We start from the raw sequence: 57,671 nt of genomic DNA on the forward strand, positions 1-57,671 counted from the left end.
TAGGGCGCCGCCGGCTCGCGCGAGGCGCTTGGCGCGCCGGCAGAGCAGAGACGCACAGGAGGGGCCCCGCGAGGGGCCCCTCTCGCGTTTGGGGGGGCTGGGGACATCCTGGGTGTTTTGGGCTGCGCTGATGCTCTTGCCTGTTTCGGGTACACTGCGTATCGAATTGTGCCCGCCCTGCTGCTGCCCTCTCGGGCGGTAAAGGAGGTTGCGTATGCCCTGCACTACGTTGCTCGTTGGCAAGAAAGCAAGCTATGACGGTTCGACGATCGTTGCTCGCAACGAAGACTCTGGCGGGGGCACCTTTACGCCGAAGAACTTCACGGTTGTTCAGCCTGAGGATCAGCCTCGTCTTTATACGAGCGTGATTTCTCACCTCACTATCGATTTGCCTGACAATCCCCTTCGCTATACTTCCATGCCGAATGCTCTTCCAGGGGAGGGTATCTGGGGCGAAGCGGGCGTGAACTCTGCAAACGTCACGATGAGCGCGACTGAGACGCTTACGACGAACGAGCGCGTTCTCGGCGCTGATCCCTTCGTGGAATATCGTGCTGCCAGGGGCGTGACGGGTGAAGAGGGCTACGAGCCCGAGGTGCCTGGAGGCATCGGCGAGGAGGACATGCTTACCATCGTTCTCCCTTATATTCGCAGTGCTCGCGAGGGAGTTCAGAGGCTGGGCAGCCTGCTCGAACAGTACGGCACCTATGAGATGAACGGCATTGCGTTCTCGGATGTCGACGAGATCTGGTGGCTTGAGACGGTTGGCGGCCACCACTGGATCGCCCGACGCGTTCCCGATGATTGCTATGCCACGGTTCCGAATCAGCTTGGCCTCGACGTCTTTGACCTTGAGGACGCCCTGGGTGAGCAGCGTGATTTCATGTGCAGCGCCGACCTGCGCGAGTTCATGGCGTCCAATCACCTGGATCTGACGTTCGACGCCGATGACGCTGACGACGCGTGCGATGGTACGCTCGAAGACGTGCTCGATGATGAGCCCGGGGTTGTGCTCGACCGCGCGTTTGATGGCCTCTTTAATCCGCGAGAGGCTTTTGGCTCCCACTCTGACAGCGATCACGTCTACAACACGCCTCGTGCGTGGGCGATGCAGCGTTTCCTCAGCCCGCACGATGAGGAGTGGGACGGGCCGAATGCCACGTGCCGCCCGGAGGACGACGACATTCCCTGGTGCCGCATTCCTGAGCGCAAGCTTACGATCGAGGACGTGAAGTACGCGCTCTCTCTGCACTATCAGGGCACGCCGTTCGACCCGTATGGGCGCAAGGGAGACGAGCGTACACGCGGCTGTTATCGTCCCATCGGCATCAACCGCAATGGGCAGCTCGCCGTGCTGCAGGTGCGCCCCTACGCCCCGGAGTCGCTGCGCGTGATCCAGTGGGTTGCCTATGGCTCCAACCCGTTCAACACGCTCGCCCCGTTCTATGCGAACGTCGAGCGCACGCCGGAGTACCTCAGCAACACGACGGCGCGGGTGTCGACGGACTGCTTCTATTGGGCGAACCGGCTCATCGCGGGCCTTGCTGACCCGCACTTCAACGAGTGTGCGCCCGACATCGAGCGCTACCAGCTCAAGACGGGCGGCTTCGGCCATCGCCTTCTGCGCGAGACTGACGCGCAGGTCGGAGCGCTTGCGGGGGCGACGGCGGGTGCTGATAGCGAGGCGTCGCAGGACGTGCGCGATGCTTTGGCCGCGGCCAACGATCGTATGGCAGACGAGCTGAAGAAGCGGACGGACGACCTGCTCGACAAGGTGCTGCTCACGTCTTCTCAGCACATGAGGAACGCTTTTTCGCGCTCTGATGGCTAGGATCGCGCCCGAGTAAGAATGCGCGCTTTGTTTCGACGGCCCACAGGCGGGGGACAACCCCTCGTTTGTGGGCCGTCGTTGTCGTTGGAGCGTGGATGACTTACTTCATGACACGAAAGGCGTCTTTCGTATTCTAGGAGCTGACTCCTTACTGAAGGATAGCTAAAGTGGCGGTGAGCGCTGGGAACGCCGGCGCCTCGGGTACCCCGAGAGGGGGATCTTTCCCGGGCAGAAACGACGTGGGGGGGGGTATCAAAGCTATGTATCGGCTGTTCATCCTTGAGGACGACGCTGACCAGGCCGAGCTGCTCGAGCAGATGGTTCGGTCGCATGCGCGCGGCTGCGAGTTCGCTACGGAGTGCCTGTCGTCTATTGAGGAGCTTGAGGGCCGCCTTGCCGACGGCGGAGAGCCCGACATCCTTCTCACGGACATCATGCTGAACTCCGATACGGAGCCGAGCGTCGACTATATCCAGAGGCGCTTCCCCTCAGGCTGCGGGACGCAGATCATCTACGTGACCGCCTTCATGGAATACTGTGTGCGCGTCTACCGAACGGAGCATGTCTATTTTCTGACGAAGCCTGTCGAGCGAGAGGATCTGTTTGACGCGCTCGACAAGGCCCTGGCTAACCTGCGGGCGCTCGCGGGCCGTGCCATCGCCGTTCGGACGGGCGGCAGCATTGTCGCGCTGGAGCCCCGCTCGATCCTGTACGCGGAGAGCGATCGTCGCAAGCTGCGCATCCACACGCACCTTCGTGTTCTCGAGACATACATGCCGCTGTCTGAGCTGGCTGACAAGCTGCCGGCGTCGTTTATCCAGCCGCACAAGAGCTTCCTGGTGAACATGGCGCATATCAGCGAGATGAAGCGCAACGACATCCTGCTGACGAACGGGGAGCTCATACCCATGTCGCAGAAGCGCGGCAAGGGCATGCGCGAGGCGTTCCTGAGCTATCTTGGGGAGACGGACTAGCTGGGGGTTGAGCGCGCGGCGTAGGGCACTCGTAGAGCTTTGTGTGAGCGAGGGGCAAGAATTAGCACGGAGGGATCAATTTCGCTCGCGTGACGAGTTTGAAAGGAATGATTCTCTGCCCATCGAGTACAATGCTGACTCATGAAACGGACAGCCGCCGACACACCGGACCTACCTGCGCAGGGAGCTGCGCCGACCGCCTTCCTCGCGAAGACGGCCGCTGAACTGAACCTTTCGTTCTCCGACGTCGTCGTGCTGCTCGCATCCAATGAGTTCTTTGTGCCCTACCTCTCCGCCGCCCTCGAGTCCATTGTCGATCACGTGAGTCCCGATCGCCGCTACGACGTCGTCGTGCTGACCGGAGGGCTTTCTCAGGCTTCCATGGAGACGCTGACGAGTCAGGTTGCCTCCGAGAACGTGGACATCGGCTTTCTCGACGTCACGGCGGCCCTGCAGTCTGTCAGGCTGCCCCGGCGAGGGCGCTTCCGCGCGGAGGCGAGCTTTCGCCTCGTGGCGCCCACGCTGCTGCCGAGCGTGCGCAAGGCCATCTATCTCGACTGCGATCTCATCGTGCTGCGCGACCTCGCCGACCTGTACGACGTCGAGCTCGGCGACAACCTGCTGGCGGCTACGCGCGACGCAGACACGGCAGGCATCTACAGCGGGTACGACACGTGCGTGCGCCCCCACATCGACGACGTCGTGGGCCTGAGCGACCCGTACACATACTTCCAGTCGGGCGTCGTGCTCATGAACTTGGAGGCCATGCGGCGGGACTGTCCGCTCGAGGACATGCTCGACTTCGCACAGAACAACCGCCTGCGCTGGCCCGATCAGGACGTGCTCAACCACGTGGCGCGCGGGCGCTATGTGAGGGTCGACACCCGATGGAACTTCATGACGGACTGGCAGTTCCTCCGCCGTGCGCGCATCGTGGCGCAGGCGCCCCAGGAGATCCAGGACGACTACGACGCGGCCCGGCGCGACCCCTACATCGTGCACTACGCGGGGCCGGACGGCAGGCCGTGGCTCTATCCCTCCTGTGACATGGCCGAGTGCTTTTGGCGCTACGCCAAGCGGAGCCCCTATCTCGACGAGTTCGATCGGCGTCTGCATGCCTCGAAGTCGACGCCGACGGGGCTCCTCAAGCGCCTGCAGGTCGCGTTCATCTACAAGGTGGGTATGCCGGCGTTCGATGCGGTGTTCCCGCCCAAGACGCGTCGCCGCCACACCGTGCTCAGCGTGTACGAGCGACTGGGCGGCCGCGTGGCGTAGCGTTGCCCGCGCCCATGCCGAGAATCCGGCCGCCGGTCGCGGGGCCGACAAGTTCGATACATTTTGCCTGCCTGCTTCAGGTACCATCTTGCTGCCCTCCTGCTCGGGAGGACGCATACCTGCACGTCTGTCTCGGACTCGTCGCGACCCAGGAGGTCATCGGCCCCCATGCCCGTAGCGCTTAGCCTGCTTCTCGTCGTCTTCTTCCTGCTCATGAACGCGTTTTTCGTCGTGGCGGAGTTCTCGCTCGTCCGCGTGCGCAAGAGCCAGGTGGACATGCTTGCCGCTGAGGGTCGCCCCGGTGCCAAGAACGCGAGCCTCATCGCCGGCAACGTGAACGCGTACCTGTCGGCCTGCCAGCTCGGCATCACGCTGGCGTCGCTGGCTCTGGGCTGGCTGGGCGAGCCGGCCGTCTCCGCCCTGTTTCACCCGCTGTTCGAACTCGTCCACCTGCCCGAGGCCGCCGTCGAGGCCGTGTCGGTGGCCATCGGCTTCGTCATCGTGACGGCGCTGCACATCGTCGTGGGTGAGCTCATCCCCAAGTCTCTCGCCATATTCTCGACGGAGCGCTACGCCCTGTTCACGGCGACGCCGCTCGTGTGGTTCTACCGCATCACGTATCCCATCATGTGGCTGTTCAACACGATCACGAACGGCGTCATGCGCCTGCTGGGCCACGATCCGGCCGACGAGCACCAGGTGTACACCGAGGACGAGATTCGCCTGCTCATCGACGAAAGCACCGAGAGCGGCCTCATCGACTCGGAGCAGAACGAGTTCGTCGACAACATCTTCGACATCACGGAGAAGGAGGTCGCGTCCATCATGACGCCGCGCACCGACATGGTGTGCCTGTGTCTCGAGGACACGCTCAAGGAGAACCTCGCCATCGTCGACGAGCACAAGTTCACGCGCTACCCCATCTACCGGCGCGACAAGGACGACATCGTCGGCTTCGTGCACATAAAGGACCTCTACGACCTGGGCCCGGACGCCACGATGTCCGATCTGCGCATCCGCCGCATCGTGGCCGTGCCCGAGAGCATGTACGTGACGTCGCTGCTCGACAGCCTGCGGACGAACCGGACGAAGATCGCCATCGCGGTGGACGAGCACGGCGGCACGGCGGGCATCGTGACGCTGGGCGACGTGTTCAACGAGATCGTCGGCGAGTTCGAGGACGAGTACCTGCACGACAACGTCAGCGACGACGCGCCCGAAGAGGTCGAGCCAGGCCACTTCCTCATGGACGGCTCGTACCCGATGGACGACCTGGTGGACGTGCTGGGTATCGATCCGGAGGAAGAGGAGGGCTTGCACAGCTGCGACACGCTGGCTGGCCTGCTGCTCGACCTGTTCGACCACATCCCGGAGGAGGGCGAGGAGACGGTCTACGTCAAGGAGGCGCCCGGTGAGGTGCGCACGCTGCGGTTCCTCGTCCGCGAGATGGAGGGTAACCGCATCGCGCGCGTCGAGGTGTGGGTGAGCGTGCTGACGCCCGTCGAGGCGGAGTAGACTTCTTGAAACGACGCGCGAGTGCGCCGCCCACGACACATTTTCAACCGCCTTGCGAAAGGACGCCCCATGGACTTCGAGACCGCCTGCCTGCACGCCGGCTACACGCCCGGCAACGGTGAGCCCTGCAGCCTGCCCATCTACCAGAGCACGACGTATCGCTACGACTCGACGGATAGCGTGGCCGGCCTGTTCGACCTCACGGTCGACGGCCACATGTACTCGCGCATCTCCAACCCCACCGTCGCGTTCGTCGAGCAGAAGATCGCCGCGCTCGAGGGCGGCGTCGGCGCGCTGTGCACGACGAGCGGTCAGAGCGCCACGTTCATCGCGCTGCTCAGCATCCTCGAGGCCGGCGACCACGTCGTGAGCTCGGCGACGATCTACGGCGGCACGGTCAACCTGTTCTCCATCACGTTCAAGAAGTTCGGCGTCGAGGTGAGCTACGTGTCGCCTGACGCGAGCGAGGAGGAGATCGCCGCGGCGTTCCGCCCCAACACGAAGGCGCTGTTCGGCGAGACGATGGCCAACCCGGCCATGAACGTGCTCGACATCGAGAAGTTCGCCCGCGTGGCGCACGCCCATGGGGTGCCGCTGGTCGTGGACAACACGTTCGGCACGCCCTACCTCGTGCGCCCGTTCGAGTGGGGCGCCGACATCGTCGTGCACTCGACGACGAAGTACCTCGACGGGCACGCGCAGACCGTCGGCGGCGCCATCGTGGACAGCGGGAAGTTCGACTGGCGCGCCAACGCCGAGCGCTTCCCGGGGCTCACGACGCCCGACCCCAGCTACCACGGCATCGTGTACGTCGACCAGTTCGGCGAGTCCGCCTACATCACGAAGGCTCGCGTCCAGCTCATGCGCGACCTGGGCTGCTACCCGGCGGCGCTGACGGCGTTCCTGCTGAACATGGGCCTGGAGACGCTGCCCGTGCGCATGGACCGCGTCTGCGAGAACGGCCTGAAGGTGGCGCAGTTCCTGGCGAGCCGCCCCGAGATCGAGCACGTGAGCTACCCGGGCCTCGAGAGCGACCCCTACCACGCGCTGGCGCAGAAGTACCTGCCGCGCGGGTGCTCGGGCGTCATGTCGATCGAGATCGCGGGCGGGCGCGAGAAGGCGGCGGCGTTCATCGACCACCTGAAGCTTGTGCGCCTCGAGGTCCACGTAGCCGACATCTGCACGTGCGTGCTGCATCCCGCGAGCTCGACGCACCGCCAGCTCACCGACGAGCAGCTCGTGGCCTGCGGTATCAACCCGGGTCTCGTGCGCCTGTCGTGCGGCCTCGAGAGCGCCGACGACATCATCGCCGACCTGGCGCAGGCGCTCGACGCGCTCGGGGCATAGCGCGGGCGACTGGCTACGACGGAGCCATGACGAGGGCGTCTCAGGCACATGGGCCTGAGACGCCCTTTTTTGATGGGCTGCTGTTGCGACGGGCTTTTGCTTTGGGCTGCTTTTGATGTTTTGTCAGGTCTGTGGGTGACCAGCTGAGTGACGTTGGCTGCGTGGCGAATGGCGCCTGCCGCCGGGCCTTTGTGGAAGTCGAAGGCGACTTGCTCTACAATAGGAGACTAGATAGTCCGAAATAATGACTTTTAAGCGATGTGAGCCGAGATCGCGGGTACTGGCTGGCCGACGAGCCTGCCGGGAGGCCAGCGTCTGCGTGAGGCTCGCCGGAAGGTCCCCAGTCCCTATGAAGACGCTGCTGCACTTCCTCAGGCCGTACTGGCCGCTGGCCGTCGCCACGATCGTCGCGCTGCTCGCCGACGTCGCCGGCGCCCTGCTCATCCCCACGATCCTGGCGGACATCATCAACGTCGGCGTCACGTCGGGCAATCTCGACTACGTGCTGCAGCGCGGCGCCGTCATGCTCGGCGTCACGCTTCTGTCGGGCGCCGGGGCGCTTCTGGGCAACTATCTGTGCGCCTCGCTGGCCTCCAAGATAGCGCGCGATATCCGCAACGCCGTCTACGACGCGTCGCTGGCGTTCTCCGGCGGGGACTTCGAACGCTTCGGCACCGGCTCTATGATCACGCGCACGCTCAACGACGTGAACGTCATCCAGAGCGCGTTCATGATGACCGTGCAGATGGTGCTGCCCGTGCCCATCATGTGCGTCATGGGAATCGTGCTGGCGTTTTCTATCGACGTGCAGGTGGGCTGGCTGCTGTTCGGCATCGTCGTCGTGGTGCTGACGCTCGCCGTCGTCATCGTGAAGAAGGCGGCCGTCATCTTTGAGAAGCTGCAGCGCTTCATCGACCGCATGAATGTCGTGCTGCGCGAGAACGTGACCGGCGTACGCGTCATCCGCGCGTTTGGCAAGGAACCGTACGAGAAGAAGCGCCTGAACAAGGCGTTCTCGGACTATGCGACATCGGCCATCCGCGTGAACTACCTGTTCTCGGGACTCGACAGCTTCTCGTTCTTCCTGATGAACCTGGCGTGCGTGCTCGTGATCTGGCTGGGCGCCGATCGCGTGGGCGCCCACGCCATGGAGATCGGCAGCATCACGGCGCTGACGGAGTACGCGATCCTCATCCTGTTCTACGTCATGATGGCCGAGATGGTGGCGCTCATGCTGCCTCGAGCAAAGATCTGCCTGGAGCGTGCCCAGGAGGTCATCGGCCTCGTGCCGGAGATCCGCGACGGGGCCGTGGCGAGCGCGACGGAGGGTGCCGTCGGGGATGTGGGGCACGCCTCGAAGGACGCGGACGGGACTGCTCGGGCGGGCGAGGTCGTGGCGGCGTTCGAGGGGGCGACGTTCAGGTTCCCCGACGCCGACGAGGACACGCTGCACGACATCACGTTCGCGTGCCGGCGCGGCCAGACGACGGCCATCATCGGCAGCACGGGCTCGGGCAAGTCGACGATCGCGAAGATGCTGCTGCGCCTGCATGACGTGACGAGCGGCCGGGTGACGCTGGGCGGCGTCGACGTGCGCGGCATGGCGCAGGCCGAGCTGCGCGATCACGTTGCTTACGTGCCACAGAAGGCGTGGCTGTTCTCGGGGACCATCGCCGACAACCTGCGCTACGGCGACGCCAGCGCGACCGACGAGCAGATGAGCCATGCGCTGGAGGTCGCCCAGGGGTCGTTCGTCTTCGAGCTGCCCCACGGCCTGCAGACGCGCGTGGCCCAGGGCGGCACGAACTTCTCGGGCGGCCAGCGCCAGCGCCTGTCCATTGCGCGCGCCCTCGTGAAGCGGGCCGATCTCTACGTGTTCGACGACAGCTTCTCGGCGCTGGACTTCAAGACGGACGCCGCGCTGCGGGCCGCCCTCAAGCGCGAGGTCAGCGACGCTGCGGTACTCATCATCGCCCAGCGCATCAACACGGTGCTGCATGCCGACCAGATCGTTGTGCTCAAGGACGGGCGGATCGTGGGGCTGGGCACGCACGGCGAGCTCATGGAGGGCTGCCCGACGTATCGCGCCATAGCCGAGTCGCAGATGAAGGGAGGTGAGGCGCATGAGTAGCGAGCGCGAGGAGGAGCGCGGCCGCGTGCGGGCCGACGCCGCCGAGGTGGCGGCTCAGGACGCAGGGCTGGTTGATGCTGAGGACGGGATCGACGAGGAGGAGCTCGAGGTGCCGCGCGACGTGTGGGCCACGGTGCGCCGCCTGTGGCGCACGGCCTCCGACCAGCACTGGCGCTTCTATGTCGTCATGGCGTCCATCGTGTGCTACGTTGCGCTGAGCATCGCCGCGCCGGCATACAGCGCCTACCTTATCGACCTGCTGTGGGGCAAGATCCAGGCCGCGTTCGCCGGCGAGCAGCCGTTCTCCGTGACGTGGGAGGACGGCGGCCGGCAGATCCTCGTCTACCTGCTCATCTGGACGGCGGCGTGGGTGTTCTACTCGCTGCAGTGCTTTACGATGGCGAGCTTTGCCGAGCGCCTCAACCTACGTCTGCGCAACGCCGTGGGCGACAAGCTCGCGCGGTTGCCGCTCGCGTACTTCGACGCGCACAAGCCCGGCGAGATCATCAGCCGCACGACGAACGACCTCGACAAGATGTCCGAGGTGCTGCAGACGGGCTTGCTGCGCCTGCTGACGGCCGTGGGCATGGTGACGGGCTCGCTCGTGATGATGCTGCGCTACGACGTGCTGCTGACGGGCGTGTTCCTCGTGTTCGCCGTGCTGTCGACGTTTGTCACGAAGTTCGTGGCGAAGAAGACGCTGTACCTTGCGGCGGAGCGCCAGCGCTGCACGGGCATCCTGACCGGCCAGGTCGAGGAGGCGTACAGCGGGCGCACCATCATCAAGGCGTTCAACTGCGAGCGGCGCAGCTCGGCGCGCATCCACGAGGCCACGCAGCAGCTGGCTGAGGCGACGCGCAAGGCGGACTTCATCACGAACGCCATCAACCCGCTTATCCGCAGCGTCATCCGCCTGTCCCAGGTCATCATCGCCGTGCTGGCGGGACGGATGCTCATCCAGGGGTCGCTGAGCGTCGGCATGTTCCAGGCATTTTTCCAGTACGTCTACCAGGCGTCGGAGCCCCTGTCGCAGATGTCGTTCACGATCAACACGCTGCAATCGGCGCTGGCCTCGGCCGAGCGCGTGTTCGACATCCTCGACGAGGGCGAGATCGAGCCAGAGCCTGCGGAGCCGGCGCGCCTGCCGGGGGCGGGCGAGGCCCTGGCGGCGCGGCCTGCGGGGCGCGTGGCCTTCGAGCACGTGCGCTTCGGGTACGACCCGGAGGAGCCGCTCATGCACGACGTGTCGTTCGTTGCCGAGCCGGGGCGCAAGATCGCCATCGTGGGCGAGACGGGCGCGGGTAAGACGACGCTCGTAAACCTGCTCATGCGCTTTTACGAGATCGACGGTGGGCATATCACGCTCGACGGGGTGGACACGCGGCAGATGGCCCGCGCCGACCTGCGCCGCAACTTCGGAATGGTGCTGCAAGACGCGTGGATCTTTGACGGAACCGTTGCCGAGAACATCGCGTACGGACGGCCCGATGCCACGCGGGAGGAGATCGTCGCGGCGGCAAAGATGGCGCACGTCGACTTCTTCGTACGCACGATGTCGCATGGCTACGAAACGAGGCTGACGAGCGACGGCGAGAACCTGAGCCAGGGGCAGCGCCAGCTCATCACGATTGCGCGCGTGTTCCTGTGCGACCCGTCGATCCTCATCCTGGACGAGGCGACGTCGAACGTGGACACGCGCACGGAGCGGGCCATCGTGGAGTCGATGGAGCGGCTGATGCACGGCAGGACGAGCTTCGTCATCGCGCACCGGCTTTCGACGATCGTGGACGCGGATCTCATCCTGCTCATGAGCCACGGCACGATCGTCGAGCAGGGTACGCACGAGGAGCTGCTGGCTGCGGGCGGTGCGTACGCGGACCTCTACCTGAGCCAGTTCGCGTAGAGGGCGGGGTCGGCCGGGGGGTTGCCGACGCCCGGCCGGCTTGCGCCGCGGCCCTAGAAGATGAAGCGCTCGAGCATGGCAAGGAGGGCCTGGTCGGCCTCGGTGCGGGCGAGCTCCTCGGCGCTCGTCCCGAGGCGGGGGCTCTCGACGCCGCCGGTCACCCCGACGAGCTCGGCGTCGTTCAGGGAGGCGGCCCGCGCACTCTCTATGGTCTTGAACGCCGCCTGCGCCGCGGCGTCGTTCAGCCAGATGCCGTACGACTCCATGAGAGCCTTGAGGTCATCGACCGAGAGGCACTGCTTCGTCTTCCCCATCAGCTCCGCGAGGTCGGGCTTGCCCATGGCGTCTCCCTTCGAACGTGCGGCCGCGCTCCTGCGAGGCGTCCCCTCGCCCCGCGATGCGGCCCAGCAAGGACTGCGATATGCGGTGAGCGTAGCATCCCGGGCCATCGCGCGAAAGGAATGGCCGGCTTTCCCGACGCTGGCGCGTGAAATGGTCACGCTTGTTCGGCGCACTGTCGCCCGCGGGGCTGATGGCAAGATGCATCTGTTGACCGCGCCATTCGTTCCGTAAAAAGGCACGTTTGATTGCTCGTAGGACATCTCGAGGGAATGCGACACATGGCCGGCTTTCTACCGTGCCACAATGGGGCCGGGGCGCCCGACGGACGCCGGTAGGGCCGCGCCTGCCGCCTGCCCTGGAGTGCCGAAGAGGAGGAGCCGCTGTGGCCTCAACGCGTACCGAACGATCTGCCAAAGCCGTCGCGCTGGCACAGGAGTTTGCGCACCGGTTCTACAACGGCGAGACCGACTGGATCTGCAGCGTGCTGACGCCGGACTTCACGTGGATCGGCGCCCAGGAAGGACAGTACTGCTTCGACGCCGACATGTTCCGGGAGACCCACGTGGAGATATGCAAGGCGATGCCGCGCTGCGTCATGACGCAGGAAGAGTATCGGTCGGTGCTGCAGAGCAAGGACACGGTGGTCGTTGCCGGCCAGTACCTCATGTACAGCGACCCTATGATGTCGATGGCCTTTGCCTCGCGGCAGAGGGTGACGTTCGTGTGGCGCGAGGTCGAGGGCGGCGAGCTGCGCCTCTGGCACCTCCACGCCTCGGACCCCCTGACGGCGTCGCAGCCCAACGAGGCGTTTCCCGTCGGCTATGCCCGCGAGACGTATCGCTATGCCATGGTCATGGCCAACCAGAAGAGCTACCAGAACTCGAGCGAGCTGCGCGACGTCAATGGAAACGTGCAGATGGTGCGGCTGAGCGACGTCGTGTATCTGGAGGCGAGCCGGCAGAGCACCGTCGTGTACTGCCTGTCCAAGGCGTTTCGTGTGCGCGAGGGCATCACTCGCGTGGCGCAGGTGCTGTCGGGGCAGACGGGGCGGGGCCTGGTGTGCGTGCACCGCAGCTACTACGTGAATGCGCTATACGTCGACACCATCCGCCGGGACGACATCCTGATGACGAGCGGGCAGACCGTGCCGATCTCGACCCGGCGCTACGCCGAGGCCTGCGCGGCCATCTCGCGCGCCCGCGGCGAGGCCGATGCCGATGACGGGCGGGCGGATTAGGCGTGCGCGCGGGGGTGCGATTGGCTAGAATGCCGGGCGGAAAGTTGTCGTCCCGTTAGCCGCCGTGCCCTGGCAAGGAGATCCCATGCGCGCCCGTCGTCCCAAGAACCTCGAGAAGCGATTCGAGTGGTATGCCCCCGTCATCGAGGCGACTCCGCTCGAGAGGGCTAGCACCTGGGCCCAGACGTGGTGCCCGGAGGCGCGCGAGGTGCGCCTTGACCTGGGATGCGGCAAGGGCTCCTACACGCTGCGCGCGGCGCAGGCCGAGCCGGATGTGCTGTTCGTCGGCATGGACTGCGATGCCATCTGCGTTTCCATGGCGGCGAAGAAGGCTCTGGAGGCGGGCGTGGGCAACGTCGTGTTTACGCGCGCCAACGCCGATGACCTCGCGCGGATATTCGCGCCGGGCGAGCTCGGTGGCATCTCGCTCAACTACAGCAGCCCGTTTCCGCCCGCAAAGTACGCCTCGAAGCGCCTGACGCACGTCGAGCGCCTTATGGTATACCGCGAGCTGCTGTGCCCCGGGGCGCGCGTGAGCTTCAAGACGGACAGCGCGCCGCTCTACGAGTTCTCGCGCATCCAGTTTGGGCTTGCGGGCTACGACGTCCTGTGGGAGACAACCGACCTCTACGGGGAGGGGACCTCGGGCCTCGATTCGCAGCTTGCGGCCGCGTGTCGCATCTCGAGCGAGTATGAGGAACGCCTGACAGCTGAGGGCGCAAAGGTGCACGCGCTGGTGGCGGCGCTCGGCCCGCGCCCCGAGGCCTGGACGCAGACTGCGGAGCTCAGCCTGGCGGCCTATCTGCCCGAGGACCTCGACAGCCTGACGTACATCCCCGCCGGCATGGAGGACACGGTGCGCAACCTGCGGAACCGGCAGGCGAACCTGCGCGCCAAGGCCTCGCGCCAGGCGGCGCGCGCGTACTACGACGGGGGCGGGGAGCGGTAGGGGAGCGGAGGCGGAGCGGCGGGCACGCTCGCCGTGGCGTCGCACCTGCGGAGGCGACGGCGTGGGACACCTCGGGGGCGTGCCCGGTGGGCGCGATCTGCGGTTGTGCGAGGTTTTGCAAAACGACGTCGCCAAATTGGGCGCAAATTTCGGGTGTGCTAGGTTTGCGGCGGGTGATGCGGGGCTCGCTGCTTGGTTACCTGCGGTTTTCCTGGGAAGTGCCGCTCTTCGTGGCTGCAGAAGCCGCGCAAACCTGGCACAGCCGTAAATCGCGCCCATTTTCGGTCGCTGGTTTTGCAAAACCTCGCACAACCGAAAGAAGTGCCCATCCCAGGGGTGAGGGCCACGCGGCTGAGCGCCGCCTAGTGAGATGCTGCCCCTTCCGCCCCGATTTGCTTGGCGAGGGCCTGCCCGATGGACCAGAACTGGCGGGCGGCCGCGCTTGGGACTGGGCCCTTGCCAGCGGGCCTGCGGATGAGGTACGTGCCGAACTCGTCACCGCCCTCTATCGCGAGGCGGACGGTGGCCGATCCCGCCGGCGGGGCCTGCACGTCGGGCGGAAAGCCGAAGCAGGCAGCATTGTGCTCGCTGACGAGGTGCCCGAGCAGCGTCGTGTCCGTCGTTGTCGCGCGGATGTCGGGGCGCACGCCCGCCTCTGCGCAGCGCAGCATGACGAAGCGGTGCACGTGGTTGTGCCGCCCGGCCGTCACCATGGCCAGCCCGTCGAGGTCGGTGAGGGCAACTTTCTCCCGCCCCGCCATCGGATGCCCCTCCGGCACATAGAGCCAGACGCCCACGCGGCGCACGCAGAGGCGATCGAACTCGCCCGCGAGCTCGGGATGCGTGCCGACGATGCCGATATTGGCACCGCCTCGCCGAACCTCGTCAAAGACGGCGTCGGTGCTCATCTCTTCGACATCGAGCGCGACGTGCGGGTGGAGTGCCGAGTAGCGCTCGAGCAGACCGTGGGGAAGGGCCTCGCGGCCACCGGTGACCAGCGCGATCGACAGCGCCGCGCGAACGCCATCCGGTTTCGCCGGCGCTCCGCTGGGGTGGCGCAGGTTCACACGGCACAGCTCGTCGAAGGTCGCCGTGATCGGCCGCGCCCCCTTGATGAGGGCGTCACCGCGCTCCGTGGGGATGAGCGCCGCGTTTCGCCGCTCGAACAGGGGAGCGCCCACTTCCACCTCGGCACTCCGTAGCGTTTTGGCGACGGCCTGCCGCGAGACGTGCAGCATCTCGGCGGCGCGGGTGAGCGTGCCGCCGTCGGCTATGGCCAGGATGTGGCGCAGCTCGCGGATGTCCATGGCGGCGATCCCCCTCCCTGCTTGCATGTCTCCCAGTATATCAGCTGCACCCATGCGTGCCTGCGATGCGCAACCCTTGGTTACGGTCGGGCGGAACTTTGGGTGGCGCCGTGCGCGCGGCATCCCCGGTAGACTTTGCCGCGAGAGCGCGGCGCACAAGGGACGCCGCCGCGGCCGTCCGAGCGGGCTCAGCGCCGCGCGCCGGACATGTCGCATCCAAGAGAAAAGGGGATCATCCATGCAGACTACCGTGAGCCGCCGTAGCTTCCTGGCCGGTGCGGGCGCCGTCGCCGCAAGCGCTGCCGCCGCCTCCGCCGTGCCCGCCATCGCCTCCGAGGCTGCGCCGGCTGCCGGCACCATCCTGACCCGCGACACGCTCGCCAACGGCACCTGGTCGTTCATGGTGGCGCCCGAGCCCGTCGCCGAGGACCAGATCGCCGAGGTCAAGACGCACGAGATCGTCGTCGTGGGCTCCGGTGCCGCCGGCCTGTGCTGCGCTGTCGCCGCCGCCGAGCAGGGCGCGGACGTCATCGTGTTCTCCGCCGGCACCAAGCCGCTGTCGCGCGGCGGCTCGTTCCAGGCCATCGGCTCGAAGTACCAGGCCGAGCACGGCATCGAGGACGATCCCGAGAAGCGCCGCGTCCAGACGGCCATCGACCAGGTCGCCGGCTGCCGCATGATGGACATGCGCAAGTGGGCCGTGTGGGAGAACAAGTCGGGCGAGTCCATGGACTGGATGATCGACAAGATGGAGGCCAAGGGCATCAAGTGCTCGCTGGCCGTGCCCTACGTCGACGTCGACGGCGTGCTCGACACCCCTGCGGGCGAGCACAACTTCTGGACGGACGAGGCCCCCATGGGCGTGTTCCAGGGCGCCCCGCTCGTCGCCAAGGCGTGGGCCGACACATTCACGGAGGACTTCGGCGGCGAGATCGACTACAGCACCGTCGCCCAGTACCTGATCCGCGATGACGACAACACGGGCCGCGTGAGCGCCGTCATCGCTCAGGACGCCGACGGCAAGTACATCAAGTACGAGGCCACGAAGGCTGTCGTCCTGGCCACGGGCGACTTCTCCAAGGACCTCGACATGATGGCCCACTTCGCGCCGTATGCCTGGGAGCACTTCAAGGACGTGCTCACGCCCGAGGTCGACTACGACTGCGAGATGGTCTACACCGGTCTCATGCCCGGCGCGGGCCAGAAGATGGGCCTGTGGGTCGGCGCTGCCTGGCAGAAGGTCTTCCCGAACCCCTGCGCCATCAACGGCGCCGTCAGCGGCCCGTCGCACTGCGTCGTCGACTCGTTCTGGGGCATCAACCTGGCCCAGGACGGCAGGCGCTTCCATAACGAGAACACGAACTTCGCGTTCGGCGCCTACACGCGCATGAACCTCAAGGGCGGCACCGCCTACGCGATCTGGGACACGCAGTACGCCTATACGCAGGAGATCTGGGACACGCTGGGCAGCACGATCGACAACGTCAACGGTGACGCGTTCCTGCCCAAGACGCCCGAGCAGCTCATCGCGGGCTGGGACAGCTCGGCCGAGTCGGGCAGCTACTTCAAGGCTGACACGCTCGAGGAGCTCATCGACATGATGGAGGGGCTCGACAAGGAGAACGCCCTCGAGTCTATCGCCAAGTACAACGAGTACGCCAAGAACGGCCTGGACGAGGAGTTTCACGTCAACCCTGAGCTGCTGCACCCCATCGAGACGGGCCCGTTCTACGGCTGCGTCACGCCGGGCTCGACGTTCCTGTGCGTCATGGGCGGCCTGCGCTGCGACGAGCACTGCCAGGTGCTCGACGCGGCCGACGAGCCGATCGAAGGCCTGTACGAGGTCGGCACGATGATCGGCGACTTCTACGCCGGCGCGTACAACTTCGCATTCCAGGGGCAGAACCTGGGCGCCTGCTGCACGACGTTCCCGTACCTCGTCGGTCGCGAGCTCGCCGCGAAGTAAGGGCCGGGGGCCTGCTGGAGGGATGCGAGGCGCGCCCGCCTGGGAGAGATCCCGGGCGGGCGCGCCTCTCGCGTGCTGGTGTGCGGTGCTGCCTCGCGCGCCAGGAGCGGGGCCCTCGACGCGCAAACGAAGACGGCCCGCGCCGCCGCTCCGGCTGGGGAGGGCGACGCGGGCCGTATGCGGCGCAAGGGGACCGGCGCCTCGCGAGGGGCGCCGGTCCCGGGGATTACTTCGCCTGGCTCAGGGCGTCCATGACGGCCGCCTTGAAGCCCTTGAGCGTGTTGGACGCGCCGGAGGCGATGTCGATGTCGTCCAGGTTGCTCACGGTCGGGGCAGCCTCGGCGTACACGGGCAGCGCCTGCCCGCCGATCGTGGGCGTCTCGGCGTTGTCGACGACCTCGACCTTGGCGATCTTGCCGCCCTCGACGGTCACGGACACGGTCATCTTGCCGCCGTAGCCCTGGCCGGAGCCCTCGTAGGTGCCGTCGGCGTAGTCGCTGGCCAGCTCGTTGGCGGCGCCAGCGGCAGCGGCGGCCTCGGCAGCGAGCTTCTCCTGGTGCGTCAGGGCCTTCTCCGTGGCGCCCTCGAACTCGCCCTTGGCGCGCTTGGCGGCGTTCATGCCGGCGAAGCGGCCGAAGACCATCGTCTCGGACAGGTTGCCGCCGCCGTTGTACATGTCGGCGAACACGGAGCCCATCTCGCCGCCCTCGAACAGGCCGGGGATCGGCATGCCCTCGGTGTTGATGACCTGGGCGAACTGGTTGCGGCGCGGGCCGCCCTGCGTGTTGAACAGCGTGGGGCCGATCTTCATCGCGTAGAACGGGCCGGTCTCGACGGGCACGGTGCACATGCGGCCGTAGTCGTCCTCCTCGCCGGCGCCGTCGTTGGCGTGGCAGTGGGCGTTGTACTTCTCGAGCGCCTTGTCGAGCTCGCCGTTGGCGTTGAAGTCGGGGGCGTCGCCCTGCTCGCGGATCTTGGCGGACAGCTCCTCGATCGTCTCGCCGGAGATGATCTCGCCGCTGGCGATCTCCTCGGAGTTGTCGGCGCTGAAGCCCGAGCCCATCGGCTTCTCGGCGATGTGCACGGAGTCGATGATGAGGTAGGCGGGCAGCGGCATGGGCGTGGAGATCCAGCGGCCGCCGATGCTGATGCGGCCGTGGCGCGTGGCGGCCTGCTCGTTCTGGAAGCGCGAGCCGTCGAGGCCGGCGTAGATGCCGAACGCGGCGTTGGCGCCACCGAGGCCGTTGGCCGTGGTGAGGCCGTCCTTGAGGTGCGTCCACATGTAGCCGGAGACGTTGCTCATGTGCCAGAGCTGGGCGCCGACCTGCTGGGCCATCTTGATGCCGTCGCCGGTGTTCGTCGTGCCGGCCTGCAGGTAGGTGTAGGGGAGCTGCGTGAAGTCGGAGATCATGTCGGCGTTGGCCTCGAAGCCGCCCGTGCACAGGCACACGCCGCCGTTGGCCTTGATGGCGAGCTCCTCACCGTCCTTCTCGACGATGACGCCGGTCACGGCGCCGGTCTCGTCCGTCACGAGGCGCTTGCCGGCGCAGCTCTTCCACACGGTGAGCTTCTCGCCGTCGACGCGGGCGTTCACCGCGTTGATGCACAGGTTGTAGTAGCTGGCGTCAAAGCGCGTGCCCGACGCGGTGAGGCACAGGCAGTGCTGCGACTCGGGGATCTCCGGGAACTCGTCCCAGTGATAGACGTAGCCGCTGCGGCCCAGGCCCCAGGCGTTCTCGGTGAGGCGCCAGCTCGCGCCCTGGGCGGCCTCCATCGGGAAGTTGTCGACGGGGTTCTTGTCCTCGGGCGGGCACACGAGCTCGGGATCGGCGCCCAGCGGGCCGGTCATCCACTCCCAGTTGCCCGCCGCGCCCTCGCACATGCCGCGCAGCGCGTCCTCGTCCCAGTTGTTGAACTTGCCCATGAGCTGGGAGAAGTAGGTGTAGAGCTGGTCGGCGTCGTCCGTGGCGATGACGAACTGGCCCGAGGCCTTCGTGTTGCAGGGCTCCTGGCCCTCCGGGGCCTTCTCGCACACGAGGACGGTCGCGCCCTCCTCGTAGGCCGCGACGGCCGCGTTGGCGCCCGCGCCGCCCAGGCCCAGCACGACGACGTCGTACTCGGCGTCCCACGCCGGGGCGTCGGCGGAGGCCGAGGAGGCCTTCTCGGAGGCCAGCGCAGACGCGCCGGCGGTCAGGCCCATGGCGGCGGCGCCGAGGGCGGCACCCTTGATGAGGTTGCGGCGGGAAACGGTGGTGTCCATACGAAAAATGCCCCTTTCGTACGTGTTGTGGCATGCCCCCTGCATGCCGGTTGGCTCTATTTAACAAGGATTTCCTGTGTCCGAGAAGTGCCGAGATTATGAAGGGGATACAAGGAATATATTGAAGCCAGGGAAAGCTGAAAGGGTCGCGACTGCCTGCGAGACGGGGCTGGGGCCTGCTGGCAGATGGGCGCGGCCGCGGGCGAAAGGGGCGTGCGGCGCATGAACGACCGGCAGCGAGGGCTGTTCGTCGACGTGGTTGACCTGGGGAGCTTTTCGAAGGCGGCCGAGTGGCACTTCGTGACGCCGCAGTCGGTCTCGCAGCAGGTTCGCCGGCTCGAGGACGAGTTGGGCTTCGCGCTGCTCGACCGCACGGCGCAGGGTGTGGCGCCCACGGAGGCGGGCAGCGCGTTTTACGAGGGGTGCCGACACATCGGGCGCGAACTCGACCTGCTCGTGCGGCGCTGCTCCGAGATCGCGGGCGCGGACGGCCGGACCATTCGCCTGGGGTCGTCGGCCACCTACTCGTTGGCGCTGTTCTCGCGTTTCGTGCCGGGCTTTCTGCAGCAGCACCCCGACGTTCGCGTCGAGTACGTCAGCGTAGAGAGCGCCCCGCTGCACGGGTTGCTCGCCGGCGCGTATGACGTGCTCGAGGGCGTGCGCCCCGATGGCGGGGCTGCGGACGCGGCGGGGGAGGAGGCCCGTCGCGAGGGCGGCGACGTCTCCGAGGGGGTGGCAGGCGCGGGGCGCGTCGCGTTTCTGCCGCTGCACGCGTCGCGTCGGTGCTGCGTGGTGTCGGCGCGCAACCCGCTGTCGCACCGTGCGAGCGTGGCGCCCGAGGACCTGCGCGGACAGCAGGTCTACGTGTTCAGCCTGGCGTGGGCGGCCAACCTGCGGGCCTATCTGGATGAGCGTTGCCCGGGCATCGAGCTGCGCGAGGCGCCGGTGGCCGGCCACGATAACATCCAGCACCTCTGCGACGCCGAGGACGTGGTCTACCTGGCACCCGAGCAGCTGGTGGGCCGCTTCGACCCGCTCATCCCCGTCCCGTTTGATGTGGACGTGACGACGGAGTACGGGCTCCTGTTCTTGGAGGGCTCCCGCAGCAGGCTGGCCGAGCTGCTTTCGGCGGCGCGGGCTGCGTTTTCGGGGTAGCCACGCGGCTCCGTGCGCAAGAAGCCCTGCAAGTGCATGATTCTCGGGATGGGGGCGCGCAAAACTGGCCTCGAGTGCAGGTTTGTTGGGCGCACCGGAGTGCCCGACAGCCTGCTGAACGTGGGGGAGGGGAGCGAGACCTGCGGTTTTGCGACCGTTTCCTTGGAGCGCCGACTCGCGGGATGGCATGAGGGTCCAAGAAACCTGCACTCGACGGCGAAACCGCGCAGGAGGGCCTCAAGAAGCATGCACTTGAGGCGCCTTTTGTGCTGCGAGCCCGCTGGGAGGGTGGCGGGGTGCTCCCTGCGGGCTCGCGGGCTACGCCAGCACGCCCACTACGACGAGGCTCGCGAGGTAGAGCGCGAACACGCCGATGGCCACGTAGTCCCGACCGCGCACGGCGAGCACGTGGAAGCGCGTCCGCCCCTCGCCGCCGACGTAGCAGCGCGCCTCCATGGCGCTGGCGAGCTCCTCGGCGTGGCGCAGCGCGCTGGCGAACAGCGGCACGAGCATGGCGGCGAGGAAGCGCGCCCGGTCGATGAGCTTGCCGTCGTCGAGGCTAGCCCCGCGCGACGCCTGGGCCGCCTTGATGTGGCTCGCCTCGTTGGCCAGCGTCGGCACGAAGCGGATGGCGATCGTGTACATCATGGCCATCTCGTGCGCGGGGAACCCGAGACGCTCCAGCGGCGAGAGCAGTCGCTCCATGCCGTCCGTGATGCCGACGGGCGACGTCGTGAGCGACAGCATCACGCCCGACAGCATGAGCGCGAAGATGCGAAAGCCGAGGAAGAGGCTCGCGAGCAGCGCCTCGTCCGTCACGGCGAACGGCCCGAGGTGGAACACGGGCGAGCCCTCGCGCACGAGCACGACGTTGACGACGATCGTGAGGATGACGAAGAACCACAGCGGCTTGCAGGCGCTCAGGATCTTGCGGACGGGCACGTTGGAGGCGGCGACCATGGCGATGAGCATGACGAGTACGGGCACGAGGCCCCACGGCAGCTCGGCGACGAAGACGCTCACCATGAACGCGATCATGAGCACGAGCTTGACGCGCGGGTCCATGCGGTGCAGGAACGAGTCGGTGTTGTAGTACTGGCCGAGCGTGATCTTAGTCTTCACGGCCGGCCCCCTTCCCCGACGCGCCGTGCCCCAGCTCGCGGGCGATGCCGTCCACGAGGTCGTCAAGCGTCAGCGGCAGGTCGGCGCCCGCCGTCCCGAACGAGAAGCCGCGGGCGGCCAAGTCGTTGGCGACGTGCGCCGCGCGTGGGATGTCCAGGCCGCGCTTGTGCAGCTCCGCCTCGTGCGAGAACACGACGCGTGGTGATCCCTCGTCGACGATGCGTCCCCGGTCGAGCACGACGATGCGCTGCGCCGCCTCGGCGACGTCGTCCATGGAGTGGGAGACCATCAGGATCGTGTCGCCGCGGGCGTGCATCTCCTTGACGATGCCGAACACCTCGCGCCTGCCCTGCGGGTCGAGGCCGACCATCGGCTCGTCGAGCACGAGCACCTTGGGGTGCATGGCGATGATGCCGGCGAGCGCGACGCGGCGCTTCTGGCCGCCGGACAGGTCGAACGGCGAGACGTCGGCCACGTCGGCGTAGTCGAGGCCTACGAGCTCGAGTGCCTCGTGCACGGCGGCGTCGGCCTCGGCGTCGCTCATGCCCAGGTTGCGCGGGCCGAACGCGACGTCGAGCGCCACGGTCTCGGCGAACAGCTGGTACTCGGGGTACTGCGCGACGAAGCCCACCCGGCGGCGCACCTCGCGGCGCTGCTTCTTGTCGGACGTGCAGAAGCCGTCCACGACGACGCGCCCCACGCTGGGGAGCTTCGTGCCGTTGCAGTGCTCGGCCAGCGTGGACTTGCCCGACCCGGTGTGCCCTATGACGGCGACGAACTGCCCGTCTTCGACGGTGAGGCAGACGTCGTCCAGCGCGGGGCCGACCACCTCGGAGTCGTAGTGGTAGCTCACATGCTCGAACGCAAGCGGCATAGCGCCTCCTCAACGATTTCGATGTGCGGCGAGTCAGGCACGTCGATGCCCCGCGCGCGCAGACGCTCGGCCAGCTGCATGGCGAAGGGCTGCTCGAGCCCCAGCTGGCGCAGCTGCTCGGCGTGGGCGAACACCTCGTCGGGCGTGCCGGACAGCACGAGCTGCCCGGCGTCCATGACCAGGACGCGGTCGGCCTCGAGGGCGTCGTCCATGAAGTGGGTGATGTGCACGATCGTGATGCCGGTGTCGTTGAGGTCGCGCATGACGCGCCGCACGCCGCGCCGGCCGCGGGGGTCGAGCATGGCGCCCGGCTCGTCGAGCACGAGGATGTCGGGGTGCATGGCGAGCATGCCGGCGACGCTGACGCGCTGCTTCTGGCCGCCGGACAGCTCGGAGGGGTCGGCCTGCGCGAAGTCGGTCATGGCGACGGCGGCCAGCGCGCTCTCGACGCGCTCGACGATCTCCGGCTGGGGGATGCCGAGGTTCTCGGGCCCGAACGCCACGTCGTCGGCCACGATGCTCGTCACCATCTGGTTGTCGGGGTTCTGGAACACCATGCCGGCGTGTCGGCGGATCTCGAGCTGCTCGTCGGGGTCGGAGCTGTCGAGGCCGGCGATGCGCACCGTGCCGGAGTCGGGCACGATGAGCGCGTTGATGCAGCGGGCCAGCGTCGACTTGCCGCTGCCGTTGTGCCCCAGTATCGCGATGTACTCGCCCCTCTCGATGGAGAGGCTGACGTGTCGCAGCACGTCCGTCTCCCCGTCGTAGGAGTAGCACACGTCATCGAACAGGATGTCTACCATCGAATGGGCCATGCCTCCCCCGGACTCTTCGCGCGCCTCTTGGGCACACGCAGGACACGCAGGGGGCGCGGCCCGGCTTCCCCTGCCGGCGCGCCCCCCTCTGGGCCGTGATTCTTGTTCTGTTAGATGTGAGAGCGGCTGTCGCGACGCTTGATGAGGTTCGACACCGGCTTGTATAGCAGGGCCGTGATGACGACGTTCAGGCCCACCTTGATGAGGTTGAACGGCAGCAGGATCGGCACGATCATGGCCGCGACCTCGGGGATGGACACGTGCGCGTACAGCGGCGTGATGAGCAGGTTGAGCAGGATGGCCAGGACGATGAAGACCACGGCGCCGATGACCATGCCCACCATCGCGCCGGCGAACGTCTTCTTGGCGCGGTAGATGAGGCCGGTGATGAGGCTCATGACCGCCACGACGACGACGGTGATGAGCGTACCCAGCGGGTCGAAGAACAGGCGGGGCAGCCAGCCGATGACGCCGACCGTGACGCCGGCGGCCGGGCCGAACAGCAGCGCCGTGATGAGCGGAATGACGCCCGAGGGGTCGTACATCAGCCACGGCGCGGGCGGGAACAGCGGGATCTGGATGAAGCTCAGCACCATGGTCATGGCGGCGAATATCGCGATGGTCACGAGCTCGCGCGTGTCGAGATGGCTGCGCTTCGCCGCGTTTTTGCGGGCTTGCGTCTTGGCGCTGGTCGTGCCGGCTGGCTTGGGTGCGGGTGACGTGCTCATGTGCGTGCCCCTTCCTTCGTGGCGCGCGGGCACAAAAAAGAGCCCGCGCATGGTTACGGAGGGCCCTTCGAGTGGTTCCCAGATTGGAAAACGCACTCTCCGTTTCTTTCATCCGGACTATACCGTCGGCCCCGGATTTGCACCGGATCGGCCCAACAGCACGCGTTGGGCTCGCGGGCTTGGGCGCTCACGTGAACCGAACGGGTACGCTGACCTTGGCAGATGCCAAAGCGGCGCGCCGCTCGGGACGCCCTTACCGCCGGTGAGGAATTGCACCTCGCCCTGAAACAGATACGCGGTGCCAAAATACTCTTCGCGCGCGCGAGTTGCAAGCGTTTTGTAATGTCTCGCGGATGACACGGGACGGCAATCATTCGGCGTGACAATGCCCTCCCCCCGGAGGGGCGATGCGGCCTTCGGGGCTGGTGGGACGTCTGAGAGGCGGTGCGTGGCGTGAGGCCGAACCCCTGGTTCGCGTTCAACAGGTTTATCGGTGGCCACATGATGGTCGTGGCGCCTCTGTGCGTCCTCGTTGGCGTGCTGTTCCCCCGGCAGTTCGAGTGGATGTCGCCCGCCGTGGAGTGGCTGTTCGCGTTCATGACGTTCCAGAGCGCCATGGGGGCGACGGCGCGCCAGATGCTCGACGTCGTGCGCCGGCCCAAGCTTCTCGTCGCCGCGCTCGTGGTCGAGCTCGTCGCCATGCCGCTCATCGCGTTCTTCATCGGCGGCCTTCTGCTGCCGGGCCAGCACGACATCCTGCTGGGCATCGTGCTCGAGTACTGCGTGCCCATGGGCGTCAACGGCCTCATGTGGACGGAGATATTCACGGGCAACAAGTCGCTGTCGCTGGGCGTCGTCATCATATCGACCGTGCTGGCGCCGTTCACGATGCCGCTGACGATGCAGCTACTCATGGGGACGAGCGTGCACGTGGACGTGTGGGGCATGATGGTCGACCTACTCGAGATGGTGGCCATCCCCGCCGTGCTGGGCATCGCGTGCAACGACCTGTCGCACGGCAAGGCAAACGCCAAGGTGGCGCCGTGGATCGCGCCGCTCGCGAAAATCTTCCTCATTCTGGTGCTCATCGTGAACTCGACGCACATCAGCGACGCCATGCACCACCTCAACCCGACGCTTGTCATGGTGGCCGCCATGATGGCCGTGTTCGGGGCGAGCGGCTACGTACTCGGCTACGTCGTGGCGCGCCTGCTGCACGCCGGCGTGGGTGACAGCCTGACGTGCGGCATCACGACGGGCGCGCGCAACATCTCGTCGGGCGCCGTCATCGCGCAGATGTACTTCCCGGACGCCGCGATGTTCCCCGTCATGATGGGCACGCTGTTCCAGCACGTCATCGCCGCCGCGTACGGGACGATCATCCGCCGGATGGAGGCGCGTCACGCCGGGACGCCGGCAAGGCCGAGAGGCGAGCAGTAGGGGGCTGCTTGCGGCGCTGGGCGGCGCTTTCTCACCGCGCTGCCCCCTTTCGGGCGCCCCGCCTGTTGTGGCGCCGCTGTGATTTTGGGTGAGGGGTCATAGCGATATCCCGAGGCGCTCCCTATTCTTCATGCCATGTTTACAATGCAAGACCGCGAGTGGTTTTCGGCACTCCTGCCGATGTAGGGCCACTCTGTCTTGTGCGATTCAGCAGAGGAGAGGGCGGCGCCTATGGCGGGCGAAGAGCAGAAGGACGTTGCGGCAGGCGCGCCGTCGGATGACACCCCGGGCCTCGTCGCCGGCAAAGTGGTTCCCCGCCACGGCGCTTACGAGGCGCGTCGCTCCTCGACGGTGCTCGCGACGGTCATCAGCGTCGCCGTGCTGTTTGCCCTGTTCGTCGTCAGCCTCGGCCTGGGCCGCGCGATGATCCCGCCGGCGGAGGTGCTCGGCATCCTGGGCCAGCAGTTCTTCGGCATGCAGGGCGACTTCTCGCAGGGCAACGTCACCATCGTCATCAACGTGCGCCTGCCGCGCATCTGCGCCGCCATGCTCGTCGGCTCGGCGCTCGCCATCGCGGGCGCCACGTACCAGGGCCTCTTCAAGAACCCGATGGTCTCGCCCGACATCCTGGGCGCCTCGGCGGGCGCGAGCTTCGGCGCAGCCCTGGCGCTGCTGCTCACGAACGGCGGGGGAGGCATCGTCGAGACGAGCGCCTTCGTGCTGGGCTTCGTCGCCGTCATGCTCACGTACTTCTCGAGCAAGAGCATCGGCCACGGCACGAACATGACGCTGCTGCTCGTGCTGTGCGGCCTCATCGTCGGCACGCTGTTCCAGTCGTTCGTCTCCATCATCAAGTACACGGCCGACCCCGACTCGAAGCTGCCCGAGATCACGTACTGGCTCATGGGCTCCATCGCCAAGGTCACGTGGGCCGACCTCAAGATATTCCTCATCCCGTACGTCCTGGGCGCCGTGCCCCTGCTCCTGCTGCGCTGGCGCCTCAACACACTGGCGTTCGGCGACGCCGAGGCCGTGTCGCTCGGCGTGAACGTGCCGCTGCTGCGCGCGATCCTCATCCTGTGCTCGACGCTGCTCACGGCCGCCGTCGTCGCCATCGCGGGCGTCGTCGGGTGGGTCGGCCTCATCATCCCGCACATGGTGCGCTTCATCACGGGGCCGGACAACCGCGTCGTGCTGCCGCTGTCGCTCGTGTTCGGCGCCGGCTTCCTTGTGATCGTGGACACGGCGTGTCGCACGCTCATGGCGTCCGAGATCCCGCTGGGCATTCTGACGTCGATCATCGGCGCGCCGTTCTTCTTCTTCATCTTGCTCAAGACGCGCAAGGGGGGAGGTGAGCAGATATGATCCTCGCGGCGGAGCACGTCGACTGCGGCTACAAGGGCCAGGCCATCCTGCACGACGTCGACCTGACGTTCAAGAGCGGCGAGGTCGTGTGCCTGCTCGGCCCCAACGGCGTGGGCAAGACGACGATGTTCAAGACGATGCTCGGCTTCCTCGCGCCGGTCAAGGGGCGCATCACCATCGACGGCAAGCCGCGCTCCGAGTTCACGCGCAAGCAGTTCGCCCAGCTCGTGGCCTACGTCCCGCAGCTGCACGAGCCCCCGTTTCCCTTCTCGGTGCTCGATGTCGTGCTGGCGGGCTGCGCCTCGCGCCTCGGCCCTCTGGCGACGCCTTCGAAGGAGGACTACGCCAAGGCCGAGGCCACGCTCGACGAGCTGGGCGTGAGCTACCTGCGCGACATGACGTTCACGGAGATCTCCGGCGGCGAGCAGCAGATGACGCTCGTCGCGCGCGCCCTGGTGCAGGACCCCAAGATGCTCGTCATGGACGAGCCGACGGCGGCGCTGGACTTCGGCAACCAGGTGCGCGTGCTGTCGTGCGTGCGCCGGCTGGCGGCCGAGCAGGGGCGCGGCGTCATCATGACGTCGCACAACCCCGACCACGCCTTTTTGTGCTGCTCGCGCGCCGTGCTCATCAAGCGCGACCGCACGCTTATCGACGGCCCGGTCGACGACGTCGTGACGGAGGAGAACCTGCGCGCCGCCTACGGCATCCGCGTGCGCATCACGCAGGCGACCGGCGACGACGGCATGCCCATCAAGACGTGCGTGCCGCTGCTCTAATGCTCAAGAACGCCGAGGGCCTCGTGGCCACGCGCCGCACGCCCAAGGCGACGGTGGCGCTCCGCCATCGCCGAGAGGCAGACAAGACTCTCTCTTGTTTGGCTGAGCGAGGGCTCACTGGACTCTCTCGTGCACGATTTTGGGAGAAATGGTGAGTCCTTCGTTGTTATTTGGTACTGATGGGTGAATGGTCGAGCCTCTTTCCTTGCGTAAACCTAGGATACGCGCTAGGCGAGTCCGAAGGGGCTTGCGAAGGAAACCGCGCGTCCGCAAGGACTCACGGCGTGGCCTCTGAGCTGCGGGAATACCGAGCTTTGAGGCCATGGATACGCCAAGAGGGAAGAAGGACGATTCTGATGAACGATGAGATGCGTCTGACGCGCAGGGGTTTTCTGGGTCTGGCCGGCGCCGCGGGCGTTGCTGCCCTGGCCGGCGCGACGCTGGGCATGGGCGACGGGGCCCAGGCTCGCGCCGCTGAGGCCGCCGAAGGCACGCAGGTCGTGACGGACATGGGCGGCACCGAGGTCACGGTGCCGGTCGAGCCCAAGACGTACGCCGATGGCTGGTACGCCCACAACGAGGTCTCCATCATGCTGACGAACGCCGAGGGCATCGTCGCGACGCACTGCGACCCCAAGGCGTACAAGTGGATGTACAAGGTCTGCCCGAACATGAACAACGCCGTCGTCACGTTCGGCAAGGACTTCAACTACGAGGACCTCGTGCAGCTTGCCCCGCAGGTCGTGTTCGACTCGACCGACGACCTGCGCGAGAAGCTGGCCAGCGTTGACATGCCGCTCGTGAACTGCATGTTCAAGACGTTCGAGGAGATGGAGCAGTCCATCACGCTGACGGCCCAGGTGTTCGGCGGCGAGGCGCCGGCCATCGCCGAGAAGTACAACGCCGAGCTCGAGCAGACGCTCGCCGACATCAAGGCGGTCACCGACCCGATCGCCGAGGCTGATCGCCCGAAGGTGCTGCACGGCAACTCGGTGTACACGATGACGCTCGACGGCACGGGCACGATCATCGACGACTGGATCTCCGTCGCCGGCGGCGTGAACGCCAACCCCGAGTCCACGACGGGCAACGCCCAGGCGCAGTTCTCCCTGGAGCAGATCATCTCGTGGAACCCTGACGTCATCATCACGGGCAAGGCTGACGAGGTCGACCAGATCCTGAACGACCCGAACTGGGCCTCGATTGCCGCCGTCCAGAACGGTGCCGTCTACGTGAACCCGAAGGGCGTGTTCGGCTGGGATCGCTACGGCGTCGAGGAGCTGCTGCAGATCCAGTGGGCCGCTGCTCAGCTGCATCCCGACCTGTTCCCTGACCTGCAGATCGAGCAGAAGGTCAAGGACTTCTACAAGACGTACCTGCGCTACGACCTGACTGACGACGACGTGGAGCGCATCCTGCACGCCCAGGATCCCGCCGAGGACGGTGCCGCCGCGCCGGAGGCTGCCGCCTCCGAGAAGGCCCCCGCTGCGAGCGCTGCTGCCGAGTCCGGTAAGGCTGACTCTTCTGCCAAGGGCGACGCTGCCGAGAGCGGTAAGGCGAGCGCTCCCGCAGAGGGTGGCGCCGCATCTGCCGCTGGCGACTCCGCGAAGGCGGAGAAGTAGCGCGACGCGTTGCGCTGCGTGGGACCCAGGACTGGTGTGAGACTAGGGCCGCGACCGTGCCGGGGAGGCGGGGTCGCGGCCTTTTTGCCCGCGCCCCTTTCTGGCGCTACACCCTACCTTTTTGGTAGATATGTGTAGGAATCATGAGTAGGAAACCACGGCTAACTTTTGAGTTTGATGATGTTGACAGGGCAGGCGGCGCAGCGTATTGTACGTGCCAGCAATCAGGAGTTAGCCAATAAGAACTCCTGAGCACAGCGAACGAGCTGCGGAAATGATCGAGAGAACGACGCGGCCAGACGCTTTGCACGCTGTGATTTGCCTCCCTCTCCTTGGGGGCCCGGTCTTTCCGGGCCGGGCTCCCACCTCCCTTGCCTCCCTCTCCTGGGACCCCGGGCAACCGGGGTTCCCTCCCAAGGGAAGCACGGGAGCTGGCGCGCCCTTCGGTCGCCGATGCGCGCCGCCACTGACATCGCCTCCCTCTCCCAGGGGCCACGGTTTCCCGCCGTGGCCCCCTCCCAAGGGGATCGCGCCGTCTTACTTCGGGCGCGAGGAGCCGATGCCGTCCACAACTCGCCTCCCTCTCCCAGGGCTCCGGTCTCCCGCCGGGGCCCCTCCCTTTTTTGGGGACCGCGCGGCTGCCCGAGGGGCTCGGGCGACGCGCGGGCTTCTTCCGAGGATGGCTGGCGTGAGGTTTGGGCGCTCGCTGGGCGACGCTCGGGCTTTGGGGGATGGACGTGAGGGCCGCGTCCTGTCCCGGTCGAGACGAGCGCCCTCGGGGAGCGGGCGAGTCCTGCGGGATCTGGCGGCGTGCGATCCGGGGCGGAGCGAGGGGGCGTTCCGCAGGGCGGCAGCTGCTTCGGGCCGCGCTTTTTTGGAGCGCTGCAGGAGAAGAGGCGTTTCGCGGACAGGAATGCGGATCGTGTATGGGCGCGCTGCTGGGCTGCGGGGCCCGTCGGGCGATCCTGCTTGCATGCGATCAGAAAACCGCAGGTGGCGTCCCTGCTTCCATCTCGAGCGATTTCCTATCTAGGTGAGGGTATTGTGCACGCCCTGGCTTTCTGGCCAGGGATGGCTTGCTTGGCGACGGGGCATCTCGCGCGTGTGGGATCTGCCCGCAGGCTGCGCCCTCTCGCAAGACGTTCGCACCCCGGCTGCGGGCATCCACGGCTCCCGGCGGTTCTCGGCGCGCCTATCGCAGCTCGAATGTCGCGCGGTCGAAGTCGATGAGGCCCTCGGCGCGCATCTTGGCGAGCTCGTGGCTCAGGGCGCTGCGGTCGACGCAGAGGTAGTCGGCGAGCTGCTGGCGATTGAACGGGACGCCGAATGTGCGCGCTCCGGCTCCCTGCGCCTGTGTGGAGAGGAAGCTGAGCACCCGTGCCCGGATCGTCCGGGGCGTAATGTCACGGATCTTGTTGCTAAGCTGCAGGTTTTTGGCGGCGATGGTTCCGAGCAGATTGCGTATAAGTCGCGCGTGAAACGGACAGGCCGACGGGCACGACGTCAGCGCGCGCCCGACGTCGAGCAGCAGGATGGTGCTGTCCTCGGCGGCGCGCACGTCGACGCCCATCGTGGCGCCCGGAACGCAGGCGTATGCCTCGCCGAACGTCTCGCCGAACGCTGCGCGCCCCAAAATGCTGCGAGCTCCCCATGCGTCCGTCCGCTCCACAACGACGCTGCCTGCGATGACGAGCCCGATGCTGCGTGCATCGTCTCCCTCGCGAAGCGCGTACTCTCCCGCTGCGAGGACGCGTCGCCGCGCGTCGAGGCACGTGAGCATCGAGGAGACTTCCTGGGCCGAGATGCCCAGAAACAACGGTGTTCTTGCCAGCGCCTCGCAGGGGAGGTCGGGGCTCGAGGCGGGGCGCACGGATGCCGTTTGCGACTTCGCGCTGGTTTCGGCTTCGCCACGCGCCCGGCTGCATGGCGTTGGAACTTCGGGCGTATCGGGATTTGTGGCGTGAAGCGTGCCGGATGGTTGGGCATCCATGGCGTTCCTCTCGAAGCGCTCAGGCTGTGTGGCCCTGGGTGGTAGGCGCATGTTTCGATGCCATCCTAGCGGCATTTGTGAGTGCGGCAACTTTTTCTCCGATAGTTGTAATAACAACAGAAATGAGCGAAGAGACTCAGTAGAGTGCTGGGAGGAGTCGGAGTTGGAAGGGACACGCCAGAGATGATGCGGACGATCGTTCATATAGATGAGGCGCTATGCAATGGCTGCGGAGCCTGCGCGCGGGCCTGTCACGAAGGCGCCATCGCGATGGTGGGTGGCAAGGCTCGGCTCATCCGCGACGATTACTGCGATGGCCTTGGGGACTGTCTGCCCGCATGCCCGGCGGGCGCCATCTCGTTCGAGGAGCGCGAGGCGGCCGAATATGACGAGGCAGCCGTTGCGGCGCATCTGGCGGGGCTCGCGGCCGAGGGGCAGGCCGGCGCTTCCACGATATCCGCGCGCGCGGGATGCCCGGGAGCGAGGCCGCGCGTTTTGCGCCAGGTGGGCGCCGCCTCGCGGGGCGGTGGCTCGCCCTCGGGCGGGGCGCGTCCCTCTGTGGTGGACCCGCGCGATTTCGCGTCGTCCCCGCTTGGCTGGGTGACGTCTCCGGCTGCGGGCGGCGATCCGCTCGGGTTGGCGGGTGCCCCCGATGCGTGGGAGTGCGATGCTGCGACCGGCAGCCCTTGCATGCAAGCCGCTCCGGCATCTTCGCTCGGCGGTTCCGGCGCGCCCGGGCAGCTCGATCCGCGCTCCCCAGCCGCCCAGGCAGCCTGTCCTTCGCAGCTGGCGCAGTGGCCGTGCCAGATCAGGCTCGCTCCCGTCAGCGCGCCGTACTTTCAGGGCGCCGACTTGCTCGTCGCCGCCGACTGCACGGCGTTCGCCTACGCGAGCCTGCACCGCGACTTCATGGCGGGACGCGTCACGCTCATCGGGTGCCCCAAGCTCGACGCCGTGGACTACGCGGAGAAGCTCGGCGCCATCCTGCGGGCCAACGACGTGCGCAGCGTGACGCTCGTGCGCATGGAGGTGCCGTGCTGCGGCGGGCTGGAGCGGGCGGTCTGCCGTGCCATCGAGGCAGGCGGGAGGGACGTTCCCTTCGCGTCCGTCACGATCTCGTGCGATGGACGCGTGCTGGAACCGTGATCGTTCCGCGCGGGGGTACTCGGGGCTGCGGCGGGGCGGGGGCATGGCCTTGGGTACTCCGGTCGCTCCGCTCCGGGTGCTCCGGCGTTACCCGCGCCATCCTCGGGGCCCACGACGTCACCTCCGGGTGGCCCAAATCCGCGGTTCTGCGAGGTTTTGCAAAACTGCTTTCCAAAAATGGGCGCGCTTTGCGGCTGTGCGAGGTTTGCGCGGGCATGCAGGGGGTACCACAGGCCCGCCACCTGCGGAAACGCTAGCGCCAGCTAGTAGCAACGCGAAATCGCGCCCCGCAAATCGTGCACGACCGCAAAACGCGCCCCAAATCGCGGCCCCATTTTGCAAAACCTCGCAGGGCCGCGTGTTTTGACCGAGGGGCGGAGGTCTCGCGCCCAGTACGCCGAGACCTCAGCGCGACGTCGTGACGCTGCGGGGATGCCTGGGGCCCTGCGCCCAGAGCGACGAGACTTCAGAGAGAAGAGAGAGGAACTCACGATGACCACCACCGAAGCGGTGAGCCTCAAAGAGGAGCTCGCCAGCCAGATGTTCTGCTTCCAGTGCCAGCAGACGAAGGGCAACGCGGGCTGCACGTCAAAGGCGGGCGTCTGCGGGAAGACCGCAGCGACGGCCGCGCTGCAGGACGAGCTCACGGGCGCGCTTATCGGCCTTGCGCAGACGGTTGGCGGCGTCCCCACGGAGCCCGTTGCCGACCTCGTGTGCGACGCGCTGTTCGCCACGCTGACGAACGTCAACTTCGACGACGCGGCTCTCGCGGCGCTGATCGCCCGGGTGCACGAGGCCGCCGATGCCGCCGCCGCGGCCCGGGGCGTGCAGGAAGGCCGCGCGGCCGACTACGACCTCGCGCGCCTGTGGGGCGCCCAGGAGGACGTGCGCTCGCTCAAGTCGCTCATCCTGTTCGGCATGCGCAGCATCGCGGCCTACGCCTATCACGCGCGCATCCTGGGCCACCGCGACGCGGACGTTAGCGCGTACCTGCTCAAGGGGCTTGCGGCGCTGGCAGACGAGAGCCTGGGCGTGCCGGAGCTGCTGCCGATCGTGCTGGAGTGCGGCGCGGCCAACGGCAACGCCCTCAAGCTGCTCGACGCCTCCAACGTCGCGGCGTTCGGCGTGCCGGCGCCCGCGACGGTCGATCTCGGCATCGAGGCGGGCCCGTTCGTCGTCGTGACCGGCCACGACCTGCACGACTTGGCGCAGCTGCTCGAGCAGGCCGACGCCCGGGGCGTCAGCGTCTACACGCACGGAGAGATGCTTCCCGCCCATGCCTATCCCGAGCTCGCCAAGCATGCCTCGCTCAAAGGCCAGTTCGGCAGCGCATGGCAGTACCAGCAGAAGGAGTTTGCCGACATCCCCGCGCCCGTTCTGTTCACGACGAACTGCCTCATGCCGCCCAAGGCCACCTATGCCGATCGCGTGTTCACGACGGGGCCCGTGGGCTTTGAGGGCGCGCCCCACATCGACGCCGACGCCGCGGGCCGCAAGGACTTCTCCGCGCTGCTCGACAGGGCGGTCGAGCTGGGAGGCTACCCGGAGTTCCACGCGCAGGCGGGACTGAACGGCGGCACGAGCGTCACGACGGGCTTCGGGCACGACGCGGTGCTGGGCGTGGCCGAGCAGGTGATCGCGGCCGTGAAGGAGGGCGCCGTCAAGCACATCTTCCTCGTGGGCGGCTGCGACGGCGCGCAGAAGGACCGCAGCTACTACACGGAGTTCGTCAAGAAGGCGCCGGCCGACTCGCTCATCTTGACGCTGGGCTGCGGCAAGTACCGCTTCAACGACCTCGACCTCGGGACGATTGGCGGCCTGCCTCGCCTGCTTGACATGGGGCAGTGCAACGACGCGTACGGCGCGGTCGTCGTTGCGCTGGCCTTGGCCGACGCCTTTGACTGCGGCGTCAACGACCTGCCGCTGACGCTCGTGCTCTCCTGGTACGAGCAGAAGGCCGTGTCCATCCTGCTGACGCTGCTCAACCTGGGCGTCAAGGGCATCTACCTCGGCCCGACGCTGCCGGCGTTCGTGTCGCCCGCCGTGCTTGACGTCCTCGTGCGGGAGTTCGACATCCGTCCGACGACGACTCCCGAGGCTGACCTCGAGGCGATCCTGGGGTAGCGCCTCCTTGCGAAAAGCGGCCCCCGACGCGGCGCGCGAAGGCGTCTCGTCGGGGGCCGTGCGTGGTTCCGAAGCTCGGGCCTCGACCGGGGTTGCCGGGTGCGTGCCGCCCGCTTACACCCCGCGACCCGCGTCGTTGCCGCTGCGGATGGCCATCGCGATGTTGAAGGGCTCGAAGCAGTCGCCGATGGTGTACGCCTCGGGCACGTCAACCTCGTCGAGCAGGCCCGCGTTGCGCTTCATGTCGGCCGCGTTCACGATGCTGTCGCAGGCGATCACGTACTCGACGCCGGCGTCGGCCGAGGCCACGGTGATGGTGCTCTCGCTGCACGCCTTGATCTCGGCGCTCGTGTAGACCTGCATGCCCAGCGCGTACAGCGCCGTCGTCATGAAGCGGTGCGCGTGCATGGACTGCTGCATGTCCAGGTCCGCGACCGGGCTCGGCGTGACCATCGTGATGTGCTTCTTGTGCACGGTCAGCCACAGCGCCGTGTCGAACGCCTGCGCGTTGGAACCGTACACGACGACGTTGTCGCCCAGCTCGCCGTCGAACATGAAGTCCTCGATGGCGACGACCTTGGGGCCCGTCCCCGGCAGAGCCAGGTCGACGCGCGCGCCGCCGCAGGCCAGAATGAGCGTGTCGGGGGCCTCGGAGGCGACGAGCTCGGCGGTGACCTCGGTGTTGAGCACGACGTTCACGCCGGCGAGCTCGCACTGGCGCTCGAGGTACGCCTTGAGGTCGGCCAGGTTCTCGTGCGGGCCCTTCACGGCAGCGGCGAAGTCGAGCAGGCCGCCGAGCATGCCGTTCTTCTCGTAGAGCGTGACGTCGTGGCCGCGGGCCGCCGCGATGCGCGCCGCCTCCATACCGGCGGGGCCGCCGCCGACGACCATGACCTTCTTGGGGGTCGCGGCGGGTTCGAGCTCGTAGGTCGCCGGGCCCGTCTCCGTCATGACGCGCTGGGTGAGCGCGTTGACGCGGCAGTAGCCCATCTGGCGGTTCATCTCGTTGGAGCCGATGTGGCAGTGCAGACAGCGCGTGCAGGGCGCGATCTCGTCGATGCGGCCCTCGCGCAGCTTGTTCACGTAGTCGGGGTCGACGGTCAGCGGGCGCGTCATCAGCAGGAAGTCGACCTTGCCCTCGGCGAGCGCCGCCTCAAAGAAGTCGGGCGCGTGGGCCGGGTCCATGTACGTGACGGTGCCGCAGGGGATGGAGAGCGCCTCCTTGTACTGCTTCACGACGTCGAGCAGCATGCCAGCGCCGGAGTGGGAGCCGTCGAGCTTGCCCTGCCAGTGCTTGGAGAAGTCGTACTGCGTGCCGTAACCCGTGGCGCCCTCGACGCCGTTCAGGATGAAGTACAGGTCGCTGCCGAACTGGCACGGGTGGTTGCCGAGCGGGCCGAGGCGCAGGTGGAGCGAGTCGGCGCCGGCGGCCTCGAAGTACTTGCACAGCGCGATGCCCTCTTCGACGGTCGTCGCCTTGTTGCGGCCGGCGGTGAGCGTGTTGTCGAGGTTCATGAGCGTGGCGTTGTTGTCGAGGTTGTCCTGGTCCTCGATGCAGTTGATGAGGATCTGGACGTTGAAGTCCTCGCCGACCTCGGCCTTGACCTGCTCGATCCACTCGGTGACGAAGCGCGCGCGGTTCTCGATCGTCGCGAAGCCGTACTCGTCGGTACGCGTGTTGTAGAAGCGGCTGAGGAACTGCTCGCCCTGGTTGAAGCCGGCGGCGTTCATCTCGATGGCCTCGAAGCCCATCTCCTTGAGGCCCTTGGCGATGGCGACGCCCGACGCCTGGATGGCGTGGATTTGGTCGACGGTCATGGCGTCGTCGGCCACGCTGGTGCCGAACGGGGCCCACTGGTAGCCGAGGTGCGCGCCGTACTCGGCGCAGGCGGCCACGAGGCGCTGGCCGAACTCGAGCGCCTCGGCTGAGAGCTCGCCTGTCTCGGGGTCGGGCGTGATGGGAGCCTCGCCCTCGACCCAGATGAGCTCGACGCCGCCCTTGGCGAAGTTGACGTAGTACTGGAAGAGCTCGTCGGTGAGTCCGGCGAGGTAGGTGGCCGAGCCGGCGGCCGACTTGACCATGCGGTTGTTGATGGTCATCGAGCCGATCGTCAGCGGGCTGAACAGCGTCGTGAGCTCGCCGTCGGCCGTGCGATACGTCGTGTCCTGCGGGTTGATAGACGCCGTGTAGAGCAGGTCGTCCGCGGGGGCCGCGGTGCCGGCGGGCGCGTCGGCGGCCTTCGAGCCAGCCTCGGTCGCGCCGGCGGTGGCGGCGCTGAGCAGCGTGCTTGCGACGGCGGCCGTACCCATCGCGCCGGCGGCGCCGACGAACGAGCGGCGGGTGATCTCCTTCTCCATGGTGCTCCCTCTCCTCTGGGGTGTGGCATACGTGCCTGTGCTGGTACCAGTATCTGCTGAGAGGGGCGTCCCCGTCACTGCCCGCGCGAGGGTGAATGCCGGGTGGGCCTGTCACACGCGAGGGGGCAGTTGACAGGCTGAGCTGGTGGTTTGCGCACTGGCGGGTTACTTGCGCCTGCGAGCGGGGCTGCGGGGCTCGTGGGGCCGTGAGCTCGCGGGATCGCGGCGCCGGGCGGGGCGCGATGCGCGGTTGTGCGAGGTTTTGCAAAACGGCGGCCCCAGAACGGCCCCGAATTTCGGTTGTGCTGGGTTTGCGGGGGCCGCTGCGGGCGTGCGGGGCGACGCTGCCTAGAGAAACCGCAGGTAAAGGGCTTGCGAGTGGTGATCTCCTTGGGTTTTGCCCCCCGAATCGGCGGCGCAAACCTGGCAGAGCCGCAATTCGCGCCCATTTCCAGCCTCCGGTTTTGCAAAACCTCGCACAACCGCGAGATCTGCCCCTGCGAGCGGGGGCGCATGCCAGTGCATCTCGTCTAGGCCGAGGCCCCGGCGCCGCCATCGCCTTCGCTTCGCATGAGCGCGAGCAAGTCCTGCTTGGAGTGCACGTCGAGCTTGCGGTAGAGCCGCTTCTTGTGCGTGCGCACCGTGTTGTCGGAGACGCCGAGGCGCGCGGCCATGGCGGGCGTGTCGGCGCCCTGCAGGATGAGCGCGAGGATCTCGGCCTCCCGAGGCGTGAGGTCGTAGGCGGGGGACGCCTGCGCGACCCACGTCCCGATGGCGCTCTCGATGCTGGCCGCGGGCCCGTCGGGCCTCCGGGGATCTTCCGATGCGTTGGCGCTGCCGGGCGCCGAATGGCGCTCGCCGCCTTGCCGGTTGCGGACCTGGAGCACGAGCGCCATGGAGAGGACGTAGATGCAGACGACGATGCTGAGCACGAAGCCCAGGTCGCGGTCCTGCCAGAGGTCGCGCGTGAGCATGCTGACGATCGTGCCCAGGCAGGCGAGGACGAAGGCGAGGCCGAGCGCCAGGCTGTATCGGGGGAGCGCCTGCCCTGCGCTATCCGCGGGAGTCTGCGCGCCGATGCTGTGGACGGTGATGACGACGAGCATGAACTCGAAGAAGAAGTTCGCGAGGCAGGCAAAGGCCGTGCTGAAGCCCAGTCCCGTGATGGTGAACAGCGCGAAGCCTGAAACGGCAAAGGGGAACATGGCCTGGAACAGGCCGCCGGGGGAGACGAGGCGGCCGAAGCGGTGCCACAGGGCGAGCATGACGGCGCCGGCGATGAGCGTGAACGTCGGGGAGCCGAGCATGACGGCCGTGCCGTTGGCGCCGCTGTCGAGGGAGACCATGCGCGAGAGCCCGGCGACGAAGCCGAGCGAGCCGAAGCTGAGCGCCGTAACGCCGTAGGAGGCCCACAGCGCGCGGACGGGGCTTGCGCCTGCGGGCGCCGGGGCGCTCTCGGTGGCCGTGCTGCCCGCAGCCGGGTCGTCCGCGCGGTCGGATGCTCCCTCGATTGGGGAGCGCGTGGGAGCTGGGCTGCCTGTCGAGGGGGTGTCGCCGGCCGCCGGTAGGCCTGCCTGCGGGCACGTGGTGGACCTGCCGCCTTGCGCGTGGAGCGCGGTCGAGACAGAGCAGCACACAAGCATGCCGGTGATGGCGTAGGCGACGAGCGCGGGGGCGAACGTCGTGACGAGCGAGGCGAGAGGGAACAACACGCAGGCGCACCCCACGGTCGTGACGAGGGAGCCTATCTCGAGGCGACTCAGCGCCCGTCCCCAGGCGATAAAGCCGGCGGCGAGGCCGAGCCCGAGCGCCGCAGAGGCGCAGGCGAGCAGCAGGGGATGAGCGGCGGTCGCCGACAGTAGCGCTGCGAGCGCGCACAGGCCGCCCGCCAGGCCAATCGCCTCGGCTGCGGGCGCGACGTGCGAGACGCGGCAGGCGAGGGGGTCGCAAGGACGCGCCGAAAGGGCGATGGCCGCCGCCAGGAGGGAGACTCCCAGCACCAAAAAACAGGGGATCGTAAAGAAGGCGTAGATCTGCTCGGTGGAAAACGCACGGTTCGGCGTTGTGACGGCGCCTCCCCAGAACAAAAAGTCCGCTACGGAGAGAAACGCCGCCAGGCCGGCCACGAGCGAGGCGTTGTCGCGCGCGACGTCGATGATGCGACGAAGGGTTGCCGGCGGGTGCGCGCCTTTGCCTGCGGGGGCCTCTGGCGACGCCGCGCTCTTCTGGGTGTCCCCTGCTTGCGACATCCGCCTGCTCGCCCCCAATCCCCGGTTTCGCTTCTCTGTGCCAGCGGGATTTTACTATGCGCCGCCCCGCGCCTCCCGCCCTTGTTTCGCTCCGATGAATCTTCCCTTGTGTCGGGCCCGTTCGAGGGGTATATGCATACGCTAAACTATACCGGCCCGGTCGCGCCGCGCGCGGGGGCCTTCTCGCCCAGGTGGGCTTTTGTGAGATGGGGGTATGTGATGGCATCACGGCAGGTGGGACGCTCCTTCTCGACCACTCCTCAGGGGATTTCGCCTGCGGGCGGGGCATCCGCCCCCTGCGGTCTGGGCAGGCGCCAGTTCCTAGGCGGCGCGGCTGTCGCGGGTGCCCTGCTGGCCGGCCTCCCGCAGATGCCGGGCGTTGCCGTTCCCTCGGTTGCCGGCGCCGCCGAGCCTGCGCCGGTGAAGGGCGGCATTCTGTATCGCGAGATCACGAACCCTGTCGCCATCGACCCGTTCAACGTGAGCGAGAACCAGGGCACGGCGGTCACGAACCTGCTGTTCGACGCGCTGACGATGTACGACTACGAGGCCGGCGAGCTCAAGGGCCTCGCCGCCGAGAGCTGGGAGGGCAACGAGGACGCCACGAGTTTCACGTTCCACCTGCGCCCCGGCATGACGTTCCACAACGGGGACCCCGTGGTCGCCCGGGACTTCGTGCGTGCCTGGAACCGCCTCTGCAGCCCGAACACCAACCCGGACAGCCCCTCGACGGTCTCCTACAACATCTCGATGGTCGCCGGCTACGAGGACGCGGTCAAGGGCGACGGCGAGCTCGACCTGGAGTGCCCCGACGACCTGACGCTTGTCGTCAACTTGGCGCAGCCCTTCGCGGACTTCCCCTACGTCGCCTCCATGCAGTGCCTCTCGCCGGTGCCCGCGGTTGCCATGGATGACTTCGACGCGTTCTTCAAGGCGCCCATCGGCAACGGGCCGTTCCAGATGGACGGCGAGTGGGTTGACAGCCAGTACATCAACCTCAAGCGCTTCGACGGCTACTGGGGAGACGCGCCGCTGATCGACGGCGTCAACTTCGTCATCTTCAAAGACGTCACCGCCGCCTACATGGAGTATCAGGGCGGCACCATTGACATCACGAACATCCCGTCGGGGCAGTACAACCAGCTGATCTCGTCGGTCGGCGAGGCGCCGGACGGCTACACGGCCAACCCGGGCGAGCAGTGCATCCTGGGCGAGACGGTCGCCACGTACTACCTCGTCCTCAACTGCGAGGATGAGACCCTGTCCGACGCTCGCGTGCGCCGCGCTATTTCGTGCGCCATCAACCGGCAGTCCATCTGCGACACCGTGTGGATGGGGACGCGCCGGCCGGCCCAGGGCTTCGTGCCGCCGGTCGTCCACGGGCAGGAGAAGTGCGCGTGGGACGAGTGCGCCTACGACCCCGACAAGGCCGCCGAGCTGCTCGACGAGGCCGGCCACCCGGCGGGGGACGACGGCAAGCGCGGCATCTCACTGAAGCTGTCGTTCAACGCGGGTAGCGGGCATGAGGACGTCATGCAGATGATTCAGTCCGACCTGCAGGCCGTGGGCATCGAGGCCCAGCTGGACGGCATGGAGTGGGCGGCCTACCTCGACCAGATGGGCTCGGGCTCCATCCAGGCGGGCCGCATGACGTGGGGCGGCAGCTACCCGACGCTCGACGCATACTACTACCCGGTGTTTTACTCGACGTCTGAGAGCAACTACTCGCAGTACCACAACGAGGACGTCGACGCCCAGATCGACGCGGCGCGCCAGGTCGTGGACGACGCCGAGCGCGTCGACGCGTATGCGCAGGCAAACGCCTTGATCGCTGCTGACATGCCCGTCGTGCCGATCGCGTATTACTGCTTGAGCTACGTGGCGTCGGGGCGGGCGCACGACCTGTACATCGCGCCGGACGACACGTCGAAGCTTACGAAGGTGTGGCTCGACGCGTAGCGCCTGGCGACCGGCGTGCGGCGGTGCCTGCACGATTTTGGGCGCCGAGGTATCGCGGAAGGCTTCCGGCGGGTGGTTGGGCGCCAGGTTGGGCACGGGCTCCTTTTGAGGCGTCGGGGCGACGACCCGAGGCACGATGATGACACGGAAGGATTTGTGACCCATGAGCGAGCTTGAGTTCTCCAGCGACGGCGCCTCCCCGGTGGCAGGTCCCGTCTTCGAGGCCATCGACGGGCGCTCCTCGACGCGCGCCTTCGCCGGCCAGGCGACCGACGAGCAACGCGCCGCCGTGCTGCATGCGGCCCTGCGCGCCCCGACGGCCGGCAACATGACACTGTACTCCATCATCGACGTCGTGGACCCCGCGCAGCGCGAGCGCGTGACGAAGCTGTGCTACGACCAGCGCTTCATGATGGACGCGAGCCTGATGCTCGTGTTCGTCTGCGACTACGAGCGGATTCTCGACCTGTTCGACTACATGGGGCTGTGGGACGAGGAAGGTGCCCCGGAGCGCCGCGCCCCGGGCTACGGCGAGTTCATGCTGGCGGTTCAGGACGCCATGTGCGCCGCCGAGAACGCCGTCATCGCGGCTGAGGCGCTGGGAATGGGGTCGTGCTACATCGGCAACGTGCTCGACCACGCCGAGGAGATGGCGGAGGTCTTCGGGCTGCCCCCGCACACGGTGCCGCTCTCGCTGCTGGTCATCGGCCCCAAGGCAAAGCTGCGGGCCCAGACGCCGCACATGCAGACCGGTGTGGTCATGCGCGACCGGTACTGCCGGGCGGACGTCGCGACGATGGAGGCCCAAATCGAGGAGATGGACGCCAAGCTCGCGGCGCATTCGTCGCAGGGCAACTCCGGGGCGCGCGTGCGGCGCAACTTCCGCGTGAAGTACGCGACGGAGGACCAGGACCAGATGAACGCGTCGGGCCAGGTCTGGCTCGACCGCTGGGTTGCTTCCGAGCCCCCACGCGACCTGCGGCGCGGGTAGGGACGGGCGGCCTGATTTCTGGCGCTGACGGCGTTGTTTTGAAGAGCGAGTCGCTGGGAATTGCATAGCGAGCCTACCTTGCTATAGTGGGGCAACTTTTCGGTCGCTGCGCTGGGCCGTGGCGCGAGAGGGAGGCGATTTCCACTATGCACGTGACGTACTCCGACAAGCTCAAGGCGTATATGCGCCGCAAGGGGCACTCGACCATCGCCATCGAGATGCACTCGGGCTGCTCCTGAGCGGGCGTGCCCGAACTCGTGGTGAAGTTCGTTGGCGATAGGCTGGCTGATGATCTGCGGCGGCGCGGGTGCAAGGTCGTGCCAGGCGAGATGGGCGACGTGCTCATCCGCCTGCCGGGCGTGGCGCTGCCCGAGGAGATCGCGCTGGACATGCGCAGCTTCCTGGGCCTCAAGGAGCTGACGGCCGCCGGCATCGGGCGGCTGTGGTAGCCGGAGCCGCCTAAGCGGAGAGACGCGCCGTGTAGGTGGCGCTCCTGGTGGCAATCTCCGCGCGGATGAGAGCTTCCTGCTTGGGGGAGATGCCGATGAGGCGAAGCTGCTGCGAGGCGCGTCGACGGGTCTGGAGGGCGTCGTCGAGGTGATCTTGCAGCCAGGCCTGCGCCTCGGCGAGCTTGGCCTCGCGAGCGGCGTCGCCAGAGGCGCGTGCCTCGTCGAGGGCGGCATCCAGCTCGGCAAGGCGGGCTTGGCCGGCGGAGAGGTTGTCGCGGGCGTCTTGGCAGGCGAGGACGAGGCCGACGATGTGCTGGTCGCGCAGGTAGCGCGTCAGGTTGGCGTCGTGGTTGGCCGCCCAGCGAGCGCGCGTCTGGGCGCTGGGGCGACGGTCGTAGTCGGGGCGCGCCGAGCGGTCGGTCGAGAAACGTCCGTTGGAAGTCGATCCCATGTAGTGACGCTCCGCGCATAGCGGCATGATCACGCGTGCCATGACGTACGTGCCTCCCTCACCGATTGCTCCTGGGCCGACGTGAAAGCCGACTTTCCGATGGCATGGGATTGTACCGGAGCCGCCTGGCCGGCGCGGGCGCAGGCCGGCCGAGCATGCAAATTTACCAGCGCGGCACCGCGCGAGGGACGGCTTTTCCATGTGGCGCCGCGCCGCATCGAGTGCAGGCTGGCGGCCGCTTCCTTGCGTGTCAGGTTGGGAGCTTCCCGATGGGGCCACCGGTGGGATCCCTGGTAAAGCTCGAGGCTTCCTCTCAAGGACGGGCGAGTGAGCCCGCGTGCGACGGGCGGAGGGGCGCGGAGCCGACGCCTACGCGATGCCGGGGTAGTTTCGCGCGGAGATGCGACCGAAGGCCGGGCGCTCGCCCGGGTTGCCGCCGCTGCGTGGCCCGGCTCTTCGAGCCGTTGCACACGACGGAGCGTTTTCTGGACAAGAACCGAGCTCGTGAATGGCTCCCTCGTCCTGCTGTGGGGCCAGACATGCGGACGTCGTGAGACGTATCGGTGTAACCGCAGGTACGCTGTCCGCTGCGCATGAGCGTCGCTATGGCGGAGTGACCGACCTATTCACGGGCCCGATCCTTGTCCACGAAGCGCCTCCATTCGGGCGGAGATGGGCATCTAGATAGGGTGGCTTGACCTATCCGGACGCTCCGACTATCTTTCTCCGTCCTCCTGCCTTGGGAACAGCTGTGCCATGCGTTCGACGTGGCGCTCGAATTCGCGGACGTTGAGGTCAATGCCGCTGGCGATGGCCTCGATGCGGCCTGTCGGCATGAGGGGATTGCTCGCGAGGATCTCCAGGGCCTCGTCTCGCCACGCTGAGAGCTCGGCGGGAAATGAGGCGGGCAGCCACGTGTAGTCGTCGAAGAGCCGGAGCTGCTGTTCGGGGCTCTCCGCCGGGTGGCCTGTGAAGGGTCGGGGACTGTAGGCGTAATCGAAGGGATGCTCAAGACGGCGTCGGTCACACCACAGCGAAAAACCGGCATCCCACGTAGGTGCAAATCTCTTATAGCGCAACGTCACGCAGTCGCGAATCACGCCGAAATTACCGGTGTGGCGATCGGCGTTTGCGAGCAAGAAGTCGCACGAGAACACCTGCGATAGGCCGCGTTTTAGGAGGGCCTCATCCAGTCCGGTCGTCCCGAGCGCCTTGAGTACGCTGCCGTACGTGCCGTAGCGCTCCTCGTGGCGATGGCGACGAAGCAGATCGGCTGCCGTCACGAGCTCCTCGTCGGGGCCCAGCATGTTGGGGCAGGTGCAGTATGCAGCGCCGTCGTGCTCAAGAAGCCGGTACGCAACATAGTCTATGGGCGCCAAAAGCCGACGGTACAGTGCGCTGGCGACAATTTCGTTGAAGACGTCCTGGTCAAAGAGGTGCGTACCGGCTTTGACGAGCCACCGTATGCCGCCTTTGCCGATGATCCACTTTTTGGGGACGTCGCCCATGACGGAGCTGTTAGGGCTCATCAGGTCGTCATCGTCGAGTTGGGCTACGGTGGGGCTCAGGGACGGTTCGAGCGTGAGGCGCCCCAGCTCGTCGCTAAAGTCGTTGTCGAAGAAGTTGACGTTCGTCCACGTGAGGTTTGAACCCTCGGGGCGTACCCAATAGCGGTCAGACAGCGACAGCGCAAAGTTACGCTCGAGCAGCTCGGAGGCATCCTCGATGCCCAGGGAGCGTTTGAGACGATCGATCTGGTTGCGCGATGCGGGGATCGAGCGATGCTGCCACCACCAAGAAACATCGGCGGTCGAGATCGTGCCGTCGAGGCCAACGATGGAGGGGGGCGCGAATGAGGGCTCGAGTACGCGGGCAACGTCGACGACGTGGTGGGTGGCCTCGTCGTAGGCGAATGCGAGTACGGGGACGTCTTTGTTGAGCAGCTCATATATCACGATGGCTTGCACCTCCTCCGCATGGCGCTGACCTTGGCAGACATCACCTGTATATACCACAGGCGGGCAGGCCCGGTTTGAGTCGGGCCTGCCCGCCTGGCAAGCTGTGCTTTTCCCGCGTCCTTGCCCCGCCTGTAGTGGGCCGTGGGCTTGGTCGATGGGGCGCGCGGCGACGGGCACGTCGCCCTCTCCTCGCTCGGGCGTGGTTCCCGACCGGCTCTTTGCCGGTTTGGGTGCCATCTACGGCCAGAAACCGGGCTCGTGTACTGCGCCACCGGGGGCTCGAGGGCGCTGGACCCTGGGCTCGGATGAGGTACCTGGGAGAACGCTGCTGGCCGCGGCGTCCCGTGCAGGGCGATCAGTTCACAAGTCCGAGTCTTGGCCACGAAACGAAGCCTCTACAACAGAGGGGACCGCCTATTCGGGGCGGATGCGGCATCGCCGGACAAGCTCTCGTCGCCGTTCTTTCGAGAAAACCCCTCCTTTCACCTGCGCAAACGACGCGCCTCACATGCTTTCGGTGACGCGGGGGCGTATGGTGCCCCGCTATGCTGTGGACGTCCCGGGTCTGCAAGGGGAAGGCCGGGAGTGATCGGACCGCCGCGCCGCGCACGCCGGAGAACAAGAGCCGGGCGCGCCGGCGGGGATCACCGGGAACGACCGAAAGGGGAACCTCATCATGACCACTGCGAATCACGCCACGGAGCTCACGCGCCGTGACCTCGTTAAGTTCGGCGGGGTCGCCTGCCTCGTCGCCGGCGCGTGCGGCGCCACCGCCTCGACGGCGCGCGCAGGGGAGCCCGCCGCAGCTGGCTTCATCGTGGGCACGGCCGACATCAACTTCACGAAGGAGGCCGACGTCCTCATCATCGGCACGGGCGTCGCGGGCCTCTCCGCTGCCATGGAGCCCGCGCTGGCTGGCAAGAAGATCATCCTTGCCGAGAAGAAGGGCGCATTCGGCGGCGACTCGAACGCCTCGTGCTGGTTCATGTTCGGCTCGGGTACGAAGCGCCAGCTGGCCGCTGGCCTGACGACGACCATCGACGACGCCTGGGCCGCCGCTGCCGAGAAGCAGTCCGCTATGTACGAGTACGAGTGGTGGCCTGAGTGGGCCAAGGGCAAGTACTACGCTACGACCGAGTGGTACGACTGCGCCGAGGAGAACTTCGGCTGCGAGTTCGCCGACCCCTGCACCGAGGAGGAGCTGCCGCGCCTGGGCAGCGCCGTCATCCTGCCGGCCAAGGGCATCGCGAGCGGCTACGAGTACGTCATGTCCCCCATCTCCGCCAAGCTCGAGGAGATGGGCTGCGAGTTCGCCTACGACCTCAAGGCGACGTCGCTCATCAAGGACGCCCCCGACGGCGCGGTCATCGGCTGCCGCTTCACGAATGTCGAGGACGGCTCCGTCGTCGACATCAAGGCGGCCGCGACGGTCATCGCCACGGGCTGCTTCATCGACAACGGCGAGATGATGAACGCCTATCTGCCTGACTGGGCGCACTACGGCACGCTTGTCAATGGCAGCAGCATGGGCGAGGGACACTTGCTCGCCGCAGCGGCCGGCGCCAAGCTCGTTGGCATGGATTCCTCCATCGCCAACCACTACGCCAACCTGATGGGCGACCTGCCCAACGCCACGACGTGGGGCTACTGGACGCCGCTCGTGCTCGTGCTGCCCAACGGCAAGCGCTTCATCCAGGAGGGCCAGAGCCACGACGCCGGCCAGGCCTGCGTCGACGCCGGCTACCGCGAGTGGTGGGTCATGTTCGACCAGCGCGCGTTCGACAACCGCAGCATCGCCGCGTCCGTTGCCAACAACGTGTCGATCCACGAGGACGTCTACCGCACGGCCGACACCATCGAGGAGATGGCGACGCTCATGGACGTGCCGGTCGACGCGCTGGTGAGCACGTTTGCCGAGTATGACGGCTATGTCGACGCCGGCGAGGACAAGGCGTTCGGCAAGACGTCGTGGCTCGAGAAGCTGGAGCCGCCGTATCACGCGCTCAAGCTCAACGTCATGCGCTACAAGACGTCGGGCGGCCTGATGTGCGGCCCGAACAACCTGGTGCTCGACGTGAACGATGCCGAGATCCCGGGCCTGTATGCGTGCGGCGCCGTGACGCTGCCCGCTCAGGCGTCCGTCTCTGGCTGCGCTGCGACTGGCTACTTCACCGGCAAGAGCATCGCTCAGGCGTAAGCTTCTGGGCTCCTGCGATAAGCAAAAGCGCGAGTGGGGCGCTGGCGAGGATTCAAAACCTTGCCAGCGCCCCTTTTTGGCGTGTGAGGGACGCCCGGCTTGACGGGGCGAAATGCGCCGGCCGTAGCTCTTCTTCCGTCAGCGCGAAGATGGAAGCTCCCGGTGCAAGGCCTGTGCCGCGGGCCTTTGCGCGCCGCGGCGCTCTCGAGTCGGTGGCGGTTTATGCCGCACCCTGGGTATATATCAGCAAATATCAGGGGGTTGCATGGCCGACTGTGCGTGGGCTTGGTTGCGGGCTCGGCAGTCGGGGTTGCGGAGCGGGCGATTCGGGGGAGCGGGTTTTGGGCGAACGCGAGCAAAATCTTGACGCGTCTCGAGAGACGGGGCGAAACGATGCGCGCCGAGGCGGATCCAGCGCTGGCCGGCATGGCGCTGCTCGGCTGGCAAACGCGGCCGTGTTCGCGGTGCTGGCGGTGCTGCTGGGTGTGCCCATCGGGGTGGTCGCCTGGCTGTTCATGCTGGTCATGCAGCTGACGATGCACCTGGTGTGGGGCGTCGTCCCGCAGCTTTTGGGCATCGCGACTCCCGGGGCGGAGGCTTCGGGCGCAACGGCGGTGACGGAGCCCCTGCTGCCTTTCTGGTTCATTTTGGCGGTGACCATCGTCGGCGCCGTGCTCCTGGCCGCTAACGAGCGGCGTAACGAGCGGCGTGGCGGCATCAAGATCGTCCCCATTATGCAGGCGATCATGCAGGTCAAGAAAGGCAGGCGCTACGACTGGCGCAAGACAGGAGACTATGCGCTGACGGCCCTGCTCCCCCTGACGTTCGGTGCCGCCGTGGGCCCCGAGGCGGGCCTGACGAACGTCATTGCAGCCGCAGCGACTCGCGTGGGCGACACGACGAAGGCACTCGCCGTGACATGTCGGGCCTGCGTGGCGGAGGGCCGTGCCATCCGGCGCTCCGAGGTGCGGGCTGCCCTGCGCGCTGATGGTGGGCCTGGGGTGCCGTCCCCCTTTGCGAGTCGAGTCCAGAAGCGCGTGGCATACGGGCTCATTGCTGCGGGGGCCACGGCGACGTTCTTCCTGCTGGGACACCTTGTGGGCGGAGGACTGACGCTCCCGAGGCTCCCAGGAGCTAGCTGGTCGGTTGACCTGCTGCTCTGGGCTCTTCCTTGCGTGGTGGCGGGCGTGGTGTGCGGCATCCTGTTCGATGCTTTCAGCGCGGGCTCGGCGCGGCTGGCCAGGGCCTTTGGGCGCCACGTCCTGGTGCGGAACCTCGCGGTTGCCCTCGTGTTGTCGTGTGCGGGCGCGGCGATTCCGTGCGTGCTGTTTTCGGGCGAGACCGACTTGTTCGGTGTCGTGGAGGGCTGGCAGGAGTTCGGCCTGGCGACGCTGCTCGCGATGGTGGTGTGCCGCCTCGCGCTTGCCCCGCTGTGCATTGCGTGCGGCTGGGAGGGAGGCCAATTCTTCCCACTTATCTTTGCGGGTGTGGTGGCAGGATATGCGGTGGCGATGCTGACCGGTGCCGATCCTACGTTCTGCGCGGCTTGTTCCTCCGCGGCCCTGCTCGGAACCATCATGCGCCGCCCGCTCCTCGCCGTGGCCACGATGCTACTCGTGATGCCGCTGCCGATGGCCGTGCCCATGGTGCTCGCGGGCTGGGTCGGCGCCGTCGTCCCGCTGCCCAAGGCTCTGGGCGCCGCTCCTGCCAAGCGGCTCGCGGTGGGGCGGCGAGGGGCGGAGCCGAGGGGATAGGCGCAACGCGAGATAGCATCTGATACGTCATTGAGGTGTTGCGGCGTTTGACCGCCCTCTTGTTGGATCACCATCAACTGCGGGCTTTTTTATCGCAGCAGGCTATAAAAACAAGGCCAGGGCGCACGGAATAGCGCGCCCTGGCCTTCAAGTTGGGCAGGCTACTTTGACGCTAGTTCTTTACCAAGCAGATAGGGCATCGTGTTGCAGTTCATGCCCAGGTTATGACCACAAATTGCGAAGTTGTAGCAATTGCCGTATGAGTCCCCTGCCATTATGCCAATGTTGTACAGGCCTTCGATGGGAGTGTCGTCTTCTTCACAGACCTGCATGCTCTCGTTGGTACGTAGACCGCCGGTTACGCATAGGAAGTTGGCCGGTCCCATCGTTAGCTTGCAGGCGAAGAACGGCCCCTCCTTGATTGGGGCGAGCATGCTCGCATCCTTATGGAAGTCTTCGTCGTAACCCTTATCGCACAACTCGTTGTATCGCTCAATAGATATCTTGGCCTGTTCGACATCGATGCCTTCAAGCTGGGCAAGCAAATCGTCGATTGTGTCGGCGCTTACAAATGTTCCGTCTTCGACGCTGGCTTTCCAGCTTTCGAGATAATCCTCGCTGCTCGTAGGGTTCTTTCCCTCGTCCTCAACGATAGTGGTGCCAAATGTTTCCCACTGAGGGAACCATGATGCGTAAGCGGTATCCCAGATGCCATACCGGGTCATATTGGGCTGCATCATCATGGCGTATGTGCCATAAGAGAAGATGACGTCTTCGTTTGAGTAACGTTCGCCCTTTTCATTAAGCAGTAATCCGGAGAAATCTGCGATGGACTGACGATAGGGCATGGGCCCCACGGCATCGATCATGGGTGCGTTTGGCTGACACTTTTGCCATGCTGCACCCACCCACAGGCCCATCTTTTGTCCGTCACCGGGCCCTAGGCCGCCGAACGTGAATTGGGCATTGTAATCGACCTCGTTGTACTGAAGGAGGGGGGCAACCCAACCACAGTATTTTGCCATCATATCCTGGTTCGCACTAAAATCCCCAGTTGCCATCACGATAGCTTTGCGACCGACATACTTAACGTAGTTTCCATCTGGATCTTTTGCTATGACAGCAGAGACGCGCCCCTTATTGTTATCCTCGCGTACGAGCTGTTGGGCGACAGTGCTGTAGTGAATGGTGCCGCCCTGATCCAGAATTTTCTGCTCATACATCTTGATGACATAGCTTTCGCCAATGAATGCGCCAGACTCTGATCCATCGACCGCCTTGACCCAGTTGTGGGAACCTGGCTTGGCCGTGAATGTTCCGTCGGTATCTTCGTAGCCAATCTCCAACGTGGTGGTATATCCTTGAGCCTCCATGAGATCAATGAGCCAGTTCATGGTGGTCGCGCTGTTGTTGACCCACTTCCACCATGCTTTTTGGTCAACGAGATAACCGTTGCGTGCGAGCTCGCGCTTGATCATGCCTACGACGTGCTCGCGATCGTAGTCCTGGATGCCCAATCTTTCTTGTACCTTTGTCCCAATGCCGTGGTTGGAACCCCCTCGAGATACTGGCTGTGAGCTTGCTGCGAACAAAATGACGTCGGCACCGTCTTCTGTGGCGGCAGCGGCGCAGGTAAGTCCTGCTACGCCTGCACCAATAACAATGATATCTGCCTCGTAAGTTTTTGTGATTTCCTCGTCGGAAACAGGATCCGGTGCGATTTCAAAGTCCCATATTCCGTTGTTGACGAGACTGGAATTAATGGTGGTGTTTTCGTCTGCCTCCGCCACTCTGGTGTTTCTGCTCGTGCCCACTGCTAAGACGCCCGCCGCGCTGGCGACGGCGGTGTTCCTTAGGAATGCGCGTCGATCCATAGTGCGTTCCATATTTGCCTCCTTAGATTTGGGCCTTTCTATTGGTGCTTTCGCTCCCCGTTTTGGCCGTGAGCTAGCTCTGGGGCAGTTACGGCCTGTTCGGGTTTTTGCCTAACCTAACCTTAGCTTGCTCTTCATTTGTAACCTCACATGACAGAGGTGATTTTTGGCAAACCTGCAGCTAGATGGCTATGTTATTTGGTGCTATTGTTAGGGTGAGATAATTGATGTCGAGAAGATGACGCATGTTCTTGAGGATCGGGGGGAGTGGCTATGCCGAGGCAAAGGAAGACACTCTATCTGCCAACGGAGCTTCTTGTTGTCTTCGGTTTTGCCCTGTTTCTTGCCCTGGGATCGACTTCGGCGTGGGGTTTGCTCACGCTCTCGGAGATCGTTCGTTACTCCTCTAGCCAGATTTTTTCTTATGAGACAACGAGATCTATCGGGTTTCTTGGCACGCTGTTTTCACTGGGAATTGGGCGTGCGAGAGTGGGGTCTTTATTGAGACTTGATGCCGCATGGGCGTCGGCTATGATGTGGCTGGTGGGGTTTGGCGGACTATTGCTTGGCATGTTCGCTTCCCCGCGGTGGCTGTTTCTAGGCGAAGTGTCTTCCTTTTGCCTGGGGGTTGCCCACGGCCTTTCTTTCGTCATGTGGCAACGGGTGTTCGGGTCGGTGGATCTAAGGGGCGGGGAGGCTTCCTATCAGATTATCGCCGGATCTGCCTTGGGGAGTGTGATCTACCTGCCCATATCTCTGCTTTCGGACGTTTTTCAATATGCGTTGAGTCTTCTCGTCCTCGTTGTGCTTAGCACTGTGACGTTGCTTACATGCTCAAAACGAGTATTTAGGAATGAGTTCACGGACAAGTGTTGTAGCGTCGAGGTCGGTGCGCGTGGAACTGTGGGAAACTTTCTGGTCAGCTCTTGGCGCTATATCGTATGCATATCTGCAATTGGGTATGCAAGTGGAGTGTCTAGAACGATAGCTCGTCTAGGCTCATCTACTGCTACGACTCTCAATGTCGTGCTTGCCATTGGAATGTTGGTCGCGGCTCTGATCCTTATGCCTGCGCATAAAGTCGCTCACGTCGACACGTCCATTGCGTTTAGAAAGGCTTACATGGCGATCTTTCTGATCGTAGTGACGGGCTTTGTCCCCCTACCGTTTCTGGGGGATGCATACGCAGCGCTCTTTGCTGGCATAGCGAATCTTGCGTTTTCCATGGTGTCTATGTTCATGCTGATTACGTGTCTTCGCCTTGCGCGCCTCCGAAACATGGACCCCGCCGCTGTTTTCGGCGTTTTTGCTGGCTTGGTGTATACAGGGGTACTTGCTGGGCGTGTGACGGGCACGATGGTTGGGGGTGCTCCGGGAGCATCGCAGCTACTAACGCTTGTTCTTTTGTCTGTATATATTCTCGCCTTTGTGGGCGTGGCATCTGGGTTTTCGCGTGATGCTGCGAAAATGGGTGATGCTGATAGGGTGATTAGCGGAGACGCGCTTACTCGCGTTGATGAAGCATCGGGCCTTGCTAGGGTACTACCGCTGCGTCCTTCCAATGTGAGAGATAGCGTTGTTGTGGTGTGTGACGCCATTCCGCAGCGATGTGCAAGCATGAGGAAGCTATATGGTCTTTCTCGGCGTGAGACGGACGTGCTCGAGCTCATTATTCGGGGGAGGGATACGTCCCATATGGCGGAAGCCCTCTTCGTTTCTGAGAACACCGTTCGCTCTCATTGCAAAAATTTGTACAAGAAATTGGGTGTTCACAACCGGCAGCAACTGCTGGACGCGTTTGAGAAGGTGTGAGAACTTGGGCTCAATTGCTAGAAAGGATCTTATCCGACCGACGGTTTTGTGCCTCTCGAGATTGGAGCCCGCCATGTCTACGTCTGCGCCCGTCTTGTTCGTCGAATACCCCAAGTGCTCCACGTGCCGCAGGGCCAAGGCGTGGCTCGACGCGCACGGCGTCGCCTACATCGATCGCCACATCGCTGAGGACAATCCCTCTGCTGAGGAGCTCGCCGCCTGGCAACGGGCCAGCGGTCTGCCCGTGCGTCGGTTCTTCAACACGAGCGGCCAGCTCTATCGCGAGCGCGGCGTGAAGGCCCTGCTCGACGCGGGCATGACGGACGAGGAGGCGTTCGCCCTGCTTGCCGAGAACGGCATGCTCGTGAAGCGCCCCGTCGTCGTGGGGAAGGACTTCGTGCTCGTGGGCTTCAAGGAGCCCGAGTGGGAGGCGGCGCTGCTGTAGGGGAGGCCAATTTGTCCGGGGGACTCGCCTCGCTTTAGGGGAGCGTCCCCTGGGTGGCCTTCTCGTGCGCTTGCTTTGGGGCTATGTCTGCATCAAACAGATCGATAATGTCGAGTAAGTCTTGTTTTTTATGCACACCGAGCTTGGCATAAATGTGCTTGCTATGAGCACGAACGGTGTTTTGGGAGATGCCCAGGTCCTCGGCTATACGTTGCGCAGTCTTTCCCCGCGCGATCATCTCGGCGATTTGTGCCTCGCGCTCGGAGAGCTGGTAACACTGGCCTAATAACGCACATCTCTTCGAAAGGCGATCGCGCTTTCGGCTGACGTCTGATGCGCTTCCTTCCGTTTCTCTGGCGCTGCCCAATGACGTGGGAACCAAGAGATCCGCGCAGCTCGCAATCGTGAGTACTTGCGTGATTGCAAAGCTCGCTTCTGTCGGCAACAGCGAGAGGACAATTACGAGGGTCGTTACCAATATGATGGCGAGCACGATGCTCTGTTCGGAGGCCTCGGAGTTCGGGCGTATTAGCAGGCGAATGCGGTTTACAAGCAGCCCGGCTAGGCTAATGGCAGAGATCCCTGTGCAAAGCACTATTGCTGCCGGTGGGACGGAAGCTCCCAATGACATGAGGGCGCAGCCTGCTGTTGCTGCGATATATCCGAGGATAAAAAAGATTCCTGGTATGCGCCGGTGTCCCGGGATCGCCTTGTCCCATGCCGCTATCGCAAAGCACGTCGTGAAAAGCGCTGCAGGCCACAGAATGCTGAGTGTGTGTACGAGCGCAAGATCTTCTCGAACTCCTGCTGGGATGAACCCTCCTTGGGCGTCTACGAGTACAGTGACAAGCAGACAGGCAAGTTGTGGCATTGCCTTTGCTGACCCATGCCTCACGAGGTTCATTTTGTTCCCCCCATAGAAGGCTTCTTGACAAAGTCTCCTCGTCAGGAGGCCCTTTTCTGCCCGCATCCCCCGGTTGAACTCATGGTATCAGGTGGATAGGGTTCTTCCAAACTAGCAGGTAAATACCGTATTACACGTTTCATGTGATGCAATCTCTCGCCGCGCTGGTAGCGTGAGCTCAAGGCTGCTCTGCGCCAAGAAAAAGGGGACGGCGCGGAGCAGATGCACAGGGGATAGGGAAGAGGGGAAAGAGGGGAATCATGGTTCAGAATACCGCTGTCAGCCGTCGCGGCTTTGTTGCGGCGGGAACTGCGCTTGGCGCTCTCGCTGCCGCGGGATCAACCGGTGCGGGCTCGCGCCTGTTCACCGCAGCGCGGGCGAGCGCCGAGGAGGCTCCGGAAGAGAAGATCGTCTGGGGACACTGCGGAAATGCCTGTCCTGCATATTGCTCGCTGCGTATGGTTGTGCGCGATGACGAGATTGTTCGCGTTGACGCATATTCCAAGCCCTCGGATGATCTCGATGACGTTCAGCCGCGCTGCTGTCTGCGCGGGCATTCCTATCGGCGTCTCGTAAATAGCCCCGATCGCATTAATTACCCGCTCAAGCGCGTGGGCAAGCGCGGTGAAGGCAAGTTCGAGCAGATTAGCTGGGATGAGGCGATCGAGCTCATCGCCACGAACTACCGCGACGTCGTTGACACGTATGGCCAGGAGTCGGTCTTTTTGTCGTTTGGCACCGGCGCGTACGGTGTGACGGCTCGCCCGTGGTTCCGCCTGCTCAACTCGCTGGGCGGCTACCTGTCATACTACGGCAACTACAGTAATGGCCAGATGCTCTGGATCGCCCCGTATATCTATGGCGCTGGCGTGACGGTGGGCTCGACTATTAAGGCCGCTCGCGATGCTGACCTCGTGCTCATGTTTGGTGCGGCGGCAACGGAGACGCGTGCTGGCGGAGCTGCTTCCCACCACGACTACGTTGCCATGCGCGAGACGACGAAGGGCAAGATCTACGTCATCGACCCACGCATGAACGATTCTCTGCTCGGCCATTCCGACCAGTGGCTGCCCATCAACCCCGGTACGGACGGTGCGCTGGTGGCGGGACTTGCCCACGAGCTCATCGCCAACGACTGGTGCGACGTTGACTTCCTGCACACCTACTGCGTGGGCTTCGACGAGGAGACCATGCCCGAGAGTGCCAAGGGCCAGAACAAGTCCTATACCGATTACATCATGGGCACCGGCTACGACATGGTGGAGAAGACGCCGGAGTGGGCTGCGCCTATCTGCGGCATTTCGGCTGACAAGATTCGCGACCTCGCCAAGGAGATCCACGGGGCAAAGGTGCTGCACGTCAATCAGAGCTGGGGCCCCAACCGCCGCTCCAATGGCGAGATGCAGGTGTGGTCTATCTGCATGCTACCAATCTTGACGGGCCAGATCGGCCTGCCCGGTACGAGCAACGGCCTGCGCGAGGCCAACTACGCCGTTTCGGTTCCAAACATGCCGACGCTCGATAACCCGGTGAAGACGCAGGTCTCCGTGTTTTCGCTCGTGGACGCCATCGATCGCGGTGATCAAATGACCGAGCGAGCTGACGGCGTTGTTGGGAAGGAGAAGCTCGACCACCCCGTCAAGTTCGCCGTGGCGTTTGCTAGTAACCTGCTCACGAACCAGAACTCCGACATCAACTGGGTGCACGACGTCCTTGTCGACGAGAGCAAGTGCCAGTTCATTCTGGGGTGCGAGATCCAGATGACAGACTCCATGAAGTACTGCGATGTCATTCTGCCTGACTATTACCGCTTTGAGCAGGAGTCCATGCTTGGCGGTGGTGGCGACGACGGTTATCTGACGTTTGGCCAGGCGCCTTACGAGCATGAGAAATTTGAGCGCAAGACTGGCTACGACGCCTGCACGCTCATCGCCGATGCCCTGGGCGTGAAGGACGTGTTTACCGATGGGGGCAAGACCCAAAGCGACTGGATTCGCGAGGCGTATGAGACGGCGCGCGAGAAAGATGCCGAGCTGCCTACGTACGACGAGATGAAGGAGATGGGTGTCTATACGAGGAAGTGCCCCACGGGTGCCGTTATCGCTCTGGAGGCATTCCGCAAGGATTCCGAGGCGAATCCTCTCAAGACGCCGTCTGGCAAAATAGAGATCTACTCCGAACAGCTTGACGAATACATCCAGAATCATGACTTCGCTGACGACGACGTCGTTGCCCCTATCGCCGTGTATGCGCCTGAGTGGTATGGCGTTGAGACGACGACGGACGAATACCCGCTTGTCGTGACGGGCTTCCACAGCCGTGCCCGCGTGGGCTCGTCGTGGGGCAACGTTGACGTTATCAAGGAGCTCAACCCGCAGGAAGCGTGGATGAACCCGGCTGATGCCGAGCCGCGCGGCATCGTGAGCGGCGATCGCATCCGTGTGTACAACGACTTTGGAGAGATCGAGCTGGGCGTCCGCGTGACGCCGCGCATCGTCCCCGGCGTTGTTGGTGTGCCGACCGGCGCTTGGCATGATGCCGATATGGATGGCGACCGCGTTGATCGCGGCGGCAACTTGAATGTCCTCACGACGCACCGCCCCACGCCGTTTGGCAAGTGCGACCCGCAGCATACCAACATCGGCCAGGTCATCAAGGTGACCGAGTAACGGGGGACAAAAATGACTCAGTATGCTTTCTACTTTGATGGAACACGCTGCTCTGGTTGCAAGACGTGCGTATACGCGTGCAAGGACGCCTATGACCTCGAGCTCGGGCAAGCGTTGCGCCGGGTCTACGAATATGTGGGTGGCGAGACGGTTAAGGACGAAGGCGGCTGCTTCTCTACGACGTGCTTTAGCTATCCGGTGTCTGTGGCGTGCAACCACTGCGAGCGCCCCTCGTGTGTTGAGGCTTGCCCTACAGGTGCTATGAGCAAGAGCGAGTCAACTGGACTCGTTTCGGTTGATCAGAATGCGTGTATTGCTTGCGGGAGCTGCGTGAGCGCTTGCCCCTACGGTGCTCCGAAGGTCGACGCCGAAGCCGGGTTTACTCGCAAGTGCGATGGATGTGCTGCGCTGGTCGAGAAGGGGGAGCAGCCGTACTGCGTTGCTTCGTGTCCTGCGCGGGCCCTGGATTTTGGGCCGATGGACGAGCTGGTTGAGAAATATCCCGATGCAGCTGTGCTCGATCTCGCTCCGCTGCCCGGTCCTGACCAGACGGGTCCCTGCATGCTCGTGCGCGCCTGCAAGGATGCGCGACCGTCCGGTGACACTGACGGCGAGCTGGCAAATCCGGTTGAGGTCATGTAGCTGCGTTGGGGTGAGGGCGGCCATGGGTGTGCTTTCCGATAGGTGGACAGAGGTTTCGTTTGTGGGGTCAACGTTGGGGCCACTATTTCTAGAGGATCCCCAGAAAGGTGACGCCGCTGAGCTCATGGCCACCCTCGCGGATCTCGACGTTGACGCGGCGGCTCGAGAATGGCCGTTTGTCGAGGAGGACGCTGCCCGTGAGGGGCTCGCGCTCATGGCGCGTGGGCTGGACGACGGGCCCCGAGCGGAGGATCTGACGTGGGAGTATCGGCGCCTGTTCGTGGGGCCCCTGCCCAAGGTCGCGCCCCCATGGGGATCTGTCTACACCGACAAGGACTGCGTGGTATTTGGGGAGTCCTGTCTCGAGCTGCGGTCATGGATGCGACGCAACGGCATTGGGCGCCAGGGCACGACTGATACGCCCGAGGATCACATAGGGCTGCTGCTTGAGCTCCTTGCCTGGCTGGCAGAAAACAAACCGGAGCTGCTTGAAGAGTGCCTGCGTCTGCACGTGCTTCCCTGGTCGCACCACTTCTTTGAGTTGATGGGCCGCGAGGTACGGCATCCGTTCTATCGGGGTCTTGCTTTGCTATGCGACGCGTCGCTTGAGGGCATGCGTATGTGCGCTGACATCGAGGTGACCTATCCGCACTTTTTCCGGTGAGAGGTGCGGTTTGCACATGACAAAAGGCCCCGCCCGCAAGCAATTGCTTGCGGGCGGGGCCCATCGTTTTGCCGGGCCTGATGTGCGTCCTTACAACG

General features: G+C 65.5%; 42 protein-coding genes and 1 riboswitch (1 of these 43 running past the window's edge). Of the genes, 27 read left to right on the forward strand and 15 right to left on the reverse strand.

All coding sequences use genetic code 11. The features are described 5' to 3' along the window. Positions 1-214 precede the first annotated feature (214 nt). The 7 genes from KHZ24_09030 (at position 215) to KHZ24_09060 (ending at position 10,976) form a co-directional block, all read left to right on the forward strand. Positions 215-1,831: a C69 family dipeptidase gene (locus KHZ24_09030; protein MBS5451332.1), complete on the forward strand. Its 1,617-nt coding sequence runs from the start codon at positions 215-217 to the stop codon at positions 1,829-1,831. 260 nt (positions 1,832-2,091) lie between these two features. Then, positions 2,092-2,805 (forward strand): response regulator transcription factor, encoded by a 714-nt coding sequence (locus KHZ24_09035; GenBank protein ID MBS5451333.1) that lies wholly within the window; start codon positions 2,092-2,094, stop codon positions 2,803-2,805. A 141-nt stretch (positions 2,806-2,946) separates the two neighbouring features. Next, a complete protein-coding gene (locus KHZ24_09040) occupies positions 2,947-4,080 on the forward strand; it encodes a glycosyltransferase family 8 protein (GenBank protein ID MBS5451334.1) in 1,134 nt (377 codons plus the stop codon). 168 nt (positions 4,081-4,248) lie between these two features. Then, entirely contained in the window at positions 4,249-5,595 is a 1,347-nt protein-coding gene (locus tag KHZ24_09045) for an HlyC/CorC family transporter (protein ID MBS5451335.1), read from the forward strand. 69 nt (positions 5,596-5,664) lie between these two features. Further along, positions 5,665-6,942 (forward strand): O-acetylhomoserine aminocarboxypropyltransferase/cysteine synthase, encoded by a 1,278-nt coding sequence (locus KHZ24_09050; protein MBS5451336.1) that lies wholly within the window; start codon positions 5,665-5,667, stop codon positions 6,940-6,942. Between the two features lie 349 nt (positions 6,943-7,291). Continuing rightward, a complete protein-coding gene (locus tag KHZ24_09055) occupies positions 7,292-9,073 on the forward strand; it encodes an ABC transporter ATP-binding protein (protein MBS5451337.1) in 1,782 nt (593 codons plus the stop codon). Further along, entirely contained in the window at positions 9,066-10,976 is a 1,911-nt protein-coding gene (locus KHZ24_09060; protein ID MBS5451338.1) for an ABC transporter ATP-binding protein, read from the forward strand. The genes KHZ24_09055 and KHZ24_09060 overlap by 8 nt, the downstream gene beginning before the upstream one ends. 53 nt (positions 10,977-11,029) lie before the next feature. On the opposite strand, the gene KHZ24_09065 is transcribed toward KHZ24_09060, so the two are convergent. Beyond that, positions 11,030-11,317, reverse strand: coding sequence for a hypothetical protein (locus KHZ24_09065; GenBank protein MBS5451339.1), 288 nt, complete (start codon positions 11,315-11,317; stop codon positions 11,030-11,032). Positions 11,318-11,700: 383 nt separating this feature from the next. Here KHZ24_09065 and KHZ24_09070 point away from each other — a divergent pair, with 383 nt between their 5' ends. Together KHZ24_09070 and trmB are read left to right on the forward strand one after the other, a co-directional pair. Next, positions 11,701-12,555 (forward strand): LytTR family transcriptional regulator, encoded by an 855-nt coding sequence (locus tag KHZ24_09070; protein MBS5451340.1) that lies wholly within the window; start codon positions 11,701-11,703, stop codon positions 12,553-12,555. Between the two features lie 85 nt (positions 12,556-12,640). Further along, positions 12,641-13,504, forward strand: a complete 864-nt coding sequence (gene trmB / locus KHZ24_09075) for a tRNA (guanosine(46)-N7)-methyltransferase TrmB (protein ID MBS5451341.1) — start codon at positions 12,641-12,643, stop codon at positions 13,502-13,504. Between the two features lie 362 nt (positions 13,505-13,866). Here the strand turns inward: trmB and KHZ24_09080 are convergent, their stop codons facing one another. After that, entirely contained in the window at positions 13,867-14,811 is a 945-nt protein-coding gene (locus KHZ24_09080) for a LysR family transcriptional regulator (protein MBS5451342.1), read from the reverse strand. Between the two features lie 238 nt (positions 14,812-15,049). On the opposite strand from KHZ24_09080, the gene KHZ24_09085 reads away from it, so the two are divergent. Further along, positions 15,050-16,777, forward strand: coding sequence for an FAD-binding protein (locus tag KHZ24_09085; GenBank protein MBS5451343.1), 1,728 nt, complete (start codon positions 15,050-15,052; stop codon positions 16,775-16,777). A 226-nt stretch (positions 16,778-17,003) separates the two neighbouring features. Here KHZ24_09085 and KHZ24_09090 read toward each other — a convergent pair whose 3' ends face one another. Beyond that, positions 17,004-19,037 carry an FAD-binding protein gene (locus tag KHZ24_09090; GenBank protein ID MBS5451344.1) on the reverse strand — a complete coding sequence of 678 codons (2,034 nt, stop codon included), beginning with the start codon at positions 19,035-19,037 and terminating at the stop codon, positions 17,004-17,006. A gap of 222 nt (positions 19,038-19,259) precedes the next feature. Between KHZ24_09090 and KHZ24_09095 the strand changes: the two genes are divergently transcribed. Further along, positions 19,260-20,192 carry a LysR family transcriptional regulator gene (locus KHZ24_09095; GenBank protein ID MBS5451345.1) on the forward strand — a complete coding sequence of 311 codons (933 nt, stop codon included), beginning with the start codon at positions 19,260-19,262 and terminating at the stop codon, positions 20,190-20,192. Between the two features lie 318 nt (positions 20,193-20,510). On the opposite strand, the gene KHZ24_09100 is transcribed toward KHZ24_09095, so the two are convergent. The 4 genes from KHZ24_09100 to KHZ24_09115 form a co-directional block, all read right to left on the reverse strand. Next, positions 20,511-21,314: an energy-coupling factor transporter transmembrane protein EcfT gene (locus KHZ24_09100; protein MBS5451346.1), complete on the reverse strand. Its 804-nt coding sequence runs from the start codon at positions 21,312-21,314 to the stop codon at positions 20,511-20,513. Continuing rightward, positions 21,304-22,188, reverse strand: a complete 885-nt coding sequence (locus KHZ24_09105) for an energy-coupling factor transporter ATPase (GenBank protein MBS5451347.1) — start codon at positions 22,186-22,188, stop codon at positions 21,304-21,306. Before KHZ24_09105 ends, KHZ24_09100 begins: the two co-directional genes overlap by 11 nt. After that, the gene (locus tag KHZ24_09110) at positions 22,164-22,991 is read right to left on the reverse strand and encodes an energy-coupling factor transporter ATPase (GenBank protein ID MBS5451348.1); all 828 of its coding nucleotides are present in this window, start codon (positions 22,989-22,991) and stop codon (positions 22,164-22,166) included. Before KHZ24_09110 ends, KHZ24_09105 begins: the two co-directional genes overlap by 25 nt. A 122-nt stretch (positions 22,992-23,113) precedes the next feature. Further along, positions 23,114-23,731: an ECF transporter S component gene (locus KHZ24_09115; protein ID MBS5451349.1), complete on the reverse strand. Its 618-nt coding sequence runs from the start codon at positions 23,729-23,731 to the stop codon at positions 23,114-23,116. A 96-nt stretch (positions 23,732-23,827) separates the two neighbouring features. Next, positions 23,828-24,025: riboswitch (FMN riboswitch) on the reverse strand. Between the two features lie 159 nt (positions 24,026-24,184). Between KHZ24_09115 and KHZ24_09120 the strand changes: the two genes are divergently transcribed. The 4 genes from KHZ24_09120 to KHZ24_09135 all read left to right on the forward strand — a co-directional run bounded on the left by KHZ24_09120 (position 24,185) and on the right by KHZ24_09135 (position 28,937). Beyond that, a complete protein-coding gene (locus KHZ24_09120) occupies positions 24,185-25,171 on the forward strand; it encodes a bile acid:sodium symporter family protein (GenBank protein ID MBS5451350.1) in 987 nt (328 codons plus the stop codon). Between the two features lie 231 nt (positions 25,172-25,402). Continuing rightward, positions 25,403-26,536: an iron ABC transporter permease gene (locus tag KHZ24_09125; protein ID MBS5451351.1), complete on the forward strand. Its 1,134-nt coding sequence runs from the start codon at positions 25,403-25,405 to the stop codon at positions 26,534-26,536. After that, positions 26,533-27,315, forward strand: coding sequence for an ABC transporter ATP-binding protein (locus KHZ24_09130; protein MBS5451352.1), 783 nt, complete (start codon positions 26,533-26,535; stop codon positions 27,313-27,315). The genes KHZ24_09125 and KHZ24_09130 overlap by 4 nt, the downstream gene beginning before the upstream one ends. Before the next feature lie 356 nt (positions 27,316-27,671). Next, on the forward strand, positions 27,672-28,937 hold the full coding sequence (locus tag KHZ24_09135) for an ABC transporter substrate-binding protein (protein MBS5451353.1): 1,266 nt from the start codon (positions 27,672-27,674) through the stop codon (positions 28,935-28,937). Positions 28,938-30,129: 1,192 nt separating this feature from the next. Here KHZ24_09135 and KHZ24_09140 read toward each other — a convergent pair. After that, a complete protein-coding gene (locus KHZ24_09140) occupies positions 30,130-30,717 on the reverse strand; it encodes a Crp/Fnr family transcriptional regulator (protein MBS5451354.1) in 588 nt (195 codons plus the stop codon). A 393-nt stretch (positions 30,718-31,110) separates the two neighbouring features. On the opposite strand from KHZ24_09140, the gene KHZ24_09145 reads away from it, so the two are divergent. Beyond that, a complete protein-coding gene (locus tag KHZ24_09145) occupies positions 31,111-32,073 on the forward strand; it encodes a 4Fe-4S binding protein (protein ID MBS5451355.1) in 963 nt (320 codons plus the stop codon). A 540-nt stretch (positions 32,074-32,613) separates the two neighbouring features. Further along, positions 32,614-34,197: a hydroxylamine reductase gene (gene hcp / locus KHZ24_09150; GenBank protein ID MBS5451356.1), complete on the forward strand. Its 1,584-nt coding sequence runs from the start codon at positions 32,614-32,616 to the stop codon at positions 34,195-34,197. 114 nt (positions 34,198-34,311) lie between these two features. Here hcp and KHZ24_09155 read toward each other — a convergent pair whose 3' ends face one another. Continuing rightward, on the reverse strand, positions 34,312-36,555 hold the full coding sequence (locus KHZ24_09155) for an FAD-dependent oxidoreductase (GenBank protein MBS5451357.1): 2,244 nt from the start codon (positions 36,553-36,555) through the stop codon (positions 34,312-34,314). A gap of 530 nt (positions 36,556-37,085) precedes the next feature. Next, entirely contained in the window at positions 37,086-38,804 is a 1,719-nt protein-coding gene (locus tag KHZ24_09160) for a hypothetical protein (GenBank protein MBS5451358.1), read from the reverse strand. A gap of 219 nt (positions 38,805-39,023) precedes the next feature. Between KHZ24_09160 and KHZ24_09165 the strand changes: the two genes are divergently transcribed. The 3 genes from KHZ24_09165 to KHZ24_09175 all read left to right on the forward strand — a co-directional run bounded on the left by KHZ24_09165 (position 39,024) and on the right by KHZ24_09175 (position 42,203). Further along, positions 39,024-40,763: an ABC transporter substrate-binding protein gene (locus KHZ24_09165; protein MBS5451359.1), complete on the forward strand. Its 1,740-nt coding sequence runs from the start codon at positions 39,024-39,026 to the stop codon at positions 40,761-40,763. A gap of 163 nt (positions 40,764-40,926) precedes the next feature. After that, the gene (locus tag KHZ24_09170) at positions 40,927-41,754 is read left to right on the forward strand and encodes a nitroreductase family protein (GenBank protein MBS5451360.1); all 828 of its coding nucleotides are present in this window, start codon (positions 40,927-40,929) and stop codon (positions 41,752-41,754) included. A gap of 245 nt (positions 41,755-41,999) precedes the next feature. After that, positions 42,000-42,203 carry a hypothetical protein gene (locus KHZ24_09175; protein ID MBS5451361.1) on the forward strand — a complete coding sequence of 68 codons (204 nt, stop codon included), beginning with the start codon at positions 42,000-42,002 and terminating at the stop codon, positions 42,201-42,203. A 10-nt stretch (positions 42,204-42,213) separates the two neighbouring features. On the opposite strand, the gene KHZ24_09180 is transcribed toward KHZ24_09175, so the two are convergent. Next, entirely contained in the window at positions 42,214-42,696 is a 483-nt protein-coding gene (locus tag KHZ24_09180) for a hypothetical protein (protein ID MBS5451362.1), read from the reverse strand. Positions 42,697-43,370: 674 nt separating this feature from the next. After that, entirely contained in the window at positions 43,371-44,609 is a 1,239-nt protein-coding gene (locus tag KHZ24_09185; GenBank protein ID MBS5451363.1) for a hypothetical protein, read from the reverse strand. Between the two features lie 679 nt (positions 44,610-45,288). Between KHZ24_09185 and KHZ24_09190 the strand changes: the two genes are divergently transcribed. Then, entirely contained in the window at positions 45,289-46,809 is a 1,521-nt protein-coding gene (locus KHZ24_09190; GenBank protein MBS5451364.1) for an FAD-dependent oxidoreductase, read from the forward strand. 455 nt (positions 46,810-47,264) lie between these two features. Then, positions 47,265-48,563 carry a chloride channel protein gene (locus KHZ24_09195; protein ID MBS5451365.1) on the forward strand — a complete coding sequence of 433 codons (1,299 nt, stop codon included), beginning with the start codon at positions 47,265-47,267 and terminating at the stop codon, positions 48,561-48,563. Positions 48,564-48,724: 161 nt separating this feature from the next. On the opposite strand, the gene KHZ24_09200 is transcribed toward KHZ24_09195, so the two are convergent. Further along, the gene (locus KHZ24_09200) at positions 48,725-50,449 is read right to left on the reverse strand and encodes an FAD-binding protein (GenBank protein MBS5451366.1); all 1,725 of its coding nucleotides are present in this window, start codon (positions 50,447-50,449) and stop codon (positions 48,725-48,727) included. Between the two features lie 261 nt (positions 50,450-50,710). Here KHZ24_09200 and KHZ24_09205 point away from each other — a divergent pair, with 261 nt between their 5' ends. Both KHZ24_09205 and KHZ24_09210 read left to right on the forward strand, forming a co-directional pair. Beyond that, positions 50,711-52,249: a helix-turn-helix transcriptional regulator gene (locus KHZ24_09205; GenBank protein ID MBS5451367.1), complete on the forward strand. Its 1,539-nt coding sequence runs from the start codon at positions 50,711-50,713 to the stop codon at positions 52,247-52,249. Positions 52,250-52,322: 73 nt separating this feature from the next. Beyond that, entirely contained in the window at positions 52,323-52,694 is a 372-nt protein-coding gene (locus KHZ24_09210; protein MBS5451368.1) for an arsenate reductase family protein, read from the forward strand. Between the two features lie 34 nt (positions 52,695-52,728). Here the strand turns inward: KHZ24_09210 and KHZ24_09215 are convergent, their stop codons facing one another. Then, complete coding sequence (locus tag KHZ24_09215; GenBank protein ID MBS5451369.1) at positions 52,729-53,664, reverse strand: helix-turn-helix transcriptional regulator; 936 nt, start codon at positions 53,662-53,664, stop codon at positions 52,729-52,731. 194 nt (positions 53,665-53,858) lie between these two features. On the opposite strand from KHZ24_09215, the gene KHZ24_09220 reads away from it, so the two are divergent. From KHZ24_09220 to dmsD, 3 genes are read left to right on the forward strand one after another with little or no spacing between them, the layout of a single operon-like run. Further along, a complete protein-coding gene (locus KHZ24_09220; GenBank protein MBS5451370.1) occupies positions 53,859-56,267 on the forward strand; it encodes a molybdopterin-dependent oxidoreductase in 2,409 nt (802 codons plus the stop codon). A gap of 12 nt (positions 56,268-56,279) precedes the next feature. Beyond that, positions 56,280-56,909: a 4Fe-4S binding protein gene (locus tag KHZ24_09225; protein ID MBS5451371.1), complete on the forward strand. Its 630-nt coding sequence runs from the start codon at positions 56,280-56,282 to the stop codon at positions 56,907-56,909. 22 nt (positions 56,910-56,931) lie between these two features. Continuing rightward, positions 56,932-57,573: a Tat proofreading chaperone DmsD gene (gene dmsD / locus KHZ24_09230; protein MBS5451372.1), complete on the forward strand. Its 642-nt coding sequence runs from the start codon at positions 56,932-56,934 to the stop codon at positions 57,571-57,573. A gap of 90 nt (positions 57,574-57,663) precedes the next feature. On the opposite strand, the gene KHZ24_09235 is transcribed toward dmsD, so the two are convergent. Beyond that, positions 57,664-57,671 carry the 3' portion of an FAD-dependent oxidoreductase gene (locus tag KHZ24_09235; GenBank protein MBS5451373.1) on the reverse strand. It continues 1,696 nt past the right edge of the window, so the window shows 8 of its 1,704 coding nt (coding positions 1,697-1,704); its start codon lies off the right edge, out of view — the gene reads right to left on this strand; its stop codon occupies positions 57,664-57,666.

The organism is Coriobacteriia bacterium (assembly GCA_018368455.1).
GTDB lineage: Bacteria > Actinomycetota > Coriobacteriia > Coriobacteriales > UMGS124 > JAGZEG01.

Excerpts from the sequence above, each read along its gene's own strand:
- KHZ24_09090 (MBS5451344.1), bottom strand. The coding sequence starts at position 19,037 with ATGGACACCACCGTTTCCCGCCGCAACCTCATCAAGGGTGCCGCCCTC.
- KHZ24_09220 (MBS5451370.1), top strand. The coding sequence starts at position 53,859 with ATGGTTCAGAATACCGCTGTCAGCCGTCGCGGCTTTGTTGCGGCGGGA.
- hcp (MBS5451356.1), top strand. The coding sequence starts at position 32,614 with ATGTTCTGCTTCCAGTGCCAGCAGACGAAGGGCAACGCGGGCTGCACG.
- KHZ24_09210 (MBS5451368.1), top strand. The coding sequence starts at position 52,323 with ATGTCTACGTCTGCGCCCGTCTTGTTCGTCGAATACCCCAAGTGCTCC.
- KHZ24_09085 (MBS5451343.1), top strand. The coding sequence starts at position 15,050 with ATGCAGACTACCGTGAGCCGCCGTAGCTTCCTGGCCGGTGCGGGCGCC.
- KHZ24_09110 (MBS5451348.1), bottom strand. The coding sequence starts at position 22,991 with ATGGTAGACATCCTGTTCGATGACGTGTGCTACTCCTACGACGGGGAG.
- KHZ24_09140 (MBS5451354.1), bottom strand. The coding sequence starts at position 30,717 with ATGCTCACGTGCCTCGACGCGCGGCGACGCGTCCTCGCAGCGGGAGAG.
- KHZ24_09065 (MBS5451339.1), bottom strand. The coding sequence starts at position 11,317 with ATGGGCAAGCCCGACCTCGCGGAGCTGATGGGGAAGACGAAGCAGTGC.
- KHZ24_09060 (MBS5451338.1), top strand. The coding sequence starts at position 9,066 with ATGAGTAGCGAGCGCGAGGAGGAGCGCGGCCGCGTGCGGGCCGACGCC.
- KHZ24_09145 (MBS5451355.1), top strand. The coding sequence starts at position 31,111 with ATGATGCGGACGATCGTTCATATAGATGAGGCGCTATGCAATGGCTGC.
- KHZ24_09165 (MBS5451359.1), top strand. The coding sequence starts at position 39,024 with ATGGCATCACGGCAGGTGGGACGCTCCTTCTCGACCACTCCTCAGGGG.
- KHZ24_09045 (MBS5451335.1), top strand. The coding sequence starts at position 4,249 with ATGCCCGTAGCGCTTAGCCTGCTTCTCGTCGTCTTCTTCCTGCTCATG.
- KHZ24_09125 (MBS5451351.1), top strand. The coding sequence starts at position 25,403 with ATGGCGGGCGAAGAGCAGAAGGACGTTGCGGCAGGCGCGCCGTCGGAT.
- KHZ24_09095 (MBS5451345.1), top strand. The coding sequence starts at position 19,260 with ATGAACGACCGGCAGCGAGGGCTGTTCGTCGACGTGGTTGACCTGGGG.
- KHZ24_09105 (MBS5451347.1), bottom strand. The coding sequence starts at position 22,188 with ATGCCGCTTGCGTTCGAGCATGTGAGCTACCACTACGACTCCGAGGTG.
- KHZ24_09050 (MBS5451336.1), top strand. The coding sequence starts at position 5,665 with ATGGACTTCGAGACCGCCTGCCTGCACGCCGGCTACACGCCCGGCAAC.
- trmB (MBS5451341.1), top strand. The coding sequence starts at position 12,641 with ATGCGCGCCCGTCGTCCCAAGAACCTCGAGAAGCGATTCGAGTGGTAT.
- KHZ24_09030 (MBS5451332.1), top strand. The coding sequence starts at position 215 with ATGCCCTGCACTACGTTGCTCGTTGGCAAGAAAGCAAGCTATGACGGT.
- KHZ24_09205 (MBS5451367.1), top strand. The coding sequence starts at position 50,711 with ATGCCGAGGCAAAGGAAGACACTCTATCTGCCAACGGAGCTTCTTGTT.
- KHZ24_09200 (MBS5451366.1), bottom strand. The coding sequence starts at position 50,449 with ATGGAACGCACTATGGATCGACGCGCATTCCTAAGGAACACCGCCGTC.
- KHZ24_09035 (MBS5451333.1), top strand. The coding sequence starts at position 2,092 with ATGTATCGGCTGTTCATCCTTGAGGACGACGCTGACCAGGCCGAGCTG.
- dmsD (MBS5451372.1), top strand. The coding sequence starts at position 56,932 with ATGGGTGTGCTTTCCGATAGGTGGACAGAGGTTTCGTTTGTGGGGTCA.
- KHZ24_09180 (MBS5451362.1), bottom strand. The coding sequence starts at position 42,696 with ATGGCACGCGTGATCATGCCGCTATGCGCGGAGCGTCACTACATGGGA.
- KHZ24_09190 (MBS5451364.1), top strand. The coding sequence starts at position 45,289 with ATGACCACTGCGAATCACGCCACGGAGCTCACGCGCCGTGACCTCGTT.
- KHZ24_09055 (MBS5451337.1), top strand. The coding sequence starts at position 7,292 with ATGAAGACGCTGCTGCACTTCCTCAGGCCGTACTGGCCGCTGGCCGTC.
- KHZ24_09160 (MBS5451358.1), bottom strand. The coding sequence starts at position 38,804 with ATGTCGCAAGCAGGGGACACCCAGAAGAGCGCGGCGTCGCCAGAGGCC.
- KHZ24_09215 (MBS5451369.1), bottom strand. The coding sequence starts at position 53,664 with ATGCGGGCAGAAAAGGGCCTCCTGACGAGGAGACTTTGTCAAGAAGCC.
- KHZ24_09130 (MBS5451352.1), top strand. The coding sequence starts at position 26,533 with ATGATCCTCGCGGCGGAGCACGTCGACTGCGGCTACAAGGGCCAGGCC.
- KHZ24_09080 (MBS5451342.1), bottom strand. The coding sequence starts at position 14,811 with ATGGACATCCGCGAGCTGCGCCACATCCTGGCCATAGCCGACGGCGGC.
- KHZ24_09040 (MBS5451334.1), top strand. The coding sequence starts at position 2,947 with ATGAAACGGACAGCCGCCGACACACCGGACCTACCTGCGCAGGGAGCT.
- KHZ24_09225 (MBS5451371.1), top strand. The coding sequence starts at position 56,280 with ATGACTCAGTATGCTTTCTACTTTGATGGAACACGCTGCTCTGGTTGC.
- KHZ24_09170 (MBS5451360.1), top strand. The coding sequence starts at position 40,927 with ATGAGCGAGCTTGAGTTCTCCAGCGACGGCGCCTCCCCGGTGGCAGGT.
- KHZ24_09135 (MBS5451353.1), top strand. The coding sequence starts at position 27,672 with ATGAACGATGAGATGCGTCTGACGCGCAGGGGTTTTCTGGGTCTGGCC.
- KHZ24_09155 (MBS5451357.1), bottom strand. The coding sequence starts at position 36,555 with ATGGAGAAGGAGATCACCCGCCGCTCGTTCGTCGGCGCCGCCGGCGCG.
- KHZ24_09115 (MBS5451349.1), bottom strand. The coding sequence starts at position 23,731 with ATGAGCACGTCACCCGCACCCAAGCCAGCCGGCACGACCAGCGCCAAG.